At 40.0% G+C, this 57,671-nt stretch carries 51 protein-coding genes and 2 pseudogenes (1 of these 53 cut by a window edge); 17 read left to right on the top strand and 36 right to left on the bottom strand.

Annotation, left to right across the window (positions count from 1 at the left end; all coding sequences use genetic code 11):
- The 7 genes and pseudogenes from N8A89_RS16820 to N8A89_RS16790 form a co-directional block, all read right to left on the bottom strand.
- Positions 1-882, bottom strand: the 5' portion of a protein-coding gene (locus N8A89_RS16820; protein WP_281543272.1) for an adenylate/guanylate cyclase domain-containing protein. Its footprint begins 822 nt before the window's first position; only the first 882 of its 1,704 coding nucleotides appear in the window; it begins with the start codon at positions 880-882; its stop codon lies beyond the left edge, outside the window.
- Positions 883-944: 62 nt separating this feature from the next.
- Positions 945-1,877 (bottom strand): RICIN domain-containing protein, encoded by a 933-nt coding sequence (locus N8A89_RS16815; protein WP_281543271.1) that lies wholly within the window; start codon positions 1,875-1,877, stop codon positions 945-947.
- Positions 1,878-2,030: 153 nt separating this feature from the next.
- Positions 2,031-3,221 (bottom strand): PQQ-dependent sugar dehydrogenase, encoded by a 1,191-nt coding sequence (locus N8A89_RS16810; protein WP_281543270.1) that lies wholly within the window; start codon positions 3,219-3,221, stop codon positions 2,031-2,033.
- A 17-nt stretch (positions 3,222-3,238) separates the two neighbouring features.
- Complete coding sequence (locus N8A89_RS16805; RefSeq protein ID WP_281543269.1) at positions 3,239-4,135, bottom strand: sugar phosphate isomerase/epimerase family protein; 897 nt, start codon at positions 4,133-4,135, stop codon at positions 3,239-3,241.
- Positions 4,136-4,191: 56 nt separating this feature from the next.
- On the bottom strand, positions 4,192-5,451 hold the full coding sequence (locus tag N8A89_RS16800; protein WP_281543268.1) for an NAD(P)/FAD-dependent oxidoreductase: 1,260 nt from the start codon (positions 5,449-5,451) through the stop codon (positions 4,192-4,194).
- 38 nt (positions 5,452-5,489) lie between these two features.
- Positions 5,490-7,127: an N-acyl-D-amino-acid deacylase family protein gene (locus tag N8A89_RS16795; RefSeq protein WP_281543267.1), complete on the bottom strand. Its 1,638-nt coding sequence runs from the start codon at positions 7,125-7,127 to the stop codon at positions 5,490-5,492.
- A 205-nt stretch (positions 7,128-7,332) separates the two neighbouring features.
- Positions 7,333-8,885: pseudogene (locus N8A89_RS16790) on the bottom strand (DEAD/DEAH box helicase).
- Positions 8,886-9,013: 128 nt separating this feature from the next.
- Here N8A89_RS16790 and N8A89_RS16785 point away from each other — a divergent pair.
- Positions 9,014-9,604 (top strand): pseudouridine synthase, encoded by a 591-nt coding sequence (locus N8A89_RS16785; RefSeq protein WP_281543266.1) that lies wholly within the window; start codon positions 9,014-9,016, stop codon positions 9,602-9,604.
- A 9-nt stretch (positions 9,605-9,613) separates the two neighbouring features.
- Here the strand turns inward: N8A89_RS16785 and N8A89_RS16780 are convergent, their stop codons facing one another.
- From N8A89_RS16780 to N8A89_RS16770, 3 genes and pseudogenes are all read right to left on the bottom strand, one after another.
- Entirely contained in the window at positions 9,614-10,318 is a 705-nt protein-coding gene (locus N8A89_RS16780) for a hypothetical protein (RefSeq protein WP_281543265.1), read from the bottom strand.
- 112 nt (positions 10,319-10,430) lie between these two features.
- Complete coding sequence (locus N8A89_RS16775) at positions 10,431-11,357, bottom strand: EamA family transporter (RefSeq protein ID WP_281543264.1); 927 nt, start codon at positions 11,355-11,357, stop codon at positions 10,431-10,433.
- A gap of 23 nt (positions 11,358-11,380) precedes the next feature.
- Positions 11,381-11,838: pseudogene (locus tag N8A89_RS16770) on the bottom strand (cold-shock protein).
- 295 nt (positions 11,839-12,133) lie between these two features.
- On the opposite strand from N8A89_RS16770, the gene N8A89_RS16765 reads away from it, so the two are divergent.
- The gene (locus tag N8A89_RS16765; protein ID WP_281543263.1) at positions 12,134-13,594 is read left to right on the top strand and encodes a c-type cytochrome; all 1,461 of its coding nucleotides are present in this window, start codon (positions 12,134-12,136) and stop codon (positions 13,592-13,594) included.
- Positions 13,595-13,646: 52 nt separating this feature from the next.
- Here the strand turns inward: N8A89_RS16765 and N8A89_RS16760 are convergent, their stop codons facing one another.
- The 4 genes from N8A89_RS16760 to N8A89_RS16745 form a co-directional block, all read right to left on the bottom strand.
- A complete protein-coding gene (locus N8A89_RS16760) occupies positions 13,647-14,306 on the bottom strand; it encodes a class I SAM-dependent methyltransferase (RefSeq protein ID WP_281543262.1) in 660 nt (219 codons plus the stop codon).
- Between the two features lie 778 nt (positions 14,307-15,084).
- On the bottom strand, positions 15,085-15,588 hold the full coding sequence (locus tag N8A89_RS16755) for a DUF4251 domain-containing protein (RefSeq protein ID WP_281543260.1): 504 nt from the start codon (positions 15,586-15,588) through the stop codon (positions 15,085-15,087).
- Between the two features lie 129 nt (positions 15,589-15,717).
- On the bottom strand, positions 15,718-16,512 hold the full coding sequence (locus N8A89_RS16750) for a hypothetical protein (RefSeq protein ID WP_281543259.1): 795 nt from the start codon (positions 16,510-16,512) through the stop codon (positions 15,718-15,720).
- Between the two features lie 70 nt (positions 16,513-16,582).
- Entirely contained in the window at positions 16,583-17,827 is a 1,245-nt protein-coding gene (locus N8A89_RS16745) for a T9SS type B sorting domain-containing protein (RefSeq protein ID WP_281543258.1), read from the bottom strand.
- Between the two features lie 146 nt (positions 17,828-17,973).
- Between N8A89_RS16745 and N8A89_RS16740 the strand changes: the two genes are divergently transcribed.
- Positions 17,974-18,603, top strand: a complete 630-nt coding sequence (locus tag N8A89_RS16740) for a GntR family transcriptional regulator (protein ID WP_281543257.1) — start codon at positions 17,974-17,976, stop codon at positions 18,601-18,603.
- 11 nt (positions 18,604-18,614) lie between these two features.
- Here N8A89_RS16740 and N8A89_RS16735 read toward each other — a convergent pair whose 3' ends face one another.
- The 6 genes from N8A89_RS16735 to N8A89_RS16710 form a co-directional block, all read right to left on the bottom strand.
- A complete protein-coding gene (locus N8A89_RS16735) occupies positions 18,615-19,208 on the bottom strand; it encodes a hypothetical protein (RefSeq protein ID WP_281543256.1) in 594 nt (197 codons plus the stop codon).
- Between the two features lie 3 nt (positions 19,209-19,211).
- Positions 19,212-19,700 carry an RNA polymerase sigma factor gene (locus N8A89_RS16730; protein WP_281543255.1) on the bottom strand — a complete coding sequence of 163 codons (489 nt, stop codon included), beginning with the start codon at positions 19,698-19,700 and terminating at the stop codon, positions 19,212-19,214.
- A 286-nt stretch (positions 19,701-19,986) separates the two neighbouring features.
- A complete protein-coding gene (locus N8A89_RS16725; RefSeq protein ID WP_289644633.1) occupies positions 19,987-20,247 on the bottom strand; it encodes a protealysin inhibitor emfourin in 261 nt (86 codons plus the stop codon).
- The gene (locus tag N8A89_RS16720; protein ID WP_281543253.1) at positions 20,244-21,260 is read right to left on the bottom strand and encodes a M4 family metallopeptidase; all 1,017 of its coding nucleotides are present in this window, start codon (positions 21,258-21,260) and stop codon (positions 20,244-20,246) included. Before N8A89_RS16720 ends, N8A89_RS16725 begins: the two co-directional genes overlap by 4 nt.
- Positions 21,261-21,399: 139 nt before the next feature.
- Positions 21,400-22,500, bottom strand: a complete 1,101-nt coding sequence (locus N8A89_RS16715) for an amidohydrolase family protein (RefSeq protein WP_281543252.1) — start codon at positions 22,498-22,500, stop codon at positions 21,400-21,402.
- 6 nt (positions 22,501-22,506) lie between these two features.
- On the bottom strand, positions 22,507-23,118 hold the full coding sequence (locus tag N8A89_RS16710) for a nucleotidyltransferase family protein (protein ID WP_281543251.1): 612 nt from the start codon (positions 23,116-23,118) through the stop codon (positions 22,507-22,509).
- A 297-nt stretch (positions 23,119-23,415) separates the two neighbouring features.
- Here N8A89_RS16710 and N8A89_RS16705 point away from each other — a divergent pair, with 297 nt between their 5' ends.
- The 3 genes from N8A89_RS16705 (at position 23,416) to N8A89_RS16695 (ending at position 25,920) form a co-directional block, all read left to right on the top strand.
- Positions 23,416-24,507, top strand: a complete 1,092-nt coding sequence (locus tag N8A89_RS16705; RefSeq protein WP_289644631.1) for a vWA domain-containing protein — start codon at positions 23,416-23,418, stop codon at positions 24,505-24,507.
- Between the two features lie 207 nt (positions 24,508-24,714).
- Entirely contained in the window at positions 24,715-25,539 is an 825-nt protein-coding gene (locus tag N8A89_RS16700; RefSeq protein WP_281543249.1) for an OmpA/MotB family protein, read from the top strand.
- Between the two features lie 213 nt (positions 25,540-25,752).
- Positions 25,753-25,920, top strand: coding sequence for a hypothetical protein (locus N8A89_RS16695; protein WP_281543248.1), 168 nt, complete (start codon positions 25,753-25,755; stop codon positions 25,918-25,920).
- Between the two features lie 12 nt (positions 25,921-25,932).
- Here N8A89_RS16695 and N8A89_RS16690 read toward each other — a convergent pair whose 3' ends face one another.
- The 3 genes from N8A89_RS16690 to N8A89_RS16680 are packed head-to-tail and all read right to left on the bottom strand — an operon-like array spanning position 25,933 to position 28,509.
- Entirely contained in the window at positions 25,933-27,435 is a 1,503-nt protein-coding gene (locus tag N8A89_RS16690; RefSeq protein ID WP_281543247.1) for a M14 family metallopeptidase, read from the bottom strand.
- Positions 27,432-28,088: a peptidoglycan recognition protein family protein gene (locus tag N8A89_RS16685; protein ID WP_281543246.1), complete on the bottom strand. Its 657-nt coding sequence runs from the start codon at positions 28,086-28,088 to the stop codon at positions 27,432-27,434. Before N8A89_RS16685 ends, N8A89_RS16690 begins: the two co-directional genes overlap by 4 nt.
- A 1-nt stretch (position 28,089) precedes the next feature.
- The gene (locus tag N8A89_RS16680; RefSeq protein WP_281543245.1) at positions 28,090-28,509 is read right to left on the bottom strand and encodes a 3D domain-containing protein; all 420 of its coding nucleotides are present in this window, start codon (positions 28,507-28,509) and stop codon (positions 28,090-28,092) included.
- 161 nt (positions 28,510-28,670) lie between these two features.
- On the opposite strand from N8A89_RS16680, the gene N8A89_RS16675 reads away from it, so the two are divergent.
- Complete coding sequence (locus tag N8A89_RS16675) at positions 28,671-29,072, top strand: DUF2452 domain-containing protein (RefSeq protein ID WP_281543244.1); 402 nt, start codon at positions 28,671-28,673, stop codon at positions 29,070-29,072.
- On the opposite strand, the gene N8A89_RS16670 is transcribed toward N8A89_RS16675, so the two are convergent.
- Positions 29,067-29,945, bottom strand: coding sequence for a pirin family protein (locus tag N8A89_RS16670; protein ID WP_281543243.1), 879 nt, complete (start codon positions 29,943-29,945; stop codon positions 29,067-29,069). The two genes, N8A89_RS16675 and N8A89_RS16670, sit on opposite strands and share 6 nt — an antisense overlap.
- 46 nt (positions 29,946-29,991) lie before the next feature.
- Between N8A89_RS16670 and N8A89_RS16665 the strand changes: the two genes are divergently transcribed.
- The gene (locus N8A89_RS16665; RefSeq protein ID WP_289644629.1) at positions 29,992-31,332 is read left to right on the top strand and encodes a serine hydrolase domain-containing protein; all 1,341 of its coding nucleotides are present in this window, start codon (positions 29,992-29,994) and stop codon (positions 31,330-31,332) included.
- 378 nt (positions 31,333-31,710) lie between these two features.
- Here N8A89_RS16665 and N8A89_RS16660 read toward each other — a convergent pair whose 3' ends face one another.
- A complete protein-coding gene (locus tag N8A89_RS16660; protein WP_289644628.1) occupies positions 31,711-32,553 on the bottom strand; it encodes a 1,4-dihydroxy-2-naphthoyl-CoA synthase in 843 nt (280 codons plus the stop codon).
- 325 nt (positions 32,554-32,878) lie between these two features.
- Here N8A89_RS16660 and N8A89_RS16655 point away from each other — a divergent pair, with 325 nt between their 5' ends.
- The 7 genes from N8A89_RS16655 to N8A89_RS16625 all read left to right on the top strand — a co-directional run bounded on the left by N8A89_RS16655 (position 32,879) and on the right by N8A89_RS16625 (position 40,164).
- Positions 32,879-33,721 (top strand): hypothetical protein, encoded by an 843-nt coding sequence (locus N8A89_RS16655; RefSeq protein WP_281543242.1) that lies wholly within the window; start codon positions 32,879-32,881, stop codon positions 33,719-33,721.
- 362 nt (positions 33,722-34,083) lie between these two features.
- Entirely contained in the window at positions 34,084-34,404 is a 321-nt protein-coding gene (locus N8A89_RS16650) for a hypothetical protein (protein ID WP_289644627.1), read from the top strand.
- 12 nt (positions 34,405-34,416) lie between these two features.
- Complete coding sequence (locus tag N8A89_RS16645) at positions 34,417-34,812, top strand: hypothetical protein (RefSeq protein WP_281543240.1); 396 nt, start codon at positions 34,417-34,419, stop codon at positions 34,810-34,812.
- A 176-nt stretch (positions 34,813-34,988) separates the two neighbouring features.
- Positions 34,989-36,089 carry an SGNH/GDSL hydrolase family protein gene (locus N8A89_RS16640; RefSeq protein ID WP_281543239.1) on the top strand — a complete coding sequence of 367 codons (1,101 nt, stop codon included), beginning with the start codon at positions 34,989-34,991 and terminating at the stop codon, positions 36,087-36,089.
- A gap of 144 nt (positions 36,090-36,233) precedes the next feature.
- Positions 36,234-36,803, top strand: a complete 570-nt coding sequence (locus N8A89_RS16635; RefSeq protein ID WP_281543238.1) for a hypothetical protein — start codon at positions 36,234-36,236, stop codon at positions 36,801-36,803.
- A 309-nt stretch (positions 36,804-37,112) separates the two neighbouring features.
- Entirely contained in the window at positions 37,113-38,819 is a 1,707-nt protein-coding gene (locus tag N8A89_RS16630) for an FAD-dependent oxidoreductase (RefSeq protein WP_289644626.1), read from the top strand.
- A 46-nt stretch (positions 38,820-38,865) separates the two neighbouring features.
- Positions 38,866-40,164, top strand: a complete 1,299-nt coding sequence (locus tag N8A89_RS16625; RefSeq protein ID WP_281543235.1) for a M24 family metallopeptidase — start codon at positions 38,866-38,868, stop codon at positions 40,162-40,164.
- 12 nt (positions 40,165-40,176) lie between these two features.
- Here N8A89_RS16625 and N8A89_RS16620 read toward each other — a convergent pair whose 3' ends face one another.
- The 4 genes from N8A89_RS16620 to N8A89_RS16605 form a co-directional block, all read right to left on the bottom strand.
- The gene (locus N8A89_RS16620) at positions 40,177-41,412 is read right to left on the bottom strand and encodes a glycosyltransferase (protein ID WP_281543234.1); all 1,236 of its coding nucleotides are present in this window, start codon (positions 41,410-41,412) and stop codon (positions 40,177-40,179) included.
- Positions 41,413-41,452: 40 nt separating this feature from the next.
- Positions 41,453-42,964, bottom strand: coding sequence for a DEAD/DEAH box helicase (locus tag N8A89_RS16615; RefSeq protein WP_281543233.1), 1,512 nt, complete (start codon positions 42,962-42,964; stop codon positions 41,453-41,455).
- A 211-nt stretch (positions 42,965-43,175) separates the two neighbouring features.
- A complete protein-coding gene (locus N8A89_RS16610; RefSeq protein WP_289644625.1) occupies positions 43,176-44,105 on the bottom strand; it encodes a 2-hydroxyacid dehydrogenase in 930 nt (309 codons plus the stop codon).
- Complete coding sequence (locus N8A89_RS16605; protein WP_281543231.1) at positions 44,106-44,615, bottom strand: DUF6155 family protein; 510 nt, start codon at positions 44,613-44,615, stop codon at positions 44,106-44,108.
- Positions 44,616-44,791: 176 nt separating this feature from the next.
- Here N8A89_RS16605 and N8A89_RS16600 point away from each other — a divergent pair, with 176 nt between their 5' ends.
- Positions 44,792-45,655, top strand: coding sequence for a sigma-70 family RNA polymerase sigma factor (locus tag N8A89_RS16600; protein ID WP_281543230.1), 864 nt, complete (start codon positions 44,792-44,794; stop codon positions 45,653-45,655).
- Positions 45,656-46,176: 521 nt separating this feature from the next.
- Here the strand turns inward: N8A89_RS16600 and N8A89_RS16595 are convergent.
- The 6 genes from N8A89_RS16595 to N8A89_RS16570 are packed head-to-tail and all read right to left on the bottom strand — an operon-like array spanning position 46,177 to position 55,789.
- On the bottom strand, positions 46,177-47,397 hold the full coding sequence (locus N8A89_RS16595; RefSeq protein WP_281543229.1) for a YaiO family outer membrane beta-barrel protein: 1,221 nt from the start codon (positions 47,395-47,397) through the stop codon (positions 46,177-46,179).
- The gene (locus N8A89_RS16590) at positions 47,394-49,781 is read right to left on the bottom strand and encodes a sulfatase-like hydrolase/transferase (protein ID WP_281543228.1); all 2,388 of its coding nucleotides are present in this window, start codon (positions 49,779-49,781) and stop codon (positions 47,394-47,396) included. The genes N8A89_RS16595 and N8A89_RS16590 overlap by 4 nt, the downstream gene beginning before the upstream one ends.
- A 2-nt stretch (positions 49,782-49,783) precedes the next feature.
- Entirely contained in the window at positions 49,784-51,214 is a 1,431-nt protein-coding gene (locus N8A89_RS16585) for a glycosyltransferase family 2 protein (RefSeq protein ID WP_281543227.1), read from the bottom strand.
- Positions 51,207-53,639 (bottom strand): HEAT repeat domain-containing protein, encoded by a 2,433-nt coding sequence (locus tag N8A89_RS16580; RefSeq protein ID WP_289644624.1) that lies wholly within the window; start codon positions 53,637-53,639, stop codon positions 51,207-51,209. Before N8A89_RS16580 ends, N8A89_RS16585 begins: the two co-directional genes overlap by 8 nt.
- A gap of 6 nt (positions 53,640-53,645) precedes the next feature.
- Entirely contained in the window at positions 53,646-54,014 is a 369-nt protein-coding gene (locus N8A89_RS16575; RefSeq protein WP_430682034.1) for a response regulator transcription factor, read from the bottom strand.
- Positions 54,014-55,789 carry an ATP-binding protein gene (locus N8A89_RS16570; protein ID WP_281543225.1) on the bottom strand — a complete coding sequence of 592 codons (1,776 nt, stop codon included), beginning with the start codon at positions 55,787-55,789 and terminating at the stop codon, positions 54,014-54,016. The genes N8A89_RS16575 and N8A89_RS16570 overlap by 1 nt, the downstream gene beginning before the upstream one ends.
- A 182-nt stretch (positions 55,790-55,971) precedes the next feature.
- On the opposite strand from N8A89_RS16570, the gene N8A89_RS16565 reads away from it, so the two are divergent.
- Positions 55,972-57,216, top strand: coding sequence for a dipeptidase (locus N8A89_RS16565; RefSeq protein ID WP_289645570.1), 1,245 nt, complete (start codon positions 55,972-55,974; stop codon positions 57,214-57,216).
- A gap of 23 nt (positions 57,217-57,239) precedes the next feature.
- On the opposite strand, the gene N8A89_RS16560 is transcribed toward N8A89_RS16565, so the two are convergent.
- A complete protein-coding gene (locus N8A89_RS16560) occupies positions 57,240-57,635 on the bottom strand; it encodes an acyl-CoA thioesterase (RefSeq protein ID WP_281543224.1) in 396 nt (131 codons plus the stop codon).
- Positions 57,636-57,671 lie beyond the last annotated feature (36 nt).

Raw genomic sequence — 57,671 nt, 5'->3', positions numbered from 1 at the left:
GTAGGTAATATGATCTTTATAATGTTTGTAGGATAGCGGCATATCTCCTACACTTTCGTATAGTGAAGCCAACTTTTCATTGGCATCGGCAAGTTGTTCTTTCAAGCCGTATTGCTTTGCAAGATTTAGGCTTCTTTTTGTATAGGTAATAGCGGTTTCATGTTCCTTTTTTTCCACATAAATATCCGCCATGGCCATCAGATACACACTAATAGGATAATAATCTTGTGACTCTTCCAAAATACGAATAGCTTCATTGATATTACTTTCAGCTAAATCCTTTTTACCGGTGTTGGCGTAGACCATTCCTATATTACCAAGGTTATAGGCTTTTCCTGTTGCATAATCGACTTGTTCAAAAAGAGCTCCAGATTCTTTAAAATAGGTTAAGGCCGAATCATAGTTTTTATTAGTAAGAAGTGCATCACCTGCATTTAAAAGAAACGTAGCCCATGGAATAGTATCCTTTGCTTTACTAAGGATTGAAATCGCCTTTTTGTAATAAGTCATAGCATTCACATGATTGTCGGAAATAGTATAAACATCCGCAATCGCTCCATAAGCTGCACCCTCTAATGTTCTATTGCCATCAATTCGAGCTACTTCTGCGCTCTTAAAATAAGCGGTAATTGCTTCGTCTAAATAACCTATTGATTGACTTGCGTTGCCTTTTTGTAGATAACCTTGAGCTAAATATGCGTTATTACCACTTTTTACTGATAAGCTTATTAGCTCCTCGGCAAATTTTAAGCTAAGTTTTGAATCATTAACCTCATTGAAAGCAAGATCGGTGAGAAGATCTAATTTCTCCTCTCCTACTAGGATGTTAGCGTCATAAATAGACTTAAGGCTATCTGCTTTTCTTTGGTCTTGACCTATCAAAAAACAAGTCAGTAGATTGAAAAAGCCTATGAAGTAATAAAATCTCTTATTAAAAAACATTCTTATTGCGTGGCTTTCACCCTCATCCTTGGATCGACCGAATAGGATTTTGAAGGTCCAGCATTAAATCCGCCTTTAGGCGAGATGGTAAAATTAACCGTATAGTATTCGTTATCCCCCTCATCGGGTCCTATCGCTGTCCATGATACAGCTGCTGTAACAAAACCATTGCCTTTTGTTAAACCTGAAGTAAATACATCCCCTGTTCCAGTTCCAATATCATATGCTATAGCATCGATAGAAACATCATATGCATTATTCCTGCCAGATTTTGTAGATGCAGTCCATTTTACAATACTTCCAGGATTTACGAAGGACTCGAAGGAAGTTTGATTACCCGTTTCCTTTCTCCCATTATTATCATCTGAAAATACAAGATAAGCATCTGCTTGTGCCACAGATAGAGGTCCTTCTTGTAGAGCATAGACACTAGGGCAGTCTATTTGAAGATTTACAGTTACCGGTTTAGAATTTGACGTGACTTCTTGCCAAAGAAAATTAGAGGGCAAGTTATTTAAATCTGTTAAAGTACCCTGGCAAGCAGGGGTTCCATTATTATTACCACCATTATCAATATTCAAATATTGGTTCGTGCTTTTTACTTTGATCAAAGACCAACCAGGATTATTTGGTGCTGCTATAATTTGCCATAAAAAATTGTCTGGTGCGCTGTTCTTGTTAACTAAGGTGTTTTGTCCAACCGTTGCTCCGTTCGTTAGTGCATTATTTAGCACGTTTAAATAAAGGCCACTACTTTTTACTTGTAATAAGGACCATCCTGGATTACCAGGGGCGTTTGTCATTTCCCAAAGAAAATTCTCTGTTGTGGGTAATACGCCTTGACAAGCGTACCTGCCCTCTTCGCTAGTTACTTGAAAAATATTCAAAAATTGACCGCTGCTTTTTACTTGTAATTTTAAATTCGAATTTGCCATAGTGTTTGGTTTCAGTTTGGTTAATTATTACGATTTAATGTAGTTGAATTCGAATAAAAATATAAGACGTTTAGGACGAATGACAATAAATTATGTCCGAAAGAGGCTTTTTATTTATCGAATGTAATTTTCAACCAGTATTAGAGGTGTTATTTAATTACTAGCCAAGGCTGGGTCTCGGTAGCTCACCCGATAAATTGCGTCGCCGTAATCATCGGAAACGAGCATGGAACCATCCTCCAAAAACAATATATCCACAGGTCTTCCAAACTGCTCCTGGGATTCATCATCTAACCATCCGTCCAAAAAGGTTTCGTAGGCTACCGCTTTACTGTCCTCCAATTTTACCATGGCTAACCTATATCCCACTTTTTTACTACGGTTCCAAGAACCATGTTCGGCAATAAATGCGTAATCTTTATATTTCTCCGGAAACATCGTTCCAGTATAAAACTTCACACCAAGTGGGGCAACGTGAGCTCCCAACGCCTGTACCGGAGGCACAAAGTCTGAACACGGGCGCTGGTCACCAAATTCAGGGTCTTTTACTACCCCACCGTGGCAAAAGGGGTATCCAAAGTGTTGTCCCGGTTCCGTAACTCTATTCAGCTCACAAGGGGGAATATCGTCACCCAACATATCGCGTCCGTTATCCGTAAACCACATCTCTTTGGTTTCGGGATGCCATGTAAAACCTACGCTGTTTCGAACACCTTTAGCATAGATTTCACGATTCCTACCATCTGGGTCCATTCTAGTGATCGTTGCATAGCGTTCATCTACTACGGTAGAGTCACATATATTACAGGGCGCACCGACAGGCACATATAATTTATCATCCGGACCAAAGGCAATATACTTCCAACCATGATGAAATTCCGTCGGGTAATCATCATAAACTATCTTGGGTTCTGAAAGGCTGTCCAATTCAGATTCTATATTATCATAGCGGAGTAATCTTCCTACTTCGGCCACGTACAAACTACCGTTCCTAAACGCTATACCATTGGGAACTTCTAAGGTAGTATCCAATACAATTACCCTATCTGCTTTGTAATCTTTATCACGGTCCTGAATGGCATACACCGTATTTTCGTTCCGCGTACCTACGAAGAGTGTACCGTCATCTCCCATGGCCATGGAACGGGCACCATCTATACTATCGGCATACACCTCTATTTTAAAACCTTCCGGAAGGTTCAATCTTTCAATAGGCAATGTAGACGCTGGTTCATCGTACTGAACTAGAGCTTCAGGTTTGTCCGATTTTTCTGTTTTCTCCTTGCAACCTGTAACAAAAATGGTCAGGACTATAAAGAAATGGATTTTGTGAATTGATGTCATAATCTTCATAAGTTAATTTATAGATATTTTTGTAAATAAGCTTTAAAATAGTTTGCACTATCGGTAATACTTTGGATGGAATTAACTGCAAAATTACCACCCTGTTCCAAATAATAATATTCCAATCCAGATTTATCCAGTTTTGGGAGCATGGTCGCATAATCGATAGACCCGTTCCCTAATTCGGAATAATTCCGGGTCACTTTATCCATATCCTTTATATGCCACATGACAAACCGCTCTGGCTGTTTGGCAATCAAATCCGCAGGACTCAATTTTGACGAATGTACGGCCCAATAAAGGTCTAATTGTAACTTAACAAGTTCTGGGTCGGTTTGTGACATAATTATATCGTAACCTGTCTGTCCGTTATAATCCACGAACTCAAAGTCATGATTATGGTAAGCAAAACCAAGACCTGCGGCTGTAACCTTCTCCCCTATTTTATTCAGTAATTCCGGTAGCTTTTTAAAAGTTTCTAGATTTCGGAATTCGGGAGCCATCCATGGCCAGGTAATATAGCTGTGATTTAGTGCTGTGGCTCCTTTGATGCAAGCGTCAATGTATTTATCCAGTTCCGCTTCACCGGAATTCATATAATCCGAGAATCCGTAATGGCAACTGGACGAACTTAATCCTAAATCGTCCAATAGCAACTTAAAATCCTTTGCGCTATGGCCATAATAGCTTACCGAATCCGGATTGAACCCGTAGAGTTCCAAATCTTCATAGCCCAAGGATTGTACTGTCTTAAGACTACCGATAAGATCATTTTCCATGGTATCGCGAATGGTAAAGGCTTGGAGCCCCATTTTATAGGACTTTTCATTGTTCATCGGAAAAATTGTAGTCGGTAGTAACAAGGCAGTAATGGCTGTACCGGTTTGTTTAGCAAATGTTCTTCTGCTTATCATAACATGGTGGATAGAAGTCTTGTTTTACCTTTTCAAATATAAACTTAATATCAGTATTATTTATTTATGACGTTACCGTTAATGACATCGATTATCCCTAAAGCCGCCTTTTCACCACTTAACATAGCAGCATTTAGCGAACCGTTCAGGAGATAGTCCCCCGCTAAGAATACGGTATCGGTTAATCGCGTTTCGGAGGGGCTAATATCTCCCGCAACGCTTTCCAGTTTCGGAAGTGCTTTATTTATATAATACGTTTTAAGATATTTCAACTCTTTTATAGCACATTCTTCGTCCAGCTCTTTTTTTACTTGGGTAATAAGTTCCGATTCCGATAAATTATGGGATTTTATCACTGTGACCGATAATAGTTCATCGGGTCCAGACTTTTCCGTAGGTAGAGTTTTGTGGAAGAAGATGTTATTTATAAGCGATTTCTCGTTCGGGACCAACCCGATTAAGGGTCTGTTGTCCTCATTCCTTGGTACTGTAAAATAGAGTGTCTGACATGATTTCCAATTCACCTCTTGATTGCGCATATTTTTCAAAAAATCCGAACTCTCCGTCGCCAGAATAATATAGTCTGCATGTTTAGTCGTTCCGTCTGTAAAGTTGAGTTTTCCGTCTTCACAGTTCTTCAAGGTCGCATTGAAGTGAATTTTGGTTCTTTTTAATTTTGACGCCAGCTGATTTGGAATGGCACCAATCCCTGCTGTAGGTAATGTGGCGTGACCTGTTCCGAACATTTTGTAAACAAACTCGAACATTCTTGAGGAGGTCTCCAATTTCGTCTCAAGAAATATTCCAGTGAAAAAAGGTTTGAAAAAATCGGTAATTATTTCGGTGCTAAATCCCCTATTTCTCAAATATTCCAAAGTTGATATCTCTGGTTCATCAAAAATATCTGATATGGACTTTTTCTTTAATTCTGTATTCAATTTGAGTATGTGGAACTTATCCGAGAGGATACCAATGCCTGAAGTGAGCGTAGGAATTAGTAAGGAAAGATTTCGTAACGGATCACCAATGACTTTTTTATTCCCATTTTTAAAAATGCAGGCACCAGGTAGAAATTTTGCTAGGTCAAGGGCTTCATAGTCTAAATATTTCTGCGCCATAGGGTACGTATCCAACAAAACCTGAAATCCATGGTCCAGTTGATACCCGTCCATTATATCTGTCTTTACCCTACCTCCAACGCGCTCTGTTTTCTCGTATAGTAAAGGGGAAAAACCATGATTCTCTAACACTAGGGCAGCGACCAAACCACTTACCCCACCACCTATGATGGCAATCTTTTCTTTTTCATTGTTCATAGGTTAAAAATAGTACAATGGAACAATGCAGAAAAATATCAATTTGTTTTATATCCCGGCCCCTTTACAAATCTTCCAGCATGGGCGCCTGTATGTTCGCCATTGTCTAAAACTTGAATACCATTGACAAAAACGTGCTGCACTCCCTCGGCATATTGATGTGGGTCTGTGAAAGTTGCTTTATCGGTTACCGTATTCGGTTCAAACACAACGATATCTGCAAAATTACCCACTGTAAGCGACCCCCGTTTTTTAAGTTTTAGATTGGAAGCCGGTAGCGAGGTTAGCTTACGTATTCCTTCTTGTAATGTAATAACGCCCTCATCCCTGGCAAATTTACCTAATACCCTAATGAACGAACCATAACCCCGTGGATGAGTGCTTTGCTCGATGAATACTCCCTCATTGGTATACGAACCTGCATCGGAACAAAAGCTTACCCATGGTATGGCTACCTTTTTAGCGATGTTTTCTTCAGACATGGAGAAGTAAACCACCTGTACTCTGCTTTGATCTTTAGTGATTAAATCAACAACGGTCTCTTCGTTGGTCATTCCCCATTCTTTTGCCAGTTCTGGGATGTATTTCCCTGTGTACTTCCACAAGGAATCCATCTTGAATCCAACCAACATAATAGTTTCCGGAGCATTCCGGAATTCTAGTTCTTCTATGGCTTTTGACCTGTTTTCCGGAACGGCCAAACGCTTTAACATTGCGTCGATTCCACCTTCTCGGGCCCAATCCGGTAATTGGACATGAAGCCCTGTGGAACTTGCGTTGTAGGTATAGATGTCGGCGGTAATTACGAGGCCTGCGTTTCGTGCGGAATCTATTTTTGCAATGGCCAAATCCATCTTAGGCCAATTCTTCTTTTGGGAAGCTTTTAAGTGATATACTTCCGAGGGAAGATCTGCCTCTTTTGAAATACGGATAAGTTCATCAATACTTTCCAAGAGCTTATCTCCCTCGTTTCTAATATGTGAAATATACATGCCGTTATAATCACTAGCAACCTTGGATAATTCAATCAACTCTTCGGTATCCGCATACATACTGGGTGCATAGAGTAGTGAACTGGATAATCCTACCGCTCCTTCTTCCATGGCTACCGCAGCCAGATTCTTCATTTCTTGTAACTCCTCTTTGGTAGCGGGTCTATTTTCATATCCAATCACGTACTGCCTTAGAGTACCGTTTCCCACAAAGGAAGCTACATTGGTAGATATACCTTTATCTTCTAAATGCTGAAGGTATTCCCCTAAGGTGGTCCAAGAAACGTCAAAAGTAATGTCACCTTGGTCATTTTGCATTTCTTCTTTCATAGAGGCATTCAAAGGCCCCATAGACCTTCCCTCCCCGAGAACTTCTAGGGTTACACCTTGTCGGATATCACTTTGTGAGCGTCCATCTTCAAGCAGCGAAACATTCGCCCAACTCAGCATATTAATAAACCCAGGAGCGACAGCTTTACCGGCTACATCAATATCATTTCTTCCATGTAGGGTTTTAGGCTCCCCTATCTTTGCAATAGTATCGCCATTAATGGCTATGTCGCCTAAATACGGTTCTTGTCCGGAACCATCATAGATGACGGCATTTGTCAATACAATATCATAATCGGGTTGTTCTTGACAACAAAAGAATAGTAACGTGAGTAGTAAAAGGAAGTGCTTCATATTTCTGGTTTTTTAGAAAGTTGGCTTTGATAAGAGTGAGCAATCACTTTCCTATAAAAATAGCAAAAGAATAAAGGACTAAGAAGTTCTAGTAGCGCATTTCCTTTTTTAAAAACACGGTCAAGTAGCGCACACGTATATTAAAGGCCAGATGAATAAGAAGACTTAACTCCTAGGAGCGCTTAATCTATGTTTTGAATTAAAATCAATCCTCCGGCGGATACCCATGGATATCTTCAAAAACGCTATCAAAATTCTCCCTTAGGTAGGCGTTTAATTTTTTTGATAGTCCAGTTTAAGCCAGCTAAGAAAGTTATGGGTGCTCTTACTAATGCATTTGCCATAGACCATAATCCTATTGTCTATATCCTCTTTAAGGAGTTTTGCCAAGGCAATGGCATCATAAACATCTTCGCTATTTTCAATACAAATATGGGCATGTTGCTCTATGGACCTTTCCAATACTACTTTGGAGGATTCTCCGGCAAAAGTAGCCTGCTCATAGGTCTCTTTAATATCAAAATAGGTTTCCTTTGATTTTGAAAATTCTGCACGTACTTCATCGGAAAGATCGTGGATAAAATCACCCTCAATATCCTCATCGTCCCTAATACGGTCCATGTAAAAGTTGGGTGACTTGAAAATGGCCTGCCAGTCCAAATCTGATCCCCAAGGACCAAAACGGTACATGTTGTTTCCTAAATCAATTACCGTAAAGCTTGATTTGTTGTTTAAAACCCGTGACCCCCTACCGATCATTTGATAATAAAGCGTCAAGGATTTGGTAGCCCTGTTTAGGATAATACTTTCAATGGTTGGTTCATCAAAGCCAGTTGTTAAAATACTTACCGAGGTCAAAATTGCATCAGGAGTTTCTTTGAACCATCTTAGTATCTGTTTTCGCTGTTTCTTGGTTGCGGTGTTGTCCAAGTGCATTACGGGCAATCCAGCGGCTTGAAATGTATGGTAAACCTGGATGGACGTTTCAATTCCGTTATTGAAAATAAGCGTCTTTTTTCCGGCGGAATGTTTCGTATAAGCCTCTAAAAGCTTATTCAACATAGCAGGACTGGTATAGAGGTCAGAGGATGATTTAACCGTATAATCCCCATTGGAACCTACTTCAAGTGAAGTAAGGGCCATATCATATTGATATACTTCTGCCCTTGCCAAAAAGTCGTTTTCGATAAGGTTTTGGATAGATTCGCCCGCTATCAGCTCATCATAATTATCGTTCATGGGTAAGTCCTTGTTAGAACTTAGCGGAGTAGCGGTTACTCCTAGTATAAAGGAATTTTCAAAAAACTTGAAGAGTTTGGTGAAGGAATTGTAATGCGCCTCATCAATGATAACCAACCCAACATCCGAGATGTCCAATTTGTCATCATTCAACCTATTGTTCAATGTCTCTACCATGGCCACAAAGCAAACATATTGCTCCTGGTCATCTAGATTGGCCTTGCTATTTACTACTTTGTTGACCACGCCAAAACTCGTAAGCATCTCAGAGGTCTGGTTGCAAAGCTCTACCCTATGGGTCATTACCAATACTTTTTTGGAGTGATTCTTTAGGTACTGGCGAACAAGTTCCGAGAAAATAACGGTTTTACCGCCCCCAGTGGGTAGTTGGTAAAGCAAATGATAATCATCCCTTTCGTTATCAAATTTCTCAAATACTTGTTGAATGGCACCTTGCTGGTAAGTGTAAAGTTCTTTGTCCGTTTTACGGTCCTGTACTTCAAATATGGTCTCTTGCATGAAATCTTTTTCTGGAGCCTGTAAAGGTACGGCGTTCAGGAGGTTAATGCTAATGAAAGAGTCAAAAAGACATCTTTCCCGTTCAAAAAGCTGATGTTTGCCAATATACACCCTAATTTTGTCCAATTATGGACACACATCAGCATTATAAATTGCACAAGCCTTTTGGAGTACTAAGTCAATTTACCTCTGGGGAAGAACGGCAAATTAAAAAGAAGCGATTTCTAACTGAGTTGGGTGAATTTCCCAAGGGTACTATGCCGATAGGACGCCTTGATGAGAAATCGGAAGGGCTACTATTGCTTACGACTGATGGAAAAATAAGTGACAAAATTAATAACTCCGGCATAGAAAAGGAATACTGGGTACAATTGGATGGTCAAATAACCCAAGATGCGATAACTAGAATGGAAAAAGGAGTGGTAATAGGGATTCATGGTAAAGCCTATACAACCAAAACTTGTAAAATTCGGCTTTTAAAGAATTCACCGTTAGTTTCACCACCCGATAATAAGCTTAGAATAGGTAGACATCGTGAAAATTCATGGATAAGCATGACGATAACCGAGGGTAAGTTCCGGCAAGTCCGTAAAATGACGGCCGCTGTCGGTTTTCCAACACTACGCTTAATTCGGGTGCGTATCGGCGACATTCACCTGGAACAATTAGCCGTGGGAAATACCCAACCGGTTGACCTAAATCTGATTAAGTTTCCATAAACTTAATTTCTATAGGTGTACGCCAAAAGTAAAACTGGCCGTTGCATGCTTAAAGCTAAAGCTGTTTTCCGGTAATTCTCTCCCATTTTCAAAGGCGTTGGCGGTGAAAGGACCAAACTTATTGGGAAGGGCATAGATATAGTCACAGTTTAATAGTCCGTAGGTTCTATTGCTACTCCAAAGTTGCAAGCCTATTCCAGCCAAAAGCCCTATGGAAATTTTGGTTTCCTTAGCCTTACTTCTTTCAAAGGAATCGGGGTCGCTATCCGTAGTATTCAGAAGGACACTAGGTCCAATTCTTAAATCCCACACCTCTCGTTGGTAAGAATAGAAAACCGCCCCATAAACCGTTTCAAACTCAAATGCAATAGACCCTTGAGTGCTACTATAACCCGCAATGCGTCCAAGGTCTGAAAAACCAAGTTGTATGTTTATACGTTTATCCGATTTAACTTCCCAAGTATATGTAAGGGCCAAACTACCTCCAGACTTGGTTTTTACCGGATAATCTATAGGTCCAAAAAAGAACACACTTACATTTTGCGCATCGAAACCCTGTTCTACAAGATATTTGGACATAGGTCCTACCGGACCGGCAAACGTAAATCCCATACTGAGCGATATGTTAGAAGTAAAGTCGTTTTGCTGGCCATTTAGTTGAAGTATCATTAACAAGACAAAGCCGCTTAGGTAATTCTGAATTTTTCGTTTCATTTTGAAAAGTTTTTGGTTATTGAATGAATCGAAAATAGCGTCACCTTTAAAACTGTGCGTCCGATATTATCCATATTGCAAGAATCCGGATAAATGCGAATTTGAAAAAACGCTATTGCTTTGAAGCAAACCTTGAAAACAAGGTCAATTTTTTCTTAGTGTTTATGAAGTAGACACCGGTAAGAAGTATGACGGCCGCAATGACGGATTGTGTCGTAATCTGTTCATTTAAAAAATACCATCCTAAAAGCATGGCTATAATGGGGTTTACATAGGAGGACGTTGCCACTTTTTCTGGTGAAACGACACGCAATAGGTAATTAAAAGCGGTGAATGCAACAATACTTCCAAACAGTACCAGTAAAATCATGGACCATTGAACTCGACCACTCCATGTTAGTGGAGATGTCCAATTTTCTCCTAAAACGATACTGATTAAAAGTAATAGTACACCCCCTGTAAGCATTTGATAGCCTGTATTCACGAAATAGTTGGGAGGAAGTTCCGCTTTGCCAACGAATAAACTACCATAAGCCCAACTAAGCATACAGGCGAAAATGAGAAACATTCCCAATAACGCACCTTCTTGGGTAATAATCTGTTTTTGACTGACCAACAAGTAAATGCCTATGATCCCCAAAGCAACGCCCACCAATGACATTGCTTGTATTTTTTTACCCTGTAGGATGCGCATTAAAATTAAAACGACCAAAGGCTGTGCAGAAATTTCTAAGGCGGCAAAACCACTATCCACAAATTTTAAGGCCCAAACCACCACCCCATTTCCAAAGGTGAGAAACAGAAATCCTGCAATGATGGTATTTAAAAACTGTTTTCTATTAATTTTAAGCGATAGCCCTAGGATTTTAGCAATAAGGAAGATTAGACCTCCTGCGATAACAAATCGAATACCCGCTAACATAAAAGCAGGTAGTTCCGTTACAGCAATTTTATTTAATAGATAGGTGGAGCCCCAAATGACATATATGGCGAAAAAGGCCAAGATAATTAGGCCAGTATTGGGTTTAACTACGGACATAAATCCATTAGGAAGTAGACAAATTAAATTTTCTTGACGCGAACGGCGTTCATGCCCTTCATGCCCCTTTCGAGTTCATAGGAAACCTTATCGTTCTCAATAATCTCGTCAATTAATCCACTCACATGAACAAAGTACTTTTCGTTATTCTCGGCATCTATAATAAAACCGAAACCTTTTGAGCTGTCAAAGAAGGATACTTTTCCGTTTCTTACGGGATCAAATTCTTCAACGTCACCCTCTTCTTTCTTAGGTATACCCAAAACAATATCCTCGGCCTCAATTTCAACCTTCATGGAAGGATCTGGTGGTGTATCCACCAAGTTGCCGTTGTAGTCCACATAGGCCAGCGGAATACCGGAATTTCCACTTTCCTTTGCTTCAGCCTTTCGGGCAAGCATTTTCTTTCTCTTGTCCTCCCGTTTCTTTTTACGTTTTTTTCTTTCTCCGTTTTGTTAAATGTCTGTTGCGATTTTGCCATTCGTTAATTTAAATGAATTTTCAGTTATGTTAAAAAGAAATAGAAATACGTAGCGACTTACGTGGAAAGAGAATTGTAACTTATGGTAACAAAAACGTCAATTTCGTGGTCATAGCAAGAATAATCTGCCTCCCTTTTAACGGTAACAAAGATAGGATATGTAATTTGATTTCCAATTAAAGATTGAATTTAGTGTCTAAAGCACATCCTTTTACCGATAAATTGGAGGGAGTAGACCATTAAAAATGAAATAAACTATAGTATTCTTAAATTTATGATGCCTTAAATTACGAAGATGAAAATTTCTCACATAGGATTATTCCTGATCTGTCCCATTTTCATGGTGTACATTTCTTGCTCGAGTGATAATCCCGTTGAAGTCATGGAGGTAATTGAGGACTCCGAAGAAATGGATGACCCCGACCCTATTATCATCAGAACGACGGAAATTTCCGCTTCTCCCCAAAGACCTGGAAACGCTGAAAATGGAAAGGACTACCTGATAAACGGAGACTACATGAGTTCTGGGATTCCGTATAATGCATGGGTTCTAGCCGCAGGAGAGGATAATTCCAAGCTGCTTAATCGGACAGGAGATAATGCCGTTATTTCCTATGACAACACTGCCATATCCGCTTTTAACGGGGTAAGGGTGGTTGCCCCTAATTGTTTAAACTGTCACTCATCTTTCATCAACGACACTTATATTATTGGATTGGGACAACATGATGGCGACTATACACAGAACAGGGCTACCAGCGTACCGCTACTTACGAGTGCCATAAATTCAATTTATGGACCGGACAGTGATGAGGCCGAAGCTTATGGCCAATTTGCCAGAAGTATTTCTGCCATTGGACCCAAGACCGTAACAGCATCTAGAGGGGTAAATCCAGCCGATAAAATTGCTGAAGTTCTCATATCGCATCGAGATAAAAATACGTTGGAATGGCAGGACGAACCGTTGATATCGCTTCCGGATGAAGTTATCCCCACCGATGTTCCTGCTTGGTGGTTGTTAAAGAAAAAGAACGCCATGTTCTATACCGGCATGTCACGGATGGACTTTTGTAAGTCCTTTATTGGCGCCAGTCTATTAACATTAGAAAATGTTGTCAAAGCCGAAGAAGTGGATGAAAAAATGGAAGATGTACTGGCCTATATTTATAGTTTAGAGGCTCCAGAATATCCATTTGATATTGATATGGATTTGGCAGACCAAGGTAAAATTGTATTCGATAATAATTGTGTATCGTGCCATGGCAGTTATGATGCTGGCGATGTGGACAATTACCCAAATTTATTGGTAGCATTGGAAAGTATAGGGACCGACCCTGAACTGTCCAATCACTACACGGCGTCAACTACAAGAAATTCTTATTTTTTGGATTGGTTCAATAATGGATGGTTTGGCACCTACTCTAGTCCGTTAGAAATAGTTCCGGATGGGGGTTATATTGCCCCGCCCTTAGACGGAATATGGGCCACTGCTCCTTATTTCCATAATGGGTCCGTTCCTACGCTAGCGGATGTTCTGAATAGTAAAACTAGGCCTATTTTCTGGTCACGAACCTTTGACAATAATGATTACGATAAAGAACTTTTGGGATGGAACTATAGTGTGGAAACTAGCCAGCAGGACAAAAACACCTATAATACTACATTGAAGGGATACGGCAATGGCGGGCATACGTTTGGGGATGTGCTGTCCGATGAGGAAAGAATTGCTTTATTGGAATACTTAAAGACTTTATGAGAAGTAGTGCTTAGACTTTATTTGAATTTTAATAGGATTAAAGTGTGATAAATTAATCGCTAGGGTTAACCGTTGCAGTCAGCACCCACATTTGTTTTTCAGGTTCTCGATTCCAAGTACCAAAACTCGAATTCCTACTTTCAATTTCAAAGCCTGCATTTTTTAACTCTTTTTCAACATAGGAAATGGACAGCGTGTGACCCATGGCTTGCGCCGCTCTGGATTTGCCGATGTGTTGTTCTTTTAGTTTTTCCAAGATTAGTAGCTTACCTCCAGGTTTCAAGGCGCTCTTTATATGGAGCAACATTTGTTCGTAGTCATCAATTTCGTGGTAAGTGTCTATAAGAAAAACAACGTCAAGCGTATTATTGGGTAATTTTGGATTGTCATAATCACCCAAAATCGTCCGTACATTGCTAATTTTATTATTACCCAGACTTTCGTTAAGGCGTTCCAAGCGATTCCTACGAACATCCACGGCATAAACCTTTCCCCTATCCCCTACTCTTTTAGATAAATGAAAAGTCAAGTATCCCTCATGGCAACCGATATCAGCTACGACATCTCCAGCGCTCAAGTCGACAGCACCAAAAAGTTCGTCTAAATGCATCCATTTATCCCTATCGTTCCAATCAGCTCTGTCGTACTGAGCGCATACTGGCTGAATAGAAATTAATAGAAGCAAAAGAAAACAGCTAATGTATCTCCCCATAAAAGTAAGTTACAAAACAAAGGGATGAAGCTCTTCATATTTAAATGTTAAATATGGTATTTGAACGGATTCTATTGAATAATAATTTAAAAAGTACAAAAAAATTAATAGCTCCAAAAATTTTAACATTTATTCATAAGACTGATTATCAGTTAATTATAATACATCTGAATTTAATTATGTTTAAATTATGTTAAATATAGTACCTTTTATTGCATAGTACTGTAACAAAATATATTCCTGCTCGTCTATTAGATATAAACAAGATTTATAAAACATTTATCAATCAATTAATCATCATAAAAAAACGAACATCATGAGAACTTTTATCAGACAAACACCGACAGAATCTAGAAGACATTCTTTCTTTTCAAATTTTAAGAACAGTAAAAGAGTATTATGGGCAGAGGTAAGACATCACACCCATTAAACTAACGACATCAATCAATAAATTAATCACAATCAAAAAACGAACATCATGAGAACTTTTATCAGACAAACACCGACAGAATCTAGAAAGCATTCTTTCTTTTCAAATTTCAAGAACAGTAAAAGGGTGCAATGGGCAGAGGCAAGAAATCATATGCACTAGGCTCGTTTATCATCATCAATCAAAAAACGAACATCATGAAAAATTTTAAAAGATTAGCACCGACCACATCAAGAAAATTTGCATTTTTCTCCAATTTTAAGGAAAACAAGCGCATACGATGGACGGAAACGAGAAATTTTATTTAATGACAAACCGATCAAAAACATGAAAAAGGAAGTGACTTCATCAATCACTTCCTTTTTTAGCTATGACTTCATTTTTGTTGATTGCCTTCAATTTTCCATAATAGGAAATACCGGGTCTATTAATTGATTTTATAACAACGGTGGCCCAACCACTGGAACCTACCAAAAGTTGGACATTAAATCTTTCCTTATCATTCCGTACTTGATATGCCAACGTTATTAGTGACTTTCTCTTATTTTCAGAAAAACGTACTTTTTCCAGACTATCGTTAAATTTTATCAAGCCTCCACCACTTGTCAGTCTGTAATTACCAAAATACGGTAGCATAGCTTCTGAAATACCATCCTTTACTTTAATGTAATTCAAATTTGTAACTAGGCTCCTACTTGAACCTTCTCTCGGTAGCACACTGCTAGCTTCAAAAATGAAGTCCATAGACTCCACTAATTTCTTGACTTCTTGGTAGTCTGAATTATCGGTATTTTGAGCAAAAGCTGCAAAGGAACAAATTGCCATTATCAGTACTAAGGATACTTTTCTCATCACAAATCATTTGTCCTAAATGAGCAAAAATTGTTCCAAAATCGCTGGTAGGAGAAGGAATCTAGAAGTCAACCAATAAAAAAAGCCCTTATGACATAAGGGCTTTTTTAAACTATTTATTGTGTTTGTTTAGTCTTTTAAGGAAATCTCCTCTTCTACTCCGTTCGGATAGATCAATGTTGCCAAATCATCGCAGGAACCATCGCCAAAATTAACGGTTACTTTTAATCCATTCTTATCAACGGTCATAACCCCAGTCGTTAAATAAGCACAACTTAAGTTTCCTTCCAAAGTATTGTTTACATTCACAGTGTACGTATCATTATTCACATTAAGCGTCCAATTTCCGTCTATGGTCAAGGTACTCGTTTCCAAGCTGTCGCCAAATGTAATAGTGAACGTTTTTGTTCCGTTTTCAGAAATTGTCTCACCATCCTCCATTTCCAAGCTCATAGTACTGGTTACGGAGAAGGACACTGAATTTTCATTTGAATTACCGCTTAACACATAAGTTCGGGTTCCGTTAATCTTAATCGTACCAACATAGAAATTGGTATAAGTTGCCGTGTATGAAGCTGTTTCGCTTTCTAGATTGTAGGCGACCGTTACGGTTCCATTCACATTATCCGTTCCATTTAGCACACAATTATTAAATGTGGCAATAAAACCACTATCGGAATATTCGGCACTATAGCAGTCATTATTTTTGGCAGATTTACCGGTTGAACCATTGTTCATATATAATTCCGAAAGGACCGTATCCGCAACTCCGGAAATGTCATCGGATTCCAATATGGTCTTTAATTCAGTTTGGGTAAGGGTTTCTTTGTCCATTAATCCCTCATCATCACTACAGCTATAGGTTATCAGTGTAATGATGCTAAATAAGCTTAACTTTTTAAATACAGATACAAATGTTTTCATCTTTTTTTGTTTGTGGGTGTGCCATATAAACGTAGAATCGGTTGGTTTAGTATGGAAAATGTGTTACCCACTATCTCTTAAGAGCAAAAAATCCTTTAATGCTATTCTTCTCTGCGGTTTTCACTAAGTACCAGTAAGAGTCTGAAGGGAGTGCGCTTCCATTATGAGTGCCATCCCATTTTTGATCGGGAAGTAATTGCTGTAATAATTTTCCATAGCGATTGAAAATCAAAATGGATTCGACCACTACCATATCCGTTGAACTAACGCTCCAATAGTCATTGAAACCATCATTATTCGGGGTAAAGAATTTAGGCACCAGGCCATTAAACGTATTATTGTTCATTATTATATTGGTAAAGGATACTGTTGGACAAGATTCCGCCAGTAATTCTCCGTCATAGGGTGTAATGCGTACATAAATTCTTGTATTCGACGGAAGGCCATCGGTTTGGAAGGATTGTATATTGCCGACGTCACCACTGAACAGTTCATCACCATTTTGGGTCGTACCAATGGATAAAATGTAACCATCCGCACCATTTACGTCGTCCCATTCTAATAAAGGATCTCTTATGATTCCAGTCTCATCGGGAATAGGGTCACCAATGGCGGTACAATCTGGTAAAGGTGGCCCATCTCCTGTTACAAATGTAATTGGGGAGCAACCCATGGCTGCACCGATATCGTTATACGGAATAATCGTAACGTAGTATCGCGTTCTGGGCTTAAAATCGGGCGGCTTGTAGTTCGTTCCATTGCCTACATCTACCCTGTCTAGTATTAAAATACCGTTGGGATCACGTTCGTAAACGGTCATTAGATATCCAGTGGCCGAGAAATCACGAATCCAGGTAATATTTGCTGTTGTAGATACCAACATATCACCATTAAAAGGATTGATGATTTCCGTACAGCCAGGGAAACCTTCTGCCCTTGTCGTAAAGGATTCCTCTTCACAATTTGTAATGTTTCCAGTATTGGTACGGGGCGTTATCGTAACATAATATGTGGTAAGCCCATCTAAAGGAGTTGCAAACGTATAATCAGTTGTATTGCCAACATCTTCAAGATTTAAAATATCACTTCCACCACTCGTCGTACCTACGGTTACGCGATAACCAACTGCATTGGGGGCTGGCATCCATTGTAAATTGGTGGTGACCGCCACGTTGGTGGCACCATCCAAAGGTGTATTCAATGTGGTGCACCCGGTTTGCCCTGTTACCAAAAAAGGTAACACACACGGAAAAATCAGTAGAAATAGTCTAAATTTTTGAATAGCGCTCATTTCCTTGATGTCTACGGCATTCATTTTTCAAAATTTCATGTCCCAAAGAAACCTTTTACAATTGGAAACAATAGAATGATTTTAAAGGTAAAAAAATAAGTTCACAGCCTTATCACAATAATAAGGCTCCGTTTTTAGTTAAATCGTATACGATATTCTATATTTGAAACGTGCAGACAAAAATCAATTTAAGGGATCAGGTTAGAGACCATCTTTTGGCAGAAATGAAAAAAGGGTCCTTACAACTTGGCAGGACCATAAATTTAGCAGCACTTTCCAGACGTCTAGATGTTAGCGTTACCCCTATACGCGAGGCACTGACACAATTGCAACAGGCCCATATCATTAAAGCAGTCCCAAATAGAGGCTTTATAATTTCAGATTTAGATGTAAAGGAGGCAGAGGACTTGTACAATTTGGTGGCTAGTTTGGAGGTAATGGCTATTGAAAATACCGAATTTGACCAAGACACGATAGACCAGCTTAAAAAACAACAGGAAATTTTTGAAAATGCACAGGACGCACTCTCCCGAATTCAGGCCGATTTGGACTTTCACCATATTTTGACAAAAGGATACGACAACGAGTTGGCGCTGCAAATATTGAGCGATTTAAGGACCCGTATTTTCTTTTACGAACGTGCTTTTATGGAAGAAGATACCTTCTACAACAAGTCTGACAATCAACACGATTCCATTATTTCGGCAATAGCCGATGATAACGTTCCCACCGCTTCCCTCCTACTAAAAATGAACTGGATGTTGATTTTGAACTATATTCAAAAGAAGCTTACGGAATAACCCAAATGCAGCTATTCCAAATCCTTTATCAATTGTTCAGCTGAGCTGGTGATACGTTTGTATTGGCCATACCCCCACTGGGCAAAAAGCGCCAGGAAAACAGCCATAATTAATAATTTCCATACCAAAGTCGATGGTTCCAGAAAAAGATTTTTATCATTTACGATTTTGGCAATGGCTGGTAGAAAGGTCATCAGATATAAGAAACTAGCATACAAACCATACCGCTGTACTCTGAGAAGATGATTCTTTGCTTTGGTATATTGAAGTAAGGCATCCTTGTAGTTTAGGTCAATGATATTAAGTTTTCTAATTCTCTTTAGTGAGCGCAATACGAGTACAGGCATTAGAACACTAAATAGAATAGCGAACAGACCACAAAGCAATAAATACCACGTATCTAGCTTAAGGATATTGAGGCCAATATATAATGCAGATATTAGGCAGACAATGGTACCTGCTTTCTCATAGTTGGTTATGGTTTTAAATTTTGCCCTATATTTTTCCTTAGTCATGTCCATAATGATTTCGTTTGTGAGTTCTTTTTGTTTTTCCAATTCACGGCTCATTTGCGCCCATGCGGATTGTAATTCTTCTAATTCCATAACTTATGATTTTGTCATATTGGTTCTTAATTTCTCTTTTATTCGGGAAATCCTAGTTCCTACATTAGAATCGCTCAAACCCGTAATTTCTGCTATTTCTTTATAACTTTTTCCTTCCAACAATAAGAGCATCAAACCTTTCTCTAAGACATTTAACCGTTCAATATGTTTATACAAACTTCGAAGACGCTCTTCATATTCCTCGTTTGAATTTTCGCTATAGCTTAGTACGGTGTCCGAAATTGGGACGGCATCCGGGCGTCGCTTGCGCTTTTTTAATTGTGAAATCGCAGTATTCATCGCCACCCTATACATCCAGGTTGTAATTTTAGACTCATTTCTAAAGGAATCAAAAGACTTCCACAACTGATACACCACCTCCTGGAACAAATCCTCACGATCCGTTTTGTTGTCGGTATAGATAGAGGTCACTTTAAACAAGAGTCCCTGGTGCTTACGTATCAATTCAGCAAACTCGGTTTCTTTCGCCATTCAACCCTATTTTACTAATAAGTATGTCATTCCATGAAATTATCACATCAAGGTCAAAAAAATTTATATTTATTACTTTTTAGTAATAAACATAAGTCCCAGATATAATCCGTTGTAAAGAAAAAAGACATGAAGTTTTTAAATGAGGAAATAGAATTTCTCACAAGAAGGATTAAAACGGAATCTTTGGTGAAACATGAAAACTCTTGTGGTATTTTTCAAGACTATGGAGAACGGAGGTCAAAACAGGTGTAGAATGTGAATGTGAAGAAGTCCGATTCTTAAATTAACTATCGGTAATTTTCCGAATCATTTTGAGGACAGGTTCGGGTAGATTTTTATCGTCAAAAACAGCTTTGTATTCCTGCTCCTCATCTTCTATTTTGATGTGATATGTAAAACCATCCCGTATTTCATTAGAAAGTGGTACTTTTTTTTTCAAGGCTTGTATCAATTCCTTACTGAACTCTTCGTCTAATTGCACGGTTCCCTCGTATTCCCTTGGGATACCTACAAATCCACCATTGATAAAGATTGAATATTTCATGCTACAACTTTTACAAGTCCAACTGCTGCAAAACCTGCCGTTACGGCTTCCACGGCAGTATCACAAACCTTTCCGTCACTTTGTAAGCGCTCAGCAGTAATTAGTATCACATCCAACATATCGTAGAAATCGGCAGTCCGCCATAGTGCCTTTAGTGTTTCAAACCAAATAAGGGCCGATTCATCCAAACCAATTTCCATGCAGCATAAATAAAAAGCCTTGTTTGGGATGCCAGAATTGATATGAACTCCTTGATTATCTGCACTTCCAGAATAGTAATTATCCATATGATCCGGCTGCCTGTCAAAATCATTGGCGGTACCGGGAGCCTTTAGCGAACGAATGGCCACTCCCGGAAATTGTTCGGTCACCACAGTATCTCCTATCAACCAATCAGCTTCGGAAATATCTTGTTTTAAAAAATTTTGTTTGATGACCGTTCCAAAAACATCGGAGAAATGTTCATTTAATGCTCCGGACTGACTTCGGTACTCCAGATTGGCCAAAAACTGTGTGATGCCATGAACAAGTTCATGTGCGACAACATCAATGGCACTCGCGAAATTCTTGAATTCCTTTCCATCTCCATCGCCATAAGTCATTTCATCCCCGTCCCAAAAAGCATTGTTATATTTTACACCATAGTGTATATTGGAAATGATGTCCAAACCATTTCCGTCTATGGAATTGAGTTCGAACGTTTTCTTGAAATATTCACGCACAAACCCAGAGGTTTCATAAGCATCGTTCGCCACTTTATCCTTTACAGGTGCAGCTCCCTCTTTACGGACCAACGCCACTCTTTGTCGATTTTTATTCTGACTGTCGTAAATAAAGCGCTCTCCATTACCCGCCAAACGTTCCTGTACAAGAAGCTGGTTAAGCGCGGTATTTCGTTTTTCAAGAATTCTGTGGGTATCGTTCAGTGTCTTTTTACAACTGACGTTTCCTCTTTTGGCCAAAGCCTCTAAGATATGTGGAGGAACAATATGGCAGTGGGGCATGTTGCACATAATGCAAGAATTAAGGTTTTATTCCTACAAGTTATACAACTTTTAAGTTCTAAATGCGGATAGTTACGTTAAGATTCCTATAAAAATGAATTCAGACACCCCATTCGAATTCAAATTATTTTGAGCTCAATGATTCCGGTTATTCCTGTGGGAAAAGAGTTTTGTCCAGACCTGGAATAAGCTCCAAGGCATTTTTGTAATACAGCTTTTTTAGAACTTCATCCGGAAGATTTAATCCGTACATGGCCCAAAAAGCATGGTACTTTTTGTAGTAGGGAAAGTACTCGTCATTACTTTCCAAAACTCTAAAATAGGTAGGGAATTCCTCAGGCCTCCAACTATCCTTGCCAAATAAGACCCGGTCTTGGTATTTAATGAAAAAGGCTCTGGCGTTCTGGGGCTGCCGTCCTAATTCAGCGATAACTGCAGCAATACCTACCGACATATTGGGTATTTCATCCAGCAGTTTTCCAAGTTTGCTCAAATCATTGGCGTACCAGCCCATATGGGCATTAATAAACTTGGTCTTGGGATTTCTTTTGAACATATTGTGTTGTTCTTGTATGATTTGTTCCCAAGGTGCAGGGTCAGTGGCGGAACGTTTTCTTCTTGGATGTGTCTTGAGTTCCAACCATCGTTCGTTGTCACTGTCCATGTCGTCCCAAAACGACTTCGGGTCCGCCGCATGGATAAGTACGGGTACGCCCATCTCCGCACATTTTTCCCAAATGGGGTCTAGTCGTTCGTCGTCTACGGCCAATCGGTTACCATCGACGTCGTTATAGCGCAACCCTAAACTTTTATAAATTTTAAGGCCTTTTGCACCATATTTTATATCCGCTTCCAACTGTGTTGCGGCCTGTTCTCCCCATCCAGGTTTTCCCACCCCATCAAAATCCACATTGGCAAATACTACGAATCGGTTTGGATAACTCTTATTGATATTATCGATTTTGGCCTTAAGGCTTTCCCCGGAACCTCCACTCAAATTCACCATCACACCTTCGTTCAAAGCATCCATTTCAGCAACAAGTTCACCAAGTCTGGAGACTGACATATCCCTCTGATGACTGTGTACATCTACAAATGGAAATTTGGCACGCTCTATTTCGGCACCAGGTACCACTAAAGTGGACGTCGGGTTATACTCCTCAAAACTCATTTCCTGAGCATGAGTTTTCGTTGCAAAGCACAGAAGCGCCACTAAAGTAAATTTGTAATAGGTTGTCATTGAGTTCATGCGGTATTAATTGTATTGATTGTAGATTTCTAAATATTCTTCGGTAGTATCGATGTCCTTTATAAGTTCTTTTGGATGCACTATAGTTGTCCGGGCTTCATATTTTGACAAAATATGTTTCGCGCCATGGTCTTCCTTCAATTCCATTAATTCTGAAGCTATTTGCCTTGCAAATAATGCCGGGACCCCAATTTTATCTTTGTAACGGGAAGCTACGATAGGATTAATGCCCGACCCAAATTCCATAATCATTTTTTTATAATAATCGCTGTGCAATAAAGGTTGGTCGGCCAGACATATCAGGACACCATCAAAATTATTCTTTAGATTCAAAACATGACGAATTCCATAAGCTATACTACTACCCAAGCCATTTCTCCAATCAAGATTCTCCAAAATGGTCACCTCTTCTACCCTAAAATCAATTGCTTTTCGTATTTCTTCGCTATAGGCGCCAAGCACTACAAAAATAGATTCCTTTTGTACACCTTTGAGTACGTTGATGGTATGATTTAATAAGCTGGTCCCTTTCCAAGGCAATAATTGTTTAATGCCATTCATTCTTCGCGATTCTCCCGCAGCCATGATTAAAATTGCTATCTTAAGTTCCTTATTCAATAGTGGATTCTCTTAGTTTTTATTTAATAAGGCCAGCAGTGTTCACCATCAAATGATGGCGTTCCATTGTGTCATCAGAGATATAATCTTGAAAATCGTGTTTTAATTCCTGTGTCATTTGGCTTGTGGCTACTTCAGTATTTTCACCTATGGTCTCAGGTGAAAATTACCCATTTCCGGCCTGATTATTTGGCATCTTACGGGTTCTTTAACATTCTTTAACATAAATTTTAAATTACCCGATAATTTATATAAACTTTGTGCGTTCTGCTTGTTGAACTCAAATACGATATGATTATGAAAATGTTTCTGAAAACTTTCGGTTTTCTTTTTTTACTATCCTTAGTAATATCCTGTGGAAATGCGGACGATGATGTGGACCTTAACCTGAATTTTGGCGATGGATTGGGTAAGGGAAAACCGGTAGATGATTGCCTTGGACTGGATGATGGCGAACTCGTGCTCTCTATTCAGGAACAATTTACGACGCTTCCCGGAAAGGTTTCCATTTTCTTTAAGGTGTCGGACACGGATGGTAATCCTGTTTCTGGTTTAACCGCGAATCAATTTACCATTTACGAGCAAGGTAGGAACGATGATTGTTTCAATACCATATCTACTTCAGAATCTTTTGCACGTATTTCTCCCAACTCCCAGATTTTTAGTAACAATACATTATTGGTGCTGGATTTAAGTAATAGTGTGTTAAGTAGTAGTTTAAACGAACTTAAGGTGGCGAGTACCAGTTTTGTAAATAATGTGATGCCAGCAACCACCCAAGAATCCTTCAAAATGGCTATTTACTGGTTTGATGGTGAAAATGAGTTACACCTGCTGAATGCATTGACAGCCTCTAAGCAGGAACTAATCAATTCTATTGACGGTATTACGGATGACATAAGTAACGACCCTTCTACGGATTTATACGGAGCGGTCATCAAATCGACCGATATTGCTTCCAATCTGATACAGGAAACTACAGCCGGTGGAAGTATTGGAGCTGCTTCCGTAGTAATTTTTACGGATGGCACCGATCAAGCCTCTCGTTTTACAGAAGATGCAGCGTTGAAGAAAGTGAACGAAGCCGATCCTAACATCTCCTTCTTCACCATCGGTCTTGGCGGGGAAATAGATACCCAAGTATTGCAGGATATAGGCAAAACCTTTAGTGTTTTTGCGGGGAACGCGGACGAATTGGAAGATACGTTCCGCGATATTTCCGAGAAGGTTTCCGAACGGGCCAATAGCTTTTACCTTTTTGAGTATTGCAGTCCAAAGCGTGACGGTAGTGGAGAAAACAATCTTGCTATCCAAGTAAGCACAGGTTCAAGACAGGGTGCCGTACAAACCAAGTTTGATGCCAAAGGATTTACAGGCGGATGTGAATAACGAAATTTAATTCCTCATGTATTTAGAAGCACTTCGGTGCTTCTTTTTTTGACTTTATTCGACCGTTGTAATCTATTGATTGTCATTTTATTGCATACGCTAATGTGGGTCATACAGGTGTTGTTGGATGGGGAAAGAACATCCATTCATCGATTTTATCCGTAAATGAAAGCGATAACACTAATATAAATTTAAAGCATTTTTAAAATGAAAAAATTATCAGTAATCGCAATACTTTCAGTAGCGCTTTTGTCCTCATGTGTTTCTAAAAAGAAATATGTGGCTTTGGAAGACAATCTTTCACAGACGCAGAGCAGGTTGACCAAAACGCAGGTAGAGAAAGAGGAATTGGAAAGCAAAATGGCCAAAATTGAGGCCCGTGTTGAAGAGTACAATTCAAAAATCAACTCCCTACAGGAACTAAACGATAGTCAATATACCGTAAATGATGTAGCGGTTATGAGCAATAATACAAAAGCAAATATGCGTAAAACCTTGGAAAAGGTAGATGCGGCTAAATTGGCAGAAGCTAGAACCCTACAAGATTCAATGAACTTGGCGGTATCGTACAAATTAAAGCAATCCATCTCCGACGATGATGCGGATGTTGAAGTAAGTATTGATAAAACTGTGGTTATGATCAATATTTCTGATGAGCTATTATTCAACACGGCCAGCTATAAAGTAAGCAACAAGGCAGAAAAAATCTTAAATAAACTAGCCGAGGTGATTAAATCCGAACCAAGCATGGAGGTAATGGTAGAAGGTCATACCGATTCTAGAACCATCAACACTGCAATGTTCCAAGATAATTGGGATTTAAGCGTTAAAAGGGCCACCTCTATTGTACGTGAGTTACAAAACAAGTATGATGTTGACCCAACGCAATTGATTGCTGCCGGTAGAAGTAGCTATCTACCATTAGTGGAAAACGACACAAAGGAAAATATGGCCAAAAATAGAAGAACCAAAATCGTTATCCTTCCAAATTTGGATAAGTTCTTCGCACTTTTAGACACGGCTAGTCTATAATATTTCATTATAACAATATATCGAAAAAGGGGAAGCCAGTGCTTCCCCTTTTTTTATAGCTGAATTTTGCTCGTCATCTATTATGGTAGGGTTTTTGTCAATTTGCTTGTTATATATACAACAGCCCCCAAATAATACTAACGAATCACATCCTAAAGACTATGAAGAAGTTTAATCAAGCCAATCAACAGAAAGGCTTTAAAGAAAGAAATTATGGATGTAATCAACGAAATTATTCAAAACAGCGCAATTGGACCCTTGTCCAAATTCTATAAGAGCATGGTATTGTTACTGTTCTCTACCATAGTAACCATGCTCAGCGCCATGCTAGTAATACTGCTAACCCACGGTTCCCATATGACCATACATTTTGGCTACTAGAACTGGTATACACTAACGGAAAATCATCGCATTTCCTTTTTGACGTTCAAAATCATGAAGCATTTTACTTTCTTCCTTGGATAGATCGAGGAGAAAACCATTAATGACGGCATAGTCCACCTTACCATTTTTTTCTAAAAGGAAAGTAGGGTTCATACCTGGTTCTAAACGTAGTTCCGATAGTTTATAATCTTTCCCTACAATATGCATGGGAGACGATGTATTTAAAATTGAAACGGGTATACTATCCACCCGAAGATAACCATAGCCCGATTGTAAGGCGTCTTTGAAATTAAAAGTATCCAGGTTTTTTATGGAACTTAGGGTTTCAGGATAAACTTTTGCTGCTTTAATTTTATATCCTGTAGCGTCTAGCGTTTCGTAGCCATAGTAGGTAGAAAGGTCCCCTTGATCCCAAATACGGCTACTGTACCAAAAATCATTGTGGTCTTCGTAATCCACTTCCACCTGATTGATTCCTAAATCGATAATATATTCATCGCCCATCAGCTCGTATGTTGCTCCTATAATTTTTAAATCGAAAAACTTACGGTCGTTCTCCGGAATTTTTTCGTACTCTGGGATGGGGATATCAACATAATTCCGTTTTGCAATGGTGAAAATAGCGGAAAGGATGGATACATAATTCAACTTACGTATTTCCTGCTTCTCTATATCCTCGGGGTATCCGCCCGACTCGATTAAAATAGTACTTGTACCCCATTTTTGGATGTTGTCCCCAAAAGCCCTTGGTTCAAAATCATCGTTATACCTGCCCACCTGTCCAGGTGCATATTTTTGAATGATATTGTTCATAAAGACGATAATCTTCATGGCATTGCCCCGCACCTCATTGATATCTTTATCATAATTAAAGGCAGGCGCTAAATAGGAAATGGTAGCGGGTTTCTCGGTCCGTTCCGCATTGTAATAAGTACTCTGGTCATGCAGGTTAAAGCCAAAATCAGCTTGTAGGCTATCCCGTACCCTTTTCAACGTTTGGCTTTCTGGGGACTGCAGACGCAACGCATCTCTGTTAATGTCCACGCCCAAGAGGTTTCTTCGTTGAAAGAGCTCCGCACCATCGGGATTCAACATCGGTAGAAAATGCACCGTTAGGCTATCTAGAATGGATGACTTTGCCTGAGTAAAGTCATCACTGTCCAAAAAATTCAAAATATCAAAGATGGCTTGGGTAGCGGTAGGTTCGTCCCCATGCATTTGTGACCACAAAAAAACATTGGTACTACCCGAACCTATGCTTATCAAATTAAGAGGCTTTCCTCCTATGGACTCGCCAACCTTTGTAACGTTGAATTTGGAGTTTGTACGGTATTTGGCAATTAGCGGCTGGATATCGCTGCGCTTAATGCGTCTTTTTCCTAAAGTTGGCTCTTTGTATTTTTCATAGGTTTCGTAGAGTTGTGTTGTAATGTCATCTTCTTGTGCATAGCAGTTTATACAGATAAAAATCACCAATATTAAACTGAAAAAGAAACGAGGTGCAATCATCATTTTGGTAGTTCTTTAAAATTTAAATCTTTTACTTTATTTCGGACTTTGGTCATGAAATCTACGCCGGGGTCTGTCTTTTTGGTACGATAACTATCGTCTTTTTCCAACCACAACGGGTGGTCTTCAAAGCGTTGGTATTCATAGTGTCCTATTAAATAGTCGATAGGATATTTTTCGGCCAAATAGCGAATGAGCCAAACGTTGGATCTGAGTTGCGCTTTTGTCAAGGGTTGGTCGGCGGCCCCGCCCACATTTTCTACCCCTATGGCACAATGGTTAAGACCGATGACGTGCCTGGCCATAGTGGTTTCTGGCATTAATCGATAAATGGTGCCATCACGGTCTACCATGAACTGGGACGATACGTTTAATCCGCTTAAATCTTTTATTTCCGGACGCCAATTGGGCAAAGTAGGTGCATCAAAAGCTTCGAACGATTTTTCAAACGTTGGGATAACCGTCCAATGTAGCACGATCATTTTGGGATCAATTTGAGGAGTATCCCGGTCCAGTCCATATCTGTCGGACAGGTATTCCAAGGTCAACGAATTGCGCTCTTCGTTAAAAGTAATGGGCTTATCTAGAATGTTTCCCGTACTTCCGCAGGAAATTAATAGAAGCAGCATTATGCCGATGGGTAGTACAGTTTTCATTTTAAGGTTGCGTGATGGTGTCTTTTGGAACTGCATATTCGATTTGAACTTTCCTCCTGCCCCACTCTTTTGCCTTTTCAATATCCTTGCCCATGTAAATATCAATCCGGTTTCTCCAGCGGTAATGCATTTTATCCTTTACCAAGTAAATACCTTCAAAAGTGTCAATTTTAACCATCGTGTTATGCTTCAAACCCTTGCGTAACAAATCCCGTGAAACCGCAATCCATTTTACCCCGGGTTTGATGGAATCGCCCCAAGCGGTAATCTGTGGGTGTTCGTAAGAAGTCTGCCATGCGACCGAATTATAGGCGGTAGCTGTAACTTCCATGGGAATCCATTCGTACACCACGGCATCCTTTACCTTGTTTTTGCAGCTAAACGTAGTCCAGATAAAAAGTAGAATAAGAATATTTCTCAAGCTTCGAACTTAGTGTAAAATATGTTCCAAGATACGCATATCTTAAATATCTGCCTTCCGTTCTTTTTCAATTTCATTGGAAACAATTGATAGTGAAGTCTGTTCGTACCTACATTCTCAAATAAAAATAGTTAAAGGGTTTTCTGTAAATTTGTACCGCTATGAAAAAAGAAAAGAAACCGGATTATGTAGTTTTTGATGAGGAAACCCAAAGCTATAATGGGAAAATACTCCCTTATTCCAGTAGTTTGTCGGCTCCAAAAATAACGCCGCCCGATGTAACCTCTTGGAAAAATTCCCATATCGTAAGCGCCAACAACCAATTTAAGGCCAAATATGAGTCTATTCAAAAGGAATACCAGCGAATGATGCAGGCTTACGAATACAACGATTTGGTGTATGGGTCCAAATTTAATTTTGAACCTATCGTTGGTAAAACGTACCACCTTTATAAAGCAAAGGACCAGAGTACATTTCTATCCCTAATAGCCCCTACGGAATGTAATTTTGATTATTTGGGTTCTTTTACCCTGGGTCCGGATAAAATATGGGAGAAGCTATGAACCCGGTAAAGGGACATAACTGTCATCGTTTTCCATCATGGGAAAGGTTTTAGCGGCCCAGTCGGTTTTAGCTTTTTCTATTTTATCCTTGTCAGAGGACACAAAGTTCCAATAAATGTGGCGTTCCTCTGCATACGGTTCCCCACCGAACAAAAGCACATGGGTATTTGGACCTAAGGTGACCTTACAACTATCCTCCACCTTACTCACCAAGATATTACCTTTGGGAACCGTTTCCCCACAAGCTGTAATGTTACCTTCCACTACGCAGATACCGATTTCGCCTTTTAACTGCTTTTCGGCATCTAAGCGGTGCGTGCCATTTTTAGTCTTGACTTCGATCATAAACAAATGGGAATGTACGGGCACGGGCGACTTTTTGCCGTAACCTTCTCCGGCGACGAGCGTAAACGAAGCTTCCCCGTCTAGCCATTTGGGCAATTCCTCCTGATCAAAGTGATGAAATTCGGGGTCCATATCTTCCAATTCTTTGGGAAGGGCGACCCATATCTGATAACCATGCGCGGTAAAGGTTTTTCCGTTTCTGAGATGGTTAGGCGTACGTTCGGTATGGGAAACCCCTTTCCCGGCTACCATCCAATTTACGGACCCCGGTTTTATAAGCTGTGAAGTACCCAAACCGTCTTCATGCAGTAATTCTCCTTCCAACATAAACGTAAGGGTAGATAGGCCAATATGTGGGTGCTGGTCAACGTCCATATACTTTTCAGGACCCAACTGGGTAGGACCCATATGGTCAATAAAAATAAAGGGTCCGATCATCCTTTTTTTGCGAAAGGGTAATAATCTTCCCACTAAGAAATCCCCAATATCCCTGCTCCGTTCCTCAATAATTAAGCCTATGTTTGACATGCTTTTCGTTTTTGATAAATTTACGACAATCCTAAAAAAAGATGCATTGAAAAAAATTAGAATCATCCTGTTCATCCTACTCATAGCCCTGTTGGTAGGGGTTTATCTAAATTACCCGAAACTGAACCTCATATCCGGCGTGGCCTCCAAGAACATGGCATCGCAGGTTTTTTTAGCTAAAAGAGCGCCCGATTCCGTGACTACTTTTGACAATAACATGCCCTTGGTGAAATTGGCGGATGCCCAATTGCTAATTCAAGATTCTGCCGCAACGGCGTCGGTCTACGGATTGATGAAACGCAAAGCGGTCTATAAAGACGGTGTCGGCGCTGCCTTAACGAACGAGGAGCATGACACGCATAGCTTTACTATAGCCCCAAATAGAACTATTGACAAGGATACCCTCCCCTTTCCCTACGGAAATGCGGGTGTAACCGATACCCTTTTTGAAAATGTGGACTATGAGCTATTGGAAAAGGCGATAGACAATGCCTTTGCCCGACCTTCGGAACAGAAAACCAGAACGGTTTTAGTAGCCTACAAAAACCACATCATCGGGGAGCGCTATTTAAAGGGTTTTACGAAAGACACGCCTATGCTGGGCTGGTCCATTACCAAAAGTGTTTTGGCGACCCTTTATGGGATGATGCAATATGAGGGAAAGATAGACATCCATTCCTACCGGCCCTTTGAAAAGGAAATACGTATGAAGGGTTCGAAATCCGCCATCACGATTAACCATTTATTGCGTATGCAGAGCGGGTTGGCTTGGGAAGAGAACTATTTTGAAATTTCCGATGTCACCAAAATGCTGTTCCTTTCGTCCGATATGCCACAGATACAACGGAATAAGCAAGTCATTGCACAACCCACAGAGGTCTGGAACTACTCCTCTGGCACCTCCAACCTGCTATCGGGAATTCTGCGGGAGCAGTTCAAAACACATCAAGAATATTTGGATTTTCCTTATTCGTCTTTAATCGATAAAATTGGAATGCATTCCATGATCATTGAAACCGATCTGACCGGAAACTTTGTAGGTTCTTCCTACGCCTGGGCCACAACCCGTGATTGGGCCAAGTTCGGCTTGCTGTACCTGAACAAGGGTATGTGGAACGGGGAGCGACTTTTTGCAGCTGATTGGGTCGATTATGTATCCGAACCTACCGCACATTCGGACGGAGTATACGGTGCACACTTTTGGTTGAATGCGAACGGGAAATACCCGGATGTACCGCGGGACCTATATTCCGCCAACGGATTTCAAGGGCAGTATGTGTTCATCATCCCATCCAAAGATTTGGTCGTTGTCCGTACGGGACTGGCCGAAGACCCCGAGTTTGAAGTCAATACCTTTCTAAAAGAAGTGCTTAGCGCCATAGATTAAAATATTGGATGTTTTTGAACTTTGGGACAGGTTAAGAAATATAGCTATGCTTACAGTATAAAAATTAGGAGAATTTATAGGATATTTCTTACCATACCACACCAAAAGACACTTTCACCACAAAAATTCCTTAGCTGACAACAATAGTTTCAATATTTCGAAGTCTACCTGTACATTTACTATGTAATAAAAACGAAGTATAATTTTTCATTTTCATATAGTGTTCTCGTAAAAGAGTCCGGTCTTCTTAGATCGGACTCTTTTTAGTTTGTTTCGGTTCTATTCGGCAATCCTGACTGGATAGGGAATAGGCTATTTTTTAGTTCACTTCGACTACGCTCAGTTAACGAATTAAGACTACGCTCAGTGAACCCAGTATTAAGGCAACCACTTATTTTTACCGAAATTCGGCTTACGTTTTTCCAAAAAGGCGTTCCTGCCCTCTTTGGCCTCTTCGGTCATATAGGCCAGTCGCGTGGCTTCCCCAGCAAAGACCTGTTGCCCCACCATTCCGTCATCGGTGAGGTTCATGGCGAATTTCAGCATTTTTATAGAGGTCGGAGATTTTTCCAGTACCTCCTGTGCCCATTGGTAGGCTGTGGCCTCCAATTCATCATGGGGCACAACGGCGTTTACCATACCCATTTCAAAAGCCTCCTGTGCCGAATAGTTGCGCCCTAAAAAGAAAATTTCTCGGGCCTTCTTCTGTCCCACCATTTTGGCCAAGTAGGCCGAACCGTATCCCCCGTCAAAACTGGTGACGTCGGCATCTGTTTGTTTAAAAATGGCGTGCTCCTTGCTCGCCAAGGTCATATCACAGACCACGTGCAGGCTATGACCGCCACCTACCGCCCAACCGGGCACCACGGCAATGACAGCCTTGGGCATAAAACGGATCATTCTTTGTACTTCTAAGATATTAAGGCGGTGCTGGCCATCTGCGCCTACATACCCCTGCTCTCCCCGCGCCTTTTGGTCGCCACCGCTGCAAAAGGACCAAATACCGTCTTTGGTAGAGGGACCCTCTGCAGAAAGTAGCACGACGCCAATGGACGTATCTTCCTGAGCGTCATAAAAAGCTTTTATAAGCTCGCTCGTCGTATGCGGTCTGAAGGCATTTCGTACGTTGGGCCGGTTAAAGGCAATACGGGCCACCCCGTTACTTTTTTTATAGGTGATATCGTCAAATTCCAGGGCAGTTTGCCAATTGGGTGCTTGCATATTAGTGATTCCTTAGATTGAGCCTTAAAAATAATACTCTCTTTGGGATTTTAACCAATGATTGGAGCGCTATTCCAAAGTGTAACGGCAAAGAATTCATATTTTTTAAAAGGCAATACTCACAAACCACGAACTACAAACCTCAAACCACAAATACTATTTCGTAAGGCCTACCCTACCCGTTGTATTAATTTTAGTGTTAAAAACTAATGATAACACAAACGAAAAGAACGCTTTAAAACCTCGAACTTCGTTATCTGAGGATACAAACTATTGATAACAGGTTCATATCCATAAATGTTAGGCACAAGTTGAAAAAAACCAAATGATAAAACAAAATCCATTTTCCGTATATGATTTCTTAGGGTATTTAGTTCCTGGTTCAATAGTTATTTACTCTTATTTAATTGTTGACTATGCTAAAAAACATTCGGAATTTGTATTAAAGGAATTTACTGACGAATTTCTTGATTTAAAATTTGAGGGGATATTTTTCTTTGTGATTTTATCTTATACCTTAGGACATATAATAAGTTTTACATCTTCCGTAACTGTTGAGAAATATGCAAATTGGACTTACAGTTATCCATCAAAATATTTGTTAGATATGCGGTTTAAAACTTTCTGGAAATCAATATCTGGCTGGAAAGACTTTATTTGGAGAATTATAATAATAGTGATTTTACTCCCTTGTATTTTATTGGATTTGTTATTTGGTCAATTTCTTGGATTTAAACGATTCTACACAAAAAAGTTGGACCAATTACTTCAGGATTTGATTGTTCACAAACTAAACAAACTGCTGATTAAACTTGGTATTCAGGAAATTGAAGGTTATACTCAATTTGAAAATGGAAGAGCCAATGATGCTGACTTTCATCGAATTGCTACTCACTATGCTTATGAAAACAGTAAAAATCATCAAGCAAAAATGAGTAACTATGTAGCACTTTATGGATTTTTACGAACTTTGTGTTTTATATTTAACATTTTAGCGATTTATACATTTATAAGGGTATGGGTTTATTTGCAATTTGATTTTAAAAATGTTTTAATCATATTAATTTTATCCGGAATATCGTATTTATCTTTTATGGCTTTTATGAAGTTTTATCGTAGATACACATTAGAAGGACTTATGGTTATTGCGATAGACGAAACGCTGTAAAACCTTTGCCTAACATCTAATAAAAACAATAGGACAATTGTAGCAAAACCCGAGGTTCAGGCATATTTGCGAAGTCGCCAAATTTTTAAATTTGGCTTATTGACAATGAAAAGATAATAAGAAAAATTTAAAAATACGGCTTGTGCTCAACAGAATGGTAGTCGCTCATTTTTCGCCTTACGGTTTTTATACACAACCGATAACAAAACCTTAATTTTTAAAGAAAAATCACTTTCTAAATTGGGCTAACCCCGTCCGTAATTTTCAGCCAACCAATACTTGTTAAATTTTTTATAAACTCAGTGAACGGGGTAATATGTTAATATGCCTTTTGCTATATTATTTAGAGATAAAACAAACCTATGGCGGAGAAAACCTATAGAAAATGCCCCAACTGCGGTAAAATGTCCTTAAACCAAGATTACTGTCCCGCTTGCGGCAGTATCATCAATACGACCTTAAAACGGGAACTGGCTAGGAAAGAAAAAGCGGCCAAAAAGCAACTAGAAGCAGCCACTCCCAAAAAAAAAGCGCAGTCACGATTTTTTTGGAAAACTCCAAGGACCATCAAAACCCTTTTATCAAGTACACCGCACGTTTCTTTTATTCCATTTGGATCGTTGTCATCGCTATCGGCTCTTTTTTGGCTTTGCTGTTCGGTTATATTGCTGCTTAATCTATAAGTGCTTTATTCTATGCTCCTCACCTACCTCAAACGTTTTTATTTTCCGGTTTTCGTTACGATAGCGATATTCGTTTATGTGGCGCAACAAACTGCTATAGACTTACCTCTGCTTGTAAATAATTATTTGAACGATTTACTCTGTATGCCCATCGTCTTGAAGATTTGTCAATATTTGGTCCGGCAATTCAAAAGTGACCGCGGTCTTCAAATCCCCATTACTCTTGCCTTGACACTTACCGTGTTATACGCCCTTTATTTTGAGTTGCTGTTGCCCAAATTCAATGTTCGCTACACCGCCGATACCATTGATGTTCTTTTATATTTCGCTGGTGCTTTATTTTTTATAGGAATAGAGCGCTATGGGGCGGGTAAAACTTCGGTCTTGGAACCCTATAAAGATTTATAAAAAATAATACGGGGCTCGGATAGCACACTTAGGTGACCCATAGGCCTGAGCCCAAGTAAGATATTTGAAGCTATTGGTCATTACGTTTCTTTTCGCTTTTCTCTTTTTAGGCACAGTTTGCAGGAATACCTATCTATTTTATTCCCTATTTTTAGTCCCATTTCTAACTTTCTAAAATGCACAATTATTACTACTTTTTATTATTCGTTTTCATGAGTATTCCGGTCTGGGGAATTTCACAAGAACTAGAAACAACCACTTATTTCGGCAAGGATTATTTTCTATTGGAAGGCACTGCAATTGCCGATTCGTTAAAAGAAAACCGCTATGACAGGTTACCGGTATCCCTCAAAGATATTGTTCGAAAACCGGTGTGGGACTTGTCCAAGGCTTCGGCAGGAATGTCCATTCGGTTTTTTTCCAATTCAACAAGTATTAGTGTAAAGTGGACACTTTTAAATAACAATACCATGAATCACATGGCCGAAACCGGAATTAAGGGGCTTGATCTTTACTTTAAAAATAATGGGAATTGGCAATACCTAAATACCGCTCGCCCAACGGATATGGATAATGAATCTATGCTCATAAACACCATGACCGATGAAATGCGGGAATATAAAATGTATTTACCTCTTTACGATGGCGTTGTTCATCTTGAAGTGGGTATCGATCGGAATAGCGTGATTAAAAAACCGACCAAGAACAACGATTCCTCAATAGTGTTTTACGGAACCAGCATAACACAAGGGGGTTGCGCATCTCGCCCTGGTATGGCACATACCAATATTATTTCCAGAAAATTAAATATGGACTGTATCAACTATGGCTTTAGTGGCAATGGCAGGATGGAGCAACCCATAAATGAATTGATATCGGAATTGAACCCTGCTTTCTATGTGATTGAATGCTTGCCTAACATGAATCCCGAACAAATTACGGATAGGGCCATACCACTAGTAAAAACAATTAGGGAGAAGCATCCTGAAACGGCCATTGTTTTTGTCGAAAATTTCAAATATGAACAGTCCGCCCTAAGTAAACACTGGAGCAATATGGTTAAGGATCGAAATACGTCCCTAAAAACGGAATACACAAAAATGATGGATGGTGGATTTGAGCATATTTTTTATATAGATAGTAATAATGCTACGGGTGACGACCATGAAGGATCGGTTGATGGCGTTCATTTTACTGACTTGGGATTCATGAGGTACGCCGATTTTCTAATGGCAAAGTTCAAGGAATTTGGCCTTATTACTACAACTGAAGATTGAAAAACATTATTATAGTTCACTTAGTTGGTAATCGTCTCTAACAAGTGATTATTCAAAACAGCAAGCCACACACTTTTAAAGAAATAGTGTAATTTGTTGCCCATTACATGAGTTGCAGCACCTATTCAAATCAACCTAAAATAGATGAAGAAAATTACACTATTACTACTCTTACTACTCAGTTATAGTTGTACCGAGAAGAGCAGTACCCCAACGGAGCCAATTACCACCTATTACGAAGGCTTTAAAAACTCCGATTACGAAAAAATAAAACGAACGCTTGCGGACAGTCTGGTCACCACCGCGGGAGACTATATCATGGAGTTCTCCAGAAAGAGCTACTACGAGAAATTTAAATGGGATTCAATCTTTAAACCCGAATACGAATTGATTGCGATAGATACGAAGGGAAAGTACCCTGTTGCCACAGTAACCGTACGTTCCTCAAAATTGGCATTTTTAAAGAATAACCCTCTGACCTGTAACTATCGGTTTCATTTGGAATCGGGAAAAATCTTTAAAATTGACGAATTGGATTGTCCCGATGCCGATTGGGTGCTATGGCAGAAACAAGTAAATTCTTTGGTGAATTGGGTGGCGAAGAACCATCCGGAAATGGATGACTTTGTTAATGACCTGACCATGGAGGGTGCTTTAAATTACGTGAAAGCCATAGCATTATATCAGCATAGCGAAAATGCCAAGCAACCCTAAAACCTGCCCCATGGAAAAATTAAAGATCGTGATGTTGTCGCCTCGCCCGTCTATTTCTGCTGCTTCTAAAATTCCTACTGCTTTTAGTTAAATAACCGACTAAAGCTATCGCTCCAGCAAGTAAAATAACGGGAACCATTATATATAAAACTTCGTTTGGCAAGTCCATACTTCTAAGATATAAAAAATTGACAACTTATTGTGATTCAAGCTACTAGCATTTGTCTGCTTATTAAATTCTAAAGTAGCGGTGCACATGCCTTTAATTCCCTATTTTTAGTCCAACAGCTTATCAAATATCAATAAAACATGCTTAGATTTTTAACAGTACTTCCTTTGTTTGCACTACTACTGCTTTTAAGTAGTGGTTGTAGCACCAAAGACCGTTCAGTTTCGGCTGATGTTATTATATACGGAGGAACTTCTGCTGGCATAACTGCCGCGATACAAGCTGCTCGGCTTGGGAAATCGGTCATAATACTGGAACCCACAAACAGATTGGGAGGATTAACCACGGGTGGTTTAGGCCAGACGGATATTGGCAACAAACAGGTCATCGGAGGACTGGCCCGGGAGTTTTATAGGAGTATTAAGTCGCATTATAATGATTCCACCAATTGGGTCTGGCAACGCAGTTCGGAATATAAGGACGGCGGACAAACACAATCCGGTAAAGATGAGGATGCCATGTGGACTTTTGAGCCTTCGGCCGCTTTGGAAGTGTACAATGAAATGCTAAAAGACCTCGATATTAAAATAGTCTATAACCAAAAACTTAATCGCGAAACAGGCGTATCAAAAGTTGCTAATACCATTACGTCAATCACCGCAAAATCTGCGGATACCTACTTGGGAACCGTTTTTATAGATGCCACCTATGAGGGCGACCTAATGGCCGCCGCAGGAATATCCTATACGGTAGGCCGAGAATCCAATTCCCAGTACGGAGAAACCTTAAATGGCATTCAGGCCAACAAATTTGCCACAACCCTAAGCGGAACTGTTTCCAACAACAGCGTGTACCATAATTTTGTAGACGGTGTTGATCCCTACGTTGTCAAAGGTGATTCCTTGAGCGGACTCTTGCCTTTTATCAATCCAGGTGGCCCTGGTTTAGATGGGCAAGCCGATGAAGGCATACAGGCGTTCTGTTTCCGCATGACCCTAACCAACCATCCTGATAATCGAATTCCGTTTACGAAGCCCGAAAATTATAATGAATTGGACTATGAACTGCTATTCCGTAATTATGAAGCCGCCAACGGGCCTATAGAAGAAATGTATTCGTATGGCGACCCTATACTTCCTTGGATCAATGCGGCCATGCCGAACAGAAAAACGGATACCAACAACCAAAAAGGTTTTTCAACCGATTTTATTGGACAAAATTGGGACTATCCTGAGGCTTCCTATGAGGAGCGTGAGAAAATTATAGCTCGGCATCGGGACTACCAACAGGGTTTAATGTGGACATTGGCCTATCATCCACGAATTCCGAAAAAAGTAAGGGACAGGGTGTCCCAATGGGGTACTTGCAAAGATGAATACGAACGTGAAGATGGCTGGCAACAACAATTGTACATACGGGAAGCGCGCCGTATGATAGGTGATTATGTCATGACCCAAAAAAACTGCGAACGAATTGACGTAGTCAATGACCCCATAGGTATGGCGGCCTACGGCATGGATTCCCATCATATAAAGCGATACGTAACTTCCGAAGGCTACGTAGCCAACGAGGGAAATGTAGAGGCCCATGTCAAAGCTCCCTTTCCCATTAGTTACCGCTCTATAGTTCCCAAAAAAATAGAATGTTCCAATTTAGTCGTTCCTGTCTGCTTGAGCGCATCACATATTGCATTTGGGTCCATTCGGATGGAACCGGTCTTTATGGTTCTTGGTCAAAGTTCCGGAGTAATTGCGAGCATGGCCATAGACCAAGGGCGAGCCGTGCAGGATATACCGTACGATGCACTTAAAGAGACTCTTGCAGAATTGGAACAAGTGTTGGAATAGGGCTACATTTTATTGTTATTTTTAATTTGAATCAGAATCCGTTTTTATGAAAAGAATTCCGCTTTTTTTACTTCTACTAATTTGCACGAATGTTTTTACACAAGAAGCCTTGCGTCGTTGGCGGAAGCTGAACCAAGTGCGCCAGGATAAATTTGATTTGGTATTGCCCACTGCCATGCGAGAAAACAATATTGATATGTGGATCGTGACCAACAGGGAGGGCAATCTGGACCCCTTGTATACCGATATGGGTGAAGGGTACGTAGGTAGCAATGCTTATTACATTTTCTACGATGCCGGGGGAGAACGTATAGAACGGGCAGCGCTAGGAGTGGGTGGCTATCTTTTGAAAGAGGGTAACACCTATGACTATTTTGGGTCGGCGGACGAGTTGAAGGAATTTGTTAAGAAACGAAATCCCAAAACCATAGGACTCAATATTTCCAAAAATTTTGGAGGGGCGGACGGACTCACACATTCGGCCTATCTAGAGCTTACCGAAATCCTGGGGGAGGAATATGCAAAGCGATTTGTTTCCGCCGAAAAGTTGGTATCCGATTTCCGTTCCAGACGTGTGGCGAGTGAAATCGCGATTTACGGCGAGGCGGGTGAACTGTCCTATACCATTGCGGAAAAAGCTTTTGCCAACGATGTCATCACTCCAGGGGTCACCACCTTAGAGGACGTGGCCTGGTTTATGAAAGAACAACAGTTTAAAAACAATTTGGGCTCCTCTTTTGGAATGCCTTCCGTATATGTTACCGGTCCCGATGGGGTCATCGCCACTTCCACCGACCGTATCATCCAACGTGGTGATGTTCTTATGCTGGATTGGGGCGTTGGGCTTATGAACATGTTTACGGACATGAAGCGAATGGCCTATGTATTGAAAGAAGGGGAAACCGAAGTGCCGGTAGGTATAAAAAATGCCTTTGAGCAAGGGGTGAAAGTCAGGGATATCATCAAAAAAACGATAAAACCGGGCGTTACGGCACAAAAAGCGGAGGATGCCGTTTATGCGGCATTGACCGAAGCCGGGTTCAATAAAATGGAAGGCTTTAATAAATACACGGATTTGGATAAAACCGATGTCATTATCGGCTGTCACTCCGTTGGAAACTGGGGGCACGGTATTGGTCCATCCATTGCCTTTTTTAATCCGGTCCGATTGGGATATGAGCTAAAGCCTTCCAACTTAATTTCCATAGAATTGTTCGCTTATACCAAAGTTCCGGAATGGGGTGGCAAAAAGCTACGCGTTCCTTTGGAGGACGACGCCGTCATTACCGAGCGTGGTATAGAATGGTTGTACCCTATTAATCCTAGGATACTGGTGATTAAATAAGAATGATTCGATTTACTTTTTGTTTTTTTCGGCAATCCACTTTCCCATGTATTTGGTACTGGCAAACTCTTGCTGCTGAAGTAAAGCGCCTATAAAATTTTGAGTTCTGTGTTGTTTGAGATTATTGTTCAACACTTCTAGCTTAGACAGAAATCTTGTTTTTAAATCGGGCTTGGAATAAAGCGTATTGATAATTTCAAATCCCTGCTCTTGCGCTATTTGCCAATCCGACTTATTGGTATATAACACTATAGAAGCTTTTGCAAAGTCTTCCGCATTCTTCGCAACACTACCGCACCAAGGTAAATCTCCGTGCATGCCCTCCGCCCCTACGTCCGTTGTAACGCTGGGGGTGCCATTTTGCATAGCGTTGATCAATTTGCCTTTAATTCCTGCACCAAAGCGCAGCGGTGCCAAACACACCTTCACGGATTGCATTACATCATCCACCGCTTCCGCCCTACCCCGTATCAAAAATCCTTCCTTTACGTTATGTAGTTCTAGTACCTGCTGTGGTAAATAGGCTCCGTAAACCTGTAGCTTTGCCTCTGGTATTTGGGATTTTATTCTAGGCCAAATAGCAGTTTTCAGCCATTTGATGGCATCAATATTCGGACTGTGCTTCCCACCCCCGATAAAGATAAAATCCCTTCGATCTTCAAAAGAAGGAAGTTGTTTGGTATCCTGAATCTCGTCTAGTAAGAAAGGAAGATGTAACACGAGACTTTCATCCATTTTAATCATCTCGGTTAACAATTCCATTTCATAAGTTGAAATGATCAACGACAAGTCGCAACGGTAAATGCTGGCTATTTCCCGTTTGGTTTTGTCGTTTTGTAGCCAGGCATCAACTGTGAAAGGTTTACCTTCTTTTAAAAGTTCCTCTCGGACATGACGAAGGGAATGCAGGTCCTCGGTATCTAGCATCCGGAGCGAATTCGGACACTGTTCTGCCACCCGCCAACCGAACTGTTCTTCGGCCAGGAATCGGTCAAAAAGGACCATACCTGGGTTTAGTGTTGTTATAAATTCATCGAATGTCTCGCTGTTAAGTTCAATAGATTGTGTTTCAATACCTAATTCCTGAAGATTGGCTGAATGTTCCGAAACGGCGGCTGTAGAAGCAAAGGTGATATGATAATTCTCTTCCAAAAAAATGTCCAACAACTGCATCATATGCACCCCTGCGGCCGTGGAAGTCGGTTCTGGCCAGTGGTAACCGATGACAAGGAGTTTCTTGAGGTCCATTAATTTTTCTAAAAGCTAAAATCGTCTTTTGAAAACAAAACTACATCCGAGCAGCGAACTTTTTGGAGATTTTGGAACGCAGTTTTCGCTCATAATCCTCTTCCAACCACTCTTTGTAGTTCTTCGTATTGTTCATGATGCAATAGGAATATTGACGCACCCGATAGGAAATCTCTTCCTTTAATTTTTTGGCTAGTATCCGGGCATCAAACACATCCTCGGCATTCTCCACACAAATTTGGGCATGCTGCTCAATGCTTTTTTCCAGTACTAATTTCGATTTCTCGCCATTGGCAAAACTCTTTTTATATTCCGCCTTGATATCGAACTCTATATTTTCCGATTTTGAGAATTCATCCCGTAGCTCTTGTGGCATTTCATAAACGAATTCCCGTTCAATCTCTTCGTCGTTCTTAATATTCTCCAAGTAAAAATCCGGAAAGTGAAAAATTTCTTGCCAGTCCACCGGGGCTTCCCACATACCGAAACGGGCAATGTTGTTCCCCATATCCACCACGGTAAATTCTTCCTTGTTCGGCAAGTAGCGCGAACCACGACCGATCATTTGGAAGTAGAGTGTTAACGAACGCGTAGCGCGATTCAATATGATGGTCTCCACAGATGGTTCGTCAAAACCCGTGGTCAAAATACTTACCGAGGTGAGAATGGCATCTGGCGTATTGGAGAACCATTCCAGAATCTCTTTTCGTTCCGAAGCCGTATTCTTATTGTCCAAGTGACGGATATTATATCCGGCCTTTTTAAAGGTCTCATACACGTACCTGGAGGTGTTGATACCGTTGTTGAAAATCAACGTTTTGGTGCCCTGGGCAATTTCCGTATAAGCATTGAGTAGCTTACCCAACATGCTATGATTCCCATAGAGCTCGTCGGAAGACTTTACGGTGTAATCGCCACTAATACCCAATTTCAGGGATTGCAGGCTTACATCATAATTGTACATGTTGGCCTTGGCCAGGAACTTTTTTTCAATGAGCGATGCGATGGATTCCCCTATAATTAGCTTTTTATAGTTGTCCTTCATCGGGAGTTTGATGTTGGAACTTAAGGGGGTCGCGGTAACTCCCAAAATTACGGCATCCTCAAAATATTTGAACAGTTTGCGGAAAGAGTTGTAATGTGCCTCATCGATAATTACAAGCCCAATATTCGAAATTTCTACCTTCTCTTCTTGCAGCCTATTGTTCAAGGTCTCTACCATCGCCACAAAACACATGAACTCATCTTGATCGATGAGCTCTTTTACATCGCTATTGATGATTTTATTATTTACCCCAAAACCGTGGAGCATTTTCGAAGTTTGAAGACTTAGTTCAATACGATGGGTGAGCACAACGACCTTTTTGTTGGTCTTTTCGATATACCTACGTGCGATTTCAGAAAAAACGACGGTCTTACCCCCACCCGTAGGCAGTTGATAAAGAAGATTGGAGCTATCCGGATTTTCCTTCAGGTATTTAAATATGGCCTTAAGGTCTTCCTCCTGATAATCGTATAATGTCTTTTCTGTAATTTCTTTTTCTAGGCTCAAAAGAATCGCTAAGGTTTGACAGGGTTAATTCATAAAAAACCTTACAAAATTAGAGGATTTTTACTCATGATAGAAATATACACCTCAAAAACGTTCATAAAAAATCGGAACAGTTCCAACTGATTTTGCTAATGCGCTCATATGGAAGTGCTTAAAAACACATTTTGCACAAAGCGCTGAACGCAGCTCGCTAATTGGATTCCGGGCCTAATTAGTAGCCTTTCTTGCGATCGACCTCGTTGAGCAAAGGATGTCCTTTTGCTATCCGATGATAATTTTCTATGATCTGTGGTATAACCGATGCGGTGTCCGAAACGCTGGCGTAGTGGGGCGTCATGTGAATTTTAGGATGGCTCCAAAAGGGATGGTCTTTAGGCAACGGTTCTTGATGGTAAACATCCAAGCAGGCACCTGAGAGGTGACCAATTTGCAGGGCTTGCACTAAATCCTCATCCACCAGATGACCACCTCTGGCTACATTAACTACATATGCATGCTCAGGTAATTGCCGAAATAGCGAAGCGTTTAAAACTCCCGTGGTCTCCGGAGTTAACGGAAGCAAGCAAACCAGAATATCCGTTGTATTTAAAAAGGGCTTGAGTTCCGCATCCCCAGCAAAAGTTTTGACGCCTTCAATACTTTTTTTGCTTCTGGACCAGCCCTGTACGGTAAATCCGTAACGATATAAATCCGACCCGGTTAACGAACCTAGTTCTCCAAGTCCCATAATACCCACGGTTACGTCCTTTATACGCTTATAAGCTATGGTTTTCCATATACCGGCAACTTGATTCAATTTATAGGCGTTCAAATTCTTAATATGCGCCATGATTACCGCTAAAACATGTTCGGACATATCACCGGCCAAATAGGGGTCTACAATACGGGTGATGGGAATGTTTTTTGGAACAGTTTCGTCCTCAAAAATATAATCTACCCCTGCACCTGCCGAGGCAATACATTTAAGATTAGGGTAAACGGATAAGCTTTCTTCGGGGTGTTTCCATGTGAGGGCCATGCTCACCCCCTCTTTAGGATGTTCTTCCAAGTAATTGTAAACCTTTATCGAAGGATCTGCCTCTAAAAGGGCGTCCTTCCAAAGGTCTATTTTTCCGTCCTGTCTAATTATAACAATTGCCATCTAATCAATGATATCTAGGGCTCGGGAGAAATCCTCCTCAAAGAGCCAGTTTTGTTCTTGTGTTTCTTTGTAAATTTTAAGCATGCGTTCCCGGTAATCCGCCAAAAGGCCATTCTGTGAAATATAAGTAGTCATTTCCGTAAAGGAATTGGCCATGCTTTTATAAAAGGCGTCCGGTACGTTGCGGTCCATGGCAAAGGTTTGGGCAATTTCTAAATTAAAGCACATAACGTCGGCCACCATATGCGGGTCCATACCCAGTTTCAGAAAGTGTTTCAAGTATTTTTGAGCTACGGAACGCCTGGCCTTTGGCCTTCTTCGCTTTACCGGAAAGTATTCATTGGAAATTTTCGCTTTGGCCTCCTGAACCAGCTTTTCTTCTTTGGGATTAAAAACAAAGTCGTAGTAGGTCTTTACCGAAGGAAAGCGAGTGTATAAATCCATAAGTTGCTCCTCCAGGTCTTTTTTGGACAATTCCGACAAATAGGTCTTTAATGCTCTTTTGCTCATGCAACAACAATTAATTCAAAAATAGAATAAGTAGCGCTAAAAGCTTACAAGGGTCTTAATATTTCTTAAATACTCATAATTTATGTAAAAGATTATCGGTATCCCTTTGGAAAAGACGTAATAAAAATGTATTATGTAAACTTGTACAACTTCTAATTTTTAACACATAGATATATATGAGGCAACTAAAGATTATCAAGCAGGTTACCAATCGCGAATCAAAATCATTGGACAAATACCTGCAGGATATCAGTAAGATTGATTTAATTACTGCAAATGAAGAAGTAGAATTAGCCCAAAGAATACGTGAGGGAGATCAAATAGCATTAGAAAAATTGACCACTGCCAACCTTAGGTTCGTAGTTTCTGTGGCAAAACAATATCAAAATCAAGGATTAAAACTTCCGGATTTAATTAACGAAGGAAATTTAGGGTTGGTTAAGGCTGCGAAGCGTTTTGACGAAACTCGTGGATTTAAATTTATATCCTATGCCGTATGGTGGATTAGACAATCCATTTTACAAGCTTTGGCCGAGCAGTCTAGGGTAGTACGCCTACCGTTGAACAAAATCGGTTCCATCAATAAAATTAAAAAGACGTTTTCCTATTTGGAGCAAGCCCATGAGCGACCACCTTCTGCCGAAGAAATCGCAAAGGAACTGGAAATGACCGTAACAGAGGTCAAGCAATCCCTAAAAAACTCTGGAAGACATGTATCCATGGATGCGCCGTTAAGGGAGGGTGAGGATTCTAACCTATATGACGTTCTACGTTCTGGGGAATCACCCAGACCGGATAACCAGTTGTTGCAACAGTCTTTGAATACGGAGATCAATAGGGCTTTAGAGACACTTTCGCCTAGGGAAGCGGATGTGGTAAAACTTTACTACGGCATTGGCGATCAACAATCAATGACCTTGGCAGAAATTGGCCAAACCTTTGATTTGACTCGGGAACGAGTTCGTCAAATTAGGGAAAAGGCAATTCGCAAACTGCGCCATGCCTCTAGAAGTAAATTATTAAAGACGTATTTGGGATAGTTTCCCAGTACAACAGTCTCATATAAGAAGCGCCCGCAATTTTATTGCAGGCGCTTCTTTAATTAATACACACTAAAACACTAAGAATATGTTAGTTTGTTGATATTGTAATCTACCAAAATACTGTTCAAATCTTGAATAAAATTTTGATAAGAGGTGTTGTCTTGATTTTGATGTGCCATGTCTTTCAGTTTTGTCGGGTTTGCTAGTGGGCTTGACTACATGTAGTCTAGTTCCGCTAATTCGTTAAGGCTTAAAATTTCGTTTAAATCTTGAAGGAATACCAAGTACTCTTCTCCGTAGGTATCGTAAAGCATTTATTATGGTTTTAATATGATTTGGGTCATATAATTTTACATTGTGAATGTACTTAAAAGGTAAAGTCGTCACAATTAATTGTGGTGTACCCATTAATTTTTGTTGTAAAAATGTAAAAAGTTGGAGGTTAAGCTATAAAATAATCAAGAACCTACTGTTTCAAAGGCTTCCCGTGAATTCCGTTAGCCAGATTTGTTAATATTTCAACGGAATTTAATGGAATACGCCAGTCCAGCGGTAACCGATAAAAAGAAGTTACCGGAGCTAAATGCAAGTTCTTGCCGGTTGACGCCTATATTGGCCTTATAAAGGTTGTTTCCGTCACCATTACTGAATTGATACTCCAACCTAAATCGTTGTGCCTCCAAATAAAGCAGCGTCTCCGCCAGTAGTTCCCCATCTACAATAAACTGGTTGAGTTCTGTATCAAAACCATAGACCAAATTCATACCTAGAAAATTATTTCCGTCTTTTAAATAACGTCTCACCAACAAATTTCCGGAAACCCCTAAACCTTTTCTACTATCCGGTATAATGTAGGGTCGTACTACTGCGTAGTAATTACCCCTATAAATTCCAAACGTACCCGTGAGGATAGTAGCATCATCGGTATCAAAGGACAAATGCCTAAATCCTAAAGATACTTCCATTGCCTTAGGCAGTTCCTTTAGGACCTCCCCTCCTATTCTATGACGGGGAAATATCTGAGAGGCGGAATAACCATAATTTATGTAGCCACTAAGGGTTTTATTAAACCTCGGATATGCATCCACCTCTGCCTGTACTCCGTTGATATTGAAGCGACGGTTGAAATTTAATCTCGGAATCAACACGCCCCAACTCGCTTCTTTTTTGTACTCTAGTGCCCCGTAATACATTGGGTCTAGCTGCTCGTCAAAAACCTCACCTTGAGTGTAGAGGGTTATGGCTTGGGTCGTTGGGTCCTCAATTTTGGTTTCCTTCAAAACATTTTGAAGTAGTTGTTGGGCCTCTATTTGTTCTAAGATTTGAGCTTTTAAGTTCAAAAGCTCGGAATCGTCCTCTAAATAGATGAGTGCCTTATTGCAAAGCCCTAGGGCAATATGGAAGTTTTTTGCATATTGTTCGTTCTTTATGGCTCCAATCCAAACATCCTTATTATTCTTGTCTTCACTTGTAATTCTGTTGAACTGCAGGCGGGCCTCTTCAAATTCGTTGTCCCAACTATAGGTCTTGGCCAAAAGACACCGAACATCCGTATACTCCGGATATACAGCAAGAATTTGCCTTAAGGTATCCCTGGCAATTTGCCGCTCTCCCGCAAATGCCAAATCTCGTGCGGCAAGAAAGGAAGCATCTGGATCTCCAGAATAGGCTATTTCTTGGGCATTGGAAATGCACATCCAGAAAATCAATAATAAGGAAACTATTTTTCTAGGATTCATTTCGTATTGTTTTTGACCACTGCACCTTTATCCTCTTTCACAGCTTCTTGTAATTCTTGGGTTCTTTTTTCTTGAACCTTTTGCAACGAACGTTCAATCTTCTCCGTTAAAAGGTCCTGAGTTAATTTATGTTTTGCAACAGATTCTTTTATCCAAAAGACGTTTTCATCCTTATCTGCCCAATAATAAGCATCCAAAAGCGCACAATAACCATCCTCATAGTCTGGATATTTCTGTACAACCTTTTCGAGAATCGATATGGATTTCTCATAGTTTTCTTGCCAGGCATAGAGTCTACCCATTAAAATTTCTGTGTCGGCATGTCTAGGGATTTCACTTAAAATATACTTGCAGAGCAACAAAGACCTGCTCCAATCATTATCCAGGGCCAGCCTACGAGCCGTACCATAGGCTTCGTCAAAGTTTTGTCCATTAAACACACTCTGAATCCATATTTCTTGCTCCTTTGTAAACGTATTTTCAGTATAAGTGATAAGTGAAATATCCTTTGGGAGAATTTTATCTTCTGTGGTGACATAGGCATTAATGGCCTTAAACTGGTCAAAACTTTTTTTGATCGCCTCTATTTCACTGTCTTCTTCGGCCTCTAGAAATTTTAAATCTTGATCAAGCTCGTATACATCACCGTCCGTTAAAAAATGAGAACCATCGATATAATCCTGAATATTATTCGTGCTTCTTAATAATGGGATTTGCTTTTTATTAAAGAGATTCTTTTGTGCCTGTAAACCACTACCCAACCACGCCACATCTTTTGGTGCATCAATGCCGTATTGCTTGTCTAGCAAGGAAAGTAAGGTAGGTACGATGTCCGCATGGGAAGCAACTTCATTAAAAACCTGCTCTGATTTTAGTAGAGGGCTGTAAATTATTAATGGGACCCTGTAACGGGAGAGCGTATTCTCCTGTGGTAGGTCCGTAGCATGATGACTTCCTGTGATGATGTAAATCGTATTGTCATAACTGGAAAGATTTTGCTCGGCGGCCATAAATTCTTCAATAGCCTCATCCGTATATAGGAAGCTTGCAAATAGGGCTGCGTTTTTATTGATTATTCGTTTTGTCCTCCCACCAAATCTTGAATTTGACAAGCTGAGCCCTACCTTTTCCAAATAATGCTCCATCATCGGTATTTGATAGGGCTCCTTGGTACTTAGGGTTACCAAAACATCTAAACTAGGAATGGTATCTGACGACATATTCGAATGATACTTTTTAAAAAGTTGCTTATCCGGATATCCAAGTGAAATACCCGCTGCATCCTCAGTTTGCATTGTATATTCTTTACCAAAAGCATTTTTGTCCAAAATTTGCTCTACCCCTTCCTCGTACAGAAATTTATCATAGGCATTAAGTGCACTATTGCCTCCATAGGCAAAGGATGTCAGATAGCCATTTTTTTGTAGAATACTGTATAACGTATTCCTGTGTACCAGCTCATTTATATGTGTAAACCCATTTTGACCAAAAGGTAAGGATCCAACGATAGAGGGTAATGCCCCATGGTCTTCACCTGTATTGCTCAAGAAATTGTTCCAATAGAGGGATTCTGTTTTTAGGGACGACAGATAAGGCATAAAATTGATATACGCACCGCCTTCATTAACAAAGGAACTACCCAACCCGTTTACCACGATTATCTTTATGGATGGTCTGTCCGATTTTAAATGGAAGTATTTGTGCAGGTCAGTCGTATAGTCGGTCTCCTTTAACAACGGATATTCAGCATCACCTTCATAAACATTGGTATCGAATAGATTTTTACCAATGCGCTCCAATAGGTGTTGGGTCTTATTTTCATTAACAGCTTTTTTTTCAGAGTACAGGGTAGCGAGAAATAGACTGAATAATATGATTGTAAATGGGTACATCCTACTGATAAGTCGGTAAAACGATGTGATGTACTTGTAACTATAATGAGTTACCAGTATGCACAGTGTTAAGATGCCTATTACCTGAAAAAATGAATTCCTTGTCCCACTTAAACTTGACCATCCCGAAAAATTGGCGCCAAGTACCTCATAGTTCCTCACGTAATAATTAACGAGAACCACCTCAACAAGCAAGAGTATGCCAATGATGATTTTTACGGTTAAAAATCCTTTGCCTGGTCTCCAGTTCTCTAAAATATTAAAAAGGAAAGCTAGGAATAGTGCACATACCGATGCAAACCCTAAATGATGCAACAGTAGGATAAAAAAACTCTTGTTCACAATACTATCCAGAACCCCAGAAAAATATAATGACGTATTTTGATATACGGACAAAACCACCAACCCCAAAAAGAAGGAAATAACCAAAGGAATAAAATCCTTCAATTTCTTGGACCTAGGGTCAATTTTTATGTCTTGTATCTCGTGCATCTCTACGTTGCCTTGGCAAATCCTTTGCGGACCTGCGATCCCCACCCGGATTTTACCTTAAATAATTTTTTATAATTACCCCTTATAGCGGACCACACGACTAGCGGATGGAACGTTACGGGTTCAATAATAGCGCAGAACATAAGTATAAGTATGTCCTTGGTCTTTTTGTATTCGTTGTATGAATAAACGTCCCATAGAATGGCATAGAACGAGAACATAATGGAAAACACATATACGGTGGCCGTAATGGCCACGAAAAAGTCCCAATTCAAAATTCCTAGCCAGTAAAAAAGTATAATGGTGAAAAAACCGAAAAATTCCAGGATAGGTGCCAACCATTCATAAAAGAACCAGTACGGGTAACTTAACATTCCCAAACGTCCAAACTTGGGGTTAAAGAACATGTCCTTATGCTTGTACAATGTTTCCAAGTTACCCCGAGCCCAACGATCTCTCTGATTTATTAAGATTTTGGTATCCTCCGGAACCTCTGTCCAACATAAAGGGTCTGGGATATATTCTACGGTGTAGGGCAGTTTCCGCTCGTGCATGTACCGTCTCATCTTAAAAACGATTTCCATATCCTCACCGACAGTATTGGTGTCATAGCCATCAACGGCCAAAGCTATTTCACGATCAAAAAAACCAAAGGCTCCCGATATAATGAGTAAGCTGTCTATTCTTCCCCATGCCATACGGCCTAGAATAAAGCTGCGTGTATACTCCAAAAGCTGAAACCTTGCCAACCAGTTCGTTGGAAGTCTGATTTCCTCCAATTGTCCACCCTGGATAACGCATGAATTAGCCACTCGAATAACACCACCAACGGCAATTACTCTTTTCTCGGACCGCTGAAAGAACGATTTCACCACATGCAGCAAGGCATCGGGCAAAAGCAAACAATCCACATCTATACAACCCACATATTGGTTCGTGGAAAGTGCCATACCGGTATTCAATGCATCGGACTTGCCCCCGTTCTCCTTATCTATGACCGTTAATTTTGAAAATGCCTTATGCGGTGATTTATAAATTCCACGTATGGGTTTTGATCTCCATTCTGGATCAATTTCCTGTTCTATCTTAACGAGGTCATAAGCGTCAATCATTTTTTGAAGCGTATCATCCTTACTACCGTCATTAACCACCATTACTTCATAGTTCACATAGCGCAAGGACATTAGGGAACGAATATTTTCCACAATGGTCATACCTTCGTTATAGGCAGGTGCAATGATAGTAATACTGGGTGCCAAAGGTGATGCCATTAGTTTGGACATGTCCCCAAAACTATTCTTGTTACGGTAATGGATAGAATTTCTGGTGGAGAGGTATCCCATGGCCGTGAACATGGTAAACAGGATCACCGTAAACACCAGAAAAACGATGTTTATGTACTCCAGTACGATATCAAAGACTCCGCTACCCATTAAATTTATCGTAAAGTTTGCTAGACATGGAGCACAGATGGTCGAACAGTGTATTACCGTTGGTATCACTGCTAGCCGATCCGTATTTGCTTTTAGCCAGTGGTTTTGATTTTTGTAGTTCAAAATCTACCTCAAAAATATCCGACTGTTCCAATCCGCTCCCTACAGCTTTGTTATCAATTTCCTGACTATGTTCAGATGCCAAGCGTTCCATTAATTTTTTTAATGCAGAAGTCGCTTTTTTACGAATGATGGCATCATCAGATTGGATCATTAACCGCAATAGGGGAATTTCCTTTTCATCACCCACCGCTATTATTTCTTGTAATAGAATTAGTTTGGATTCTAAATCGCCCCTTTCCATTAGCTCATTAAAAACACTATCCACTGCCTCAAATTGTGTGATTTTGAAGTATTCAATTCCTTGGTATTCCTCTTTAAAACGTTCGATTAATTCTGAAATTCTTTCCCGAACATCGATTGAACTTTCGGTCTCATATAAATGCTTCAAGAACGGTATTTCTCTGTGGTCACCCAATTCCGAAATATTTTCCAGAAGGACCATAGTTTCTAACACTCCGTTCTCGTAAAACGCTGCCCTAGGTATGTTTAAATCATTTTTATTTTTTTCAATGGCATTGATCTCGACTTCAGTAGTCATTTCAATGAGTGATGAAATTTCTAATGGCGCTTTGTTAGAAAATGCGTTTGACCAATCTATCTCTATGACTTGCTCTTCGCCAATCTGTTCTGGTCTTATTTCTTCGCAATCAACCTCCATTTCAACTAAACTTGCAACATCTATATCAGCAATACACATTGGTCTTGGAACGTCATCTTGTACCGTCTGATCATCTTCTTTGTCTTTATCAAAATCTACGGTTCTAATATCGAAATGAGGTACATCCAAAACTTCTTCGTAGACTATTTTATACTCCCTAAGCTCGGGGACTATGGTCTCCTCTTGTTCAACAATCAATGGAAGAAAGTCAATATTTATGGTTGGTGGAATTGTTTCAATGCATATTTCCTCAGAGATAACATCCAGGTCATTGAATGAAGTGGTTTTTTCATTAGGCTCGATTTCTGACGCGATTGGAGTTCTGGACTCCGTCTTTTCCTCATCCAGCACAATCGGCAAGAAAGTCATGTCAATTTCATGCAGATTTGATTCCGAACTTGTTATCTCTTTATCTACCGGGGCATTATCTACAACTTCAGCAATCACTTCCAAATTATCAATAGCTATGGCCTCTTCAATATTGTCATTAACTTCATCAAAAGTTTCAGTAGGTAGTTCCTTTGATTTTGTTTGCTCTTGCATATTTTCGACCACTTCCCAATCCTCTGTCTCCTCTACATCTTTTGACGGTAAAATAGATTCGGGTGTAATAGTGTTGAGCGCGCTTAGAGCTTTGCTTTTAATGGTGAAGCCAGATTCTTTTTGCTGAACCGACGTAAGAAAATCGACATCGGATTTACTTCCAATTTGCGCTATCGTATCCAAGATGGACATCTTAACATCCGTACTGCATTTTCGGAATACTGCTTTCATTGTAGGCAAGGCATCGGTGACATTAAACTCACGTATGCAATGGATGGCTTCTTTCTTGATATGACTATTTCTATGTTTTACCAATTCTATTAAAGAGGAACTAGCATCATTCTGGTTGTAATGTTTGATCAACCTTAGGGCAAATAGGACCACGTAGTTGTTCTTGGAGGTAAGCCATAGGCGGAAGGGCGGTGGAATGAAATCTTCCTTATTTCGAACTACATCCAATAATTTTAATTGCTGCCATTCCGAAATCTTAAACTTTGTATGGTCCAGATAAAATGAAATACCCTCTTCCTTTAGGGTAACGGCGGCCAATTCTGCCTGTTTTCTTATGGTTGGTCGTTTATCGTTTATGAATTTAGTGATGAGTCCGTAGGATTCTACGACGTTCATTTGGGTAAGTTCAAATATGCCTTTAGAAACCACCTCCCAACGCCAGCTCTTTAGCTTTTCGTAAGCGTCCTTATGCAGTTCCAAATCCTGATAGATATGGAATAGTTCATCTCTTGTATTTCCGGAAACATCTTTCCTAAGGTCCATTAAGACTTCCGTTAAAACCTTGCGGTCAAAATCGTTCTTGATCAACTCCCGTATTTGTATTTTCAAATCGATATAGTTCATCTTTTCACTTTTGTTAGCTGATTGGTCATAGAACAAAAACTCACTGATCATTGGAGAAAGCTCTTTCTTTTTCTCCTTCACCTTACGTCCCTTCCTTGAAATCTTATTTCTGAAATAGAATACGGAAACGAAATAAATTAATGCCAACAAGACAAATAAAGCAGAAAGGCCCCAAAGCAAATCGGTATCGATTTTTGGGGCACTAAGCAAAGCATTTATCTTATATGTCTTGGGGGTTATTGACAAATTAGATTATATTTTATTTAACTCTCTCGCTACACGGACCAATAGTTCAGATGGGCTAACCGGTTTGGAAATAAAATCATTGGCGCCTAAATCAAAAGCGCTTAGAACATTTTCTTCGTTTCCTGCGGAAGAAATTATGATTATGGGGGTTTTGGACGATAGTTCGTTCCTTACATAGTCTATTAATTCAATCCCAGAGAAATAGGGCATCATAATGTCACTTACGATAATATCCGGCATCTCTGTAGCCAGATATTCCTTTACTTCCTTCCCATTACAGGAATGGTGCACATCATAACCTCCTTTTTCCAATCTAAAATTTAATAAGGAAGCCAGTAATTCATCATCATCTGCTAATAAAATCCGTTTTCGCATTATATCTTTTTCTTTAATTCAGTCAATTGTCGGTCTATTGCTTTTTCATTACCTGGATAAGCATCCAAGAATTCTTGATAGAGTCGCTCAACTTCCACTTCATCATTATTTTTACAACTAGCCTCTATGGCAATTATCAGATTAAGTAAATGTTTGGCGTTCATCATTGCCAATCCGGCCTTGAGCTTGTGAGCCGATAATGAAACTTCTTTTAAATCATTGTGCTTCAGGTTTATTTTAACGGCTCCGATAAATTCGAAGACGTTCTGTTTAAACAACCTGATCAGTTCGGACAAAATCTCAATTTCACCAAAACAGTCCTCGTATACTTTGTCCAGATCAATTTCAATAGGTCTCTTTACGACAATTGTTTTTCTCTTTAAAAGGGCCTTGCTTTCTGTAGTAAGCATTTTTTCCCTCTTTTGTTTCAGGATTTTTAGCAATAATTCATCCAGCGTATAAGGCTTTAAGATAAAGTCGTCTATTCCAGAGGTTACACAGCTTTCTTGATCCTGCGCCGTAAAGTCTGCGCTAATGGCAATGATGGGAATAGTTTTTATTCGACTGTCGTCAATACGTCTAATTTTTTCGGTCACCTCAAAACCGGACATACCGGGCATCTTCAGATCCATTAGAACAATATCGACGGAATGTGATTTAAGGATATTAAGACCTTTTGTGGCATCAGCGGTAACATGCACCTTGCATCCCCATTTATTCAGTTGCTCACTAATCAGATGCTGGTTAAGAAGATTATCCTCAAAGACTAAAAACCGTGTTCCTCGTAAAAGTTCCTTTCCCTTCTGTACATTTATGGTGCTAGCACCCTTTTTAGGTATGTTAAGGTGATTCCCCACTTTAAAAGGAATGGTAAATTGGAATGTTGTGCCTACCCCTAATTCGCTTTGGACTTCTATGTGACCACCTTGTTTCTCAATTATCTCCCGTACTATGCTTAATCCAAGGCCAGAGCCACCATATTTGGAGAATGTACTGGTATCCGCCTGTTTATAGCTCTCAAAAATGGTTTTCAATTGGGGCTCGGAAATACCGATACCGGTATCTGCCACCTTAAAATTTAGAACATACGCCGTACCCTTTTTTTGCTTCAGGTCAATGGTCAATTTTATATGGCCCTTTTCTACAAATTTTATCGCATTGCCCATTAGATTCAATAATATCTGAGAAAGCTTGGAAGGGTCCCCAAGTAAGGTATGTGGTATTTCTGGGTCTATTGTGGCTTGTAAATGCACGTTTTTGTCCAACATTAAAGTTTGGCATAAAAACATAACATCCTGTACCAAAGCCTTAAAATTAAAATCGATTTCATTGAAATCATCTACGCCAGAAGTAAGCTTTGAATATTCTAGTACTTCATTGATAATCTCCATCAGCGCATAGGAGGTAGACTGTATGGCCTCCACTTTTTTGAGTTGACCAGGCCTTAACTCCTCTTCACTTAATAAATTGGCAAATCCGATTATCCCGTTCAATGGGGTGCGGATTTCATGACTTACATGAGCAATAAGATGCGCTGCATTGTTGGATTGTTCGTTTGTAAATTTCGGCTGTCTTAATTTCTTTTCGTTTTGCACCTCTGTTATCCGTGCATTCGGGTCGAAAATTTTAGTTTCCAACAGTTCTTTAAAGTCTTTAAAAGACGAACCCAAGGAGCTGGCTTCTTCAGCGCTTAATTCTTCAAAAGAGAACTTTTTCAGGGACCTTTCCAATTGTGATAATTGGCTTAATAAGTCTTTCGTGTTGATAACGGACATAAGTTAAATTCCTTTTTAGGCTAGGTTTAGTAATTCAAATACCTTTAAAATTCCCTCTTTCGCCTAGCGCTGGCAAGTAAATGTTCCCTACCCTTCTTTTTTTGTTGTGAATACCCTTTATTTGTAGGTATAAAATAATTAGCAATGAAGCATTTTGTCTGTATTTTCTGTATTGTCGCGTTATTCTCCTGTACGGAAAAAGAAAAAAATCAGTAGAAACGTCAGAGGCGATAGCCGAAAGAATTCATGATGGCGTCATAACCATTGACACGCACAACGATATCAACGTTAAAAATTTCACGGACAGCGTCAACTACTCTCAACGCTTAGAGACCCAAGTAAATCTTCCCAAGATGGAAGAAGGAGGCTTGGATGTTTCATGGTTGATCGTGTATACCGGACAGGATTCGTTGAACGCCAGCGGATATGAAAAAGCAAAAGAGAATGCCATGGCCAAGTTTGAGGCGATCCACAGACTTTGCGAAGAGATTGCTCCGGACCAAATAGAACTTGCCCTTACTTCAAATGATGTTAGGAGAATCGTTGCCTCGGGAAAAAAAGTGGCCATGATCGGAGTGGAAAATGCCTATCCCATTGGTGAGAATTTATCCAATTTCAAGAAGTATCACGAAATGGGTGCCAGATATATTTCCCTGTCCCACAATGGCCATAGTCAATTTAGCGATTCCAATACCGGAGAAGCGGATTCCGTGTGGTTACACAATGGTTTAAGTGATTTAGGAAAAGATGCTGTAAGTGAGATGAATAGACTTGGAATGATGATTGATATTTCACATCCTTCAAAAGAGGCTATGAAACAAATGATAACGCTGTCTAAAGCTCCTTTAATCGCCTCCCATTCCTCAGCGAGGGCACTTTGCGATCACAGTAGAAATTTAGATGACGAACAATTACAATTAGTAAAAGAAAATGGTGGCGTAGTACAAACAGTCGCCTTTAGTTCCTATTTAAATACCGAAAAGCACGAGGCCAGAGCGGCATATATGAAAGGTATTTACGAAGAAGTTGCAGATTCCCTAGGTATTCAATTGCACGAGCGTTCCCAATTTGGAAGTTTGACGGACGAACAGAAAGAGGCCTTTATGGAAAACTATCCCAAGGTAATCAATATCGGAAAAGAACTCGTGGCCGATAGGTCAGATGCTCCAGAAGCGGTAAATGTGTCCGATTTTGTGGACCATATAGACTACATGGTAAAGCTTATTGGTATAGACCATGTGGGTATAAGTTCAGATTTTGACGGCGGTGGTGGCATCGAGGGATGGTCGGATGCTTCGGAAACCTTTAACGTGACCTTAGAGTTGATAAAACGTGGGTATACCCAAGAAGAAATAGAGAAATTGTGGGGTGGCAACCTTTTACGAGTGCTAGATGAGGTACAGGCGGTGGCCAAGACCCTGTCATAAACGATGTAAAATCAGCTAAGCTTTTATTCAGCTGCCGCTAGTCGGTCTTTAACAAATTCAATTTTTGTTTTGCCATGTGGACTGGGTTTACCGTCCTCCCCTAAATTCACCATGATAATATTGTCCACAGTTACGATAGTTTCATGGTTCATTTTATTCCTTACTTCGCAGTTCAGGGTTAACGAAGTCTTCCCGAATTTCGCTACATCCATACCAATTTCAACAATATCCCCTTGCTTGGCGGCACTCATAAAATTAATTTCCGAGATGTACTTGGTTACAATTCTAGAGTTTTCAAGTTGTATGATGGTATATAGGGCGGCCTCTTCATCAATCCAAGCCAATACTTTTCCGCCAAAAAGGGTTCCGTTGGAATTTAGGTCTTCAGGCTTCACTAATTTTCTTGTATGAAATCTCATAGCAGTATAATTTAATATCAAAATTATAATGAAATA

The sequence above is a fragment of the Maribacter aestuarii genome, assembly GCF_027474845.2.
Classification (GTDB): domain Bacteria; phylum Bacteroidota; class Bacteroidia; order Flavobacteriales; family Flavobacteriaceae; genus Maribacter; species Maribacter aestuarii.
This window is presented reverse-complemented; position numbering and strand designations above follow the sequence as displayed.

Excerpts from the sequence above, each read along its gene's own strand:
- N8A89_RS16725 (WP_289644633.1), bottom strand. The coding sequence starts at position 20,247 with ATGAAATATTCAATCTTTATCAATGGTGGATTTGTAGGTATCCCAAGG.
- N8A89_RS16600 (WP_281543230.1), top strand. The coding sequence starts at position 44,792 with ATGAGGCAACTAAAGATTATCAAGCAGGTTACCAATCGCGAATCAAAA.
- N8A89_RS16760 (WP_281543262.1), bottom strand. The coding sequence starts at position 14,306 with ATGGGGAGATACATTAGCTGTTTTCTTTTGCTTCTATTAATTTCTATT.
- N8A89_RS16635 (WP_281543238.1), top strand. The coding sequence starts at position 36,234 with ATGAAGAAAATTACACTATTACTACTCTTACTACTCAGTTATAGTTGT.
- N8A89_RS16620 (WP_281543234.1), bottom strand. The coding sequence starts at position 41,412 with ATGGACCTCAAGAAACTCCTTGTCATCGGTTACCACTGGCCAGAACCG.
- N8A89_RS16755 (WP_281543260.1), bottom strand. The coding sequence starts at position 15,588 with ATGAGAAAAGTATCCTTAGTACTGATAATGGCAATTTGTTCCTTTGCA.
- N8A89_RS16560 (WP_281543224.1), bottom strand. The coding sequence starts at position 57,635 with ATGAGATTTCATACAAGAAAATTAGTGAAGCCTGAAGACCTAAATTCC.
- N8A89_RS16730 (WP_281543255.1), bottom strand. The coding sequence starts at position 19,700 with ATGGCGAAAGAAACCGAGTTTGCTGAATTGATACGTAAGCACCAGGGA.
- N8A89_RS16715 (WP_281543252.1), bottom strand. The coding sequence starts at position 22,500 with ATGAACTCAATGACAACCTATTACAAATTTACTTTAGTGGCGCTTCTG.
- N8A89_RS16735 (WP_281543256.1), bottom strand. The coding sequence starts at position 19,208 with ATGGAATTAGAAGAATTACAATCCGCATGGGCGCAAATGAGCCGTGAA.
- N8A89_RS16780 (WP_281543265.1), bottom strand. The coding sequence starts at position 10,318 with ATGAAACGAAAAATTCAGAATTACCTAAGCGGCTTTGTCTTGTTAATG.
- N8A89_RS16655 (WP_281543242.1), top strand. The coding sequence starts at position 32,879 with ATGATAAAACAAAATCCATTTTCCGTATATGATTTCTTAGGGTATTTA.
- N8A89_RS16610 (WP_289644625.1), bottom strand. The coding sequence starts at position 44,105 with ATGGCAATTGTTATAATTAGACAGGACGGAAAAATAGACCTTTGGAAG.
- N8A89_RS16695 (WP_281543248.1), top strand. The coding sequence starts at position 25,753 with ATGGATGTAATCAACGAAATTATTCAAAACAGCGCAATTGGACCCTTG.
- N8A89_RS16675 (WP_281543244.1), top strand. The coding sequence starts at position 28,671 with ATGAAAAAAGAAAAGAAACCGGATTATGTAGTTTTTGATGAGGAAACC.
- N8A89_RS16590 (WP_281543228.1), bottom strand. The coding sequence starts at position 49,781 with ATGCACGAGATACAAGACATAAAAATTGACCCTAGGTCCAAGAAATTG.
- N8A89_RS16750 (WP_281543259.1), bottom strand. The coding sequence starts at position 16,512 with ATGAAAACATTTGTATCTGTATTTAAAAAGTTAAGCTTATTTAGCATC.
- N8A89_RS16745 (WP_281543258.1), bottom strand. The coding sequence starts at position 17,827 with ATGAATGCCGTAGACATCAAGGAAATGAGCGCTATTCAAAAATTTAGA.
- N8A89_RS16700 (WP_281543249.1), top strand. The coding sequence starts at position 24,715 with ATGAAAAAATTATCAGTAATCGCAATACTTTCAGTAGCGCTTTTGTCC.
- N8A89_RS16705 (WP_289644631.1), top strand. The coding sequence starts at position 23,416 with ATGAAAATGTTTCTGAAAACTTTCGGTTTTCTTTTTTTACTATCCTTA.
- N8A89_RS16815 (WP_281543271.1), bottom strand. The coding sequence starts at position 1,877 with ATGGCAAATTCGAATTTAAAATTACAAGTAAAAAGCAGCGGTCAATTT.
- N8A89_RS16765 (WP_281543263.1), top strand. The coding sequence starts at position 12,134 with ATGAAAATTTCTCACATAGGATTATTCCTGATCTGTCCCATTTTCATG.
- N8A89_RS16570 (WP_281543225.1), bottom strand. The coding sequence starts at position 55,789 with ATGTCCGTTATCAACACGAAAGACTTATTAAGCCAATTATCACAATTG.
- N8A89_RS16660 (WP_289644628.1), bottom strand. The coding sequence starts at position 32,553 with ATGCAAGCACCCAATTGGCAAACTGCCCTGGAATTTGACGATATCACC.
- N8A89_RS16630 (WP_289644626.1), top strand. The coding sequence starts at position 37,113 with ATGCTTAGATTTTTAACAGTACTTCCTTTGTTTGCACTACTACTGCTT.
- N8A89_RS16575 (WP_430682034.1), bottom strand. The coding sequence starts at position 54,014 with ATGCGAAAACGGATTTTATTAGCAGATGATGATGAATTACTGGCTTCC.
- N8A89_RS16650 (WP_289644627.1), top strand. The coding sequence starts at position 34,084 with ATGGCGGAGAAAACCTATAGAAAATGCCCCAACTGCGGTAAAATGTCC.
- N8A89_RS16785 (WP_281543266.1), top strand. The coding sequence starts at position 9,014 with ATGGACACACATCAGCATTATAAATTGCACAAGCCTTTTGGAGTACTA.
- N8A89_RS16625 (WP_281543235.1), top strand. The coding sequence starts at position 38,866 with ATGAAAAGAATTCCGCTTTTTTTACTTCTACTAATTTGCACGAATGTT.
- N8A89_RS16775 (WP_281543264.1), bottom strand. The coding sequence starts at position 11,357 with ATGTCCGTAGTTAAACCCAATACTGGCCTAATTATCTTGGCCTTTTTC.
- N8A89_RS16585 (WP_281543227.1), bottom strand. The coding sequence starts at position 51,214 with ATGGGTAGCGGAGTCTTTGATATCGTACTGGAGTACATAAACATCGTT.
- N8A89_RS16670 (WP_281543243.1), bottom strand. The coding sequence starts at position 29,945 with ATGTCAAACATAGGCTTAATTATTGAGGAACGGAGCAGGGATATTGGG.
- N8A89_RS16795 (WP_281543267.1), bottom strand. The coding sequence starts at position 7,127 with ATGAAGCACTTCCTTTTACTACTCACGTTACTATTCTTTTGTTGTCAA.
- N8A89_RS16645 (WP_281543240.1), top strand. The coding sequence starts at position 34,417 with ATGCTCCTCACCTACCTCAAACGTTTTTATTTTCCGGTTTTCGTTACG.
- N8A89_RS16720 (WP_281543253.1), bottom strand. The coding sequence starts at position 21,260 with ATGTGCAACATGCCCCACTGCCATATTGTTCCTCCACATATCTTAGAG.
- N8A89_RS16805 (WP_281543269.1), bottom strand. The coding sequence starts at position 4,135 with ATGATAAGCAGAAGAACATTTGCTAAACAAACCGGTACAGCCATTACT.
- N8A89_RS16800 (WP_281543268.1), bottom strand. The coding sequence starts at position 5,451 with ATGAACAATGAAAAAGAAAAGATTGCCATCATAGGTGGTGGGGTAAGT.
- N8A89_RS16690 (WP_281543247.1), bottom strand. The coding sequence starts at position 27,435 with ATGATGATTGCACCTCGTTTCTTTTTCAGTTTAATATTGGTGATTTTT.
- N8A89_RS16605 (WP_281543231.1), bottom strand. The coding sequence starts at position 44,615 with ATGAGCAAAAGAGCATTAAAGACCTATTTGTCGGAATTGTCCAAAAAA.
- N8A89_RS16810 (WP_281543270.1), bottom strand. The coding sequence starts at position 3,221 with ATGACATCAATTCACAAAATCCATTTCTTTATAGTCCTGACCATTTTT.
- N8A89_RS16685 (WP_281543246.1), bottom strand. The coding sequence starts at position 28,088 with ATGAAAACTGTACTACCCATCGGCATAATGCTGCTTCTATTAATTTCC.
- N8A89_RS16595 (WP_281543229.1), bottom strand. The coding sequence starts at position 47,397 with ATGAATCCTAGAAAAATAGTTTCCTTATTATTGATTTTCTGGATGTGC.
- N8A89_RS16640 (WP_281543239.1), top strand. The coding sequence starts at position 34,989 with ATGCACAATTATTACTACTTTTTATTATTCGTTTTCATGAGTATTCCG.